At 67.7% G+C, this 54963-nt stretch carries 59 protein-coding genes and 2 tRNA genes (1 of these 61 only partly in view); 32 read left to right on the top strand and 29 right to left on the bottom strand.

The window, feature by feature from the left end:
* From VFY73_RS13415 to VFY73_RS13390, 6 genes are all read left to right on the top strand, one after another.
* Positions 1–738, top strand: the 3' portion of a protein-coding gene (locus VFY73_RS13415; protein WP_329719478.1) for an ATP-binding protein. 1314 nt of this gene lie to the left of the window's left edge; only the last 738 of its 2052 coding nucleotides appear in the window; the start codon falls outside the window, past its left edge; the stop codon is at positions 736–738.
* Between the two features lie 127 nt (positions 739–865).
* The gene (locus VFY73_RS13410; RefSeq protein WP_329719476.1) at positions 866–1327 is read left to right on the top strand and encodes a universal stress protein; all 462 of its coding nucleotides are present in this window, start codon (positions 866–868) and stop codon (positions 1325–1327) included.
* Positions 1328–1354: 27 nt separating this feature from the next.
* Complete coding sequence (locus VFY73_RS13405; RefSeq protein WP_329719474.1) at positions 1355–1804, top strand: universal stress protein; 450 nt, start codon at positions 1355–1357, stop codon at positions 1802–1804.
* A 179-nt stretch (positions 1805–1983) separates the two neighbouring features.
* A complete protein-coding gene (locus tag VFY73_RS13400) occupies positions 1984–2637 on the top strand; it encodes a polysaccharide deacetylase family protein (protein ID WP_329719565.1) in 654 nt (217 codons plus the stop codon).
* Positions 2634–3899: a putative glycoside hydrolase gene (locus VFY73_RS13395; RefSeq protein ID WP_414654453.1), complete on the top strand. Its 1266-nt coding sequence runs from the start codon at positions 2634–2636 to the stop codon at positions 3897–3899. The genes VFY73_RS13400 and VFY73_RS13395 overlap by 4 nt, the downstream gene beginning before the upstream one ends.
* A 170-nt stretch (positions 3900–4069) precedes the next feature.
* Positions 4070–4492 carry a universal stress protein gene (locus VFY73_RS13390; protein WP_329719472.1) on the top strand — a complete coding sequence of 141 codons (423 nt, stop codon included), beginning with the start codon at positions 4070–4072 and terminating at the stop codon, positions 4490–4492.
* An 86-nt stretch (positions 4493–4578) separates the two neighbouring features.
* Here VFY73_RS13390 and VFY73_RS13385 read toward each other — a convergent pair whose 3' ends face one another.
* Positions 4579–5367: a Crp/Fnr family transcriptional regulator gene (locus tag VFY73_RS13385; RefSeq protein WP_329719470.1), complete on the bottom strand. Its 789-nt coding sequence runs from the start codon at positions 5365–5367 to the stop codon at positions 4579–4581.
* Between the two features lie 228 nt (positions 5368–5595).
* On the opposite strand from VFY73_RS13385, the gene VFY73_RS13380 reads away from it, so the two are divergent.
* Complete coding sequence (locus VFY73_RS13380) at positions 5596–6096, top strand: ornithine carbamoyltransferase (protein WP_329719468.1); 501 nt, start codon at positions 5596–5598, stop codon at positions 6094–6096.
* A 59-nt stretch (positions 6097–6155) separates the two neighbouring features.
* Here the strand turns inward: VFY73_RS13380 and VFY73_RS13375 are convergent.
* A tRNA-Ile gene (locus VFY73_RS13375) sits at positions 6156–6232 on the bottom strand.
* A 48-nt stretch (positions 6233–6280) separates the two neighbouring features.
* Positions 6281–7309 (bottom strand): heat-inducible transcriptional repressor HrcA, encoded by a 1029-nt coding sequence (gene hrcA, locus VFY73_RS13370; RefSeq protein ID WP_329719466.1) that lies wholly within the window; start codon positions 7307–7309, stop codon positions 6281–6283.
* Between the two features lie 94 nt (positions 7310–7403).
* Here hrcA and VFY73_RS13365 point away from each other — a divergent pair, with 94 nt between their 5' ends.
* The 4 genes from VFY73_RS13365 to VFY73_RS13350 all read left to right on the top strand — a co-directional run bounded on the left by VFY73_RS13365 (position 7404) and on the right by VFY73_RS13350 (position 11697).
* A complete protein-coding gene (locus VFY73_RS13365; protein ID WP_329719464.1) occupies positions 7404–8276 on the top strand; it encodes an NAD kinase in 873 nt (290 codons plus the stop codon).
* Between the two features lie 90 nt (positions 8277–8366).
* On the top strand, positions 8367–10082 hold the full coding sequence (gene recN, locus VFY73_RS13360; protein WP_329719462.1) for a DNA repair protein RecN: 1716 nt from the start codon (positions 8367–8369) through the stop codon (positions 10080–10082).
* On the top strand, positions 10079–10996 hold the full coding sequence (gene rapZ, locus VFY73_RS13355; RefSeq protein WP_329719460.1) for an RNase adapter RapZ: 918 nt from the start codon (positions 10079–10081) through the stop codon (positions 10994–10996). Before recN ends, rapZ begins: the two co-directional genes overlap by 4 nt.
* A 71-nt stretch (positions 10997–11067) precedes the next feature.
* A complete protein-coding gene (locus VFY73_RS13350; RefSeq protein WP_329719458.1) occupies positions 11068–11697 on the top strand; it encodes an LON peptidase substrate-binding domain-containing protein in 630 nt (209 codons plus the stop codon).
* On the opposite strand, the gene mutY is transcribed toward VFY73_RS13350, so the two are convergent.
* From mutY to mutM, 3 genes are all read right to left on the bottom strand, one after another.
* Positions 11644–12777: an A/G-specific adenine glycosylase gene (mutY, locus tag VFY73_RS13345; protein WP_329719456.1), complete on the bottom strand. Its 1134-nt coding sequence runs from the start codon at positions 12775–12777 to the stop codon at positions 11644–11646. The two genes, VFY73_RS13350 and mutY, sit on opposite strands and share 54 nt — an antisense overlap.
* Entirely contained in the window at positions 12774–14816 is a 2043-nt protein-coding gene (locus VFY73_RS13340) for a dynamin family protein (RefSeq protein WP_329719454.1), read from the bottom strand. The genes mutY and VFY73_RS13340 overlap by 4 nt, the downstream gene beginning before the upstream one ends.
* 113 nt (positions 14817–14929) lie before the next feature.
* A complete protein-coding gene (gene mutM / locus VFY73_RS13335) occupies positions 14930–15766 on the bottom strand; it encodes a bifunctional DNA-formamidopyrimidine glycosylase/DNA-(apurinic or apyrimidinic site) lyase (protein WP_329719453.1) in 837 nt (278 codons plus the stop codon).
* A 128-nt stretch (positions 15767–15894) separates the two neighbouring features.
* On the opposite strand from mutM, the gene VFY73_RS13330 reads away from it, so the two are divergent.
* The 7 genes from VFY73_RS13330 to VFY73_RS13300 all read left to right on the top strand — a co-directional run bounded on the left by VFY73_RS13330 (position 15895) and on the right by VFY73_RS13300 (position 22657).
* Positions 15895–17670, top strand: coding sequence for a tetratricopeptide repeat protein (locus tag VFY73_RS13330; protein ID WP_329719451.1), 1776 nt, complete (start codon positions 15895–15897; stop codon positions 17668–17670).
* The gene (locus VFY73_RS13325) at positions 17667–18215 is read left to right on the top strand and encodes a lipoprotein insertase outer membrane protein LolB (RefSeq protein ID WP_329719449.1); all 549 of its coding nucleotides are present in this window, start codon (positions 17667–17669) and stop codon (positions 18213–18215) included. The genes VFY73_RS13330 and VFY73_RS13325 overlap by 4 nt, the downstream gene beginning before the upstream one ends.
* 10 nt (positions 18216–18225) lie before the next feature.
* The gene (gene ispE / locus VFY73_RS13320) at positions 18226–19143 is read left to right on the top strand and encodes a 4-(cytidine 5'-diphospho)-2-C-methyl-D-erythritol kinase (RefSeq protein WP_329719561.1); all 918 of its coding nucleotides are present in this window, start codon (positions 18226–18228) and stop codon (positions 19141–19143) included.
* 39 nt (positions 19144–19182) lie between these two features.
* Positions 19183–19259 (top strand) — tRNA-Gln (locus tag VFY73_RS13315).
* Positions 19260–19377: 118 nt separating this feature from the next.
* Positions 19378–20340: a ribose-phosphate pyrophosphokinase gene (locus VFY73_RS13310; RefSeq protein ID WP_329719447.1), complete on the top strand. Its 963-nt coding sequence runs from the start codon at positions 19378–19380 to the stop codon at positions 20338–20340.
* 107 nt (positions 20341–20447) lie between these two features.
* Positions 20448–21074 (top strand): 50S ribosomal protein L25/general stress protein Ctc, encoded by a 627-nt coding sequence (locus VFY73_RS13305; RefSeq protein ID WP_329719445.1) that lies wholly within the window; start codon positions 20448–20450, stop codon positions 21072–21074.
* 170 nt (positions 21075–21244) lie between these two features.
* Positions 21245–22657, top strand: a complete 1413-nt coding sequence (locus tag VFY73_RS13300; protein WP_329719443.1) for a pre-peptidase C-terminal domain-containing protein — start codon at positions 21245–21247, stop codon at positions 22655–22657.
* A gap of 217 nt (positions 22658–22874) precedes the next feature.
* On the opposite strand, the gene ald is transcribed toward VFY73_RS13300, so the two are convergent.
* The gene (gene ald, locus VFY73_RS13295; protein WP_329719441.1) at positions 22875–23990 is read right to left on the bottom strand and encodes an alanine dehydrogenase; all 1116 of its coding nucleotides are present in this window, start codon (positions 23988–23990) and stop codon (positions 22875–22877) included.
* A gap of 126 nt (positions 23991–24116) precedes the next feature.
* Between ald and VFY73_RS13290 the strand changes: the two genes are divergently transcribed.
* The 3 genes from VFY73_RS13290 to VFY73_RS13280 are packed head-to-tail and all read left to right on the top strand — an operon-like array spanning position 24117 to position 26194.
* Positions 24117–25106, top strand: a complete 990-nt coding sequence (locus VFY73_RS13290) for a LysR family transcriptional regulator ArgP (protein WP_329719439.1) — start codon at positions 24117–24119, stop codon at positions 25104–25106.
* Positions 25107–25114: 8 nt separating this feature from the next.
* Entirely contained in the window at positions 25115–25762 is a 648-nt protein-coding gene (pth, locus tag VFY73_RS13285) for an aminoacyl-tRNA hydrolase (protein ID WP_329719437.1), read from the top strand.
* Positions 25763–25777: 15 nt separating this feature from the next.
* Complete coding sequence (locus tag VFY73_RS13280) at positions 25778–26194, top strand: hypothetical protein (protein ID WP_329719435.1); 417 nt, start codon at positions 25778–25780, stop codon at positions 26192–26194.
* Positions 26195–26201: 7 nt separating this feature from the next.
* Here VFY73_RS13280 and VFY73_RS13275 read toward each other — a convergent pair whose 3' ends face one another.
* Genes VFY73_RS13275 through hisF form a run of 4 tightly spaced genes read right to left on the bottom strand, consistent with a single transcriptional unit; the run spans position 26202 to position 28434 of the window.
* The gene (locus VFY73_RS13275; RefSeq protein ID WP_329719433.1) at positions 26202–26504 is read right to left on the bottom strand and encodes a YfhL family 4Fe-4S dicluster ferredoxin; all 303 of its coding nucleotides are present in this window, start codon (positions 26502–26504) and stop codon (positions 26202–26204) included.
* A gap of 18 nt (positions 26505–26522) precedes the next feature.
* Positions 26523–27026: a pantetheine-phosphate adenylyltransferase gene (gene coaD / locus VFY73_RS13270; protein WP_329719431.1), complete on the bottom strand. Its 504-nt coding sequence runs from the start codon at positions 27024–27026 to the stop codon at positions 26523–26525.
* Between the two features lie 53 nt (positions 27027–27079).
* Complete coding sequence (gene rsmD, locus VFY73_RS13265; protein WP_329719429.1) at positions 27080–27658, bottom strand: 16S rRNA (guanine(966)-N(2))-methyltransferase RsmD; 579 nt, start codon at positions 27656–27658, stop codon at positions 27080–27082.
* Complete coding sequence (gene hisF / locus VFY73_RS13260; protein ID WP_329719427.1) at positions 27655–28434, bottom strand: imidazole glycerol phosphate synthase subunit HisF; 780 nt, start codon at positions 28432–28434, stop codon at positions 27655–27657. Before hisF ends, rsmD begins: the two co-directional genes overlap by 4 nt.
* A gap of 164 nt (positions 28435–28598) precedes the next feature.
* On the opposite strand from hisF, the gene VFY73_RS13255 reads away from it, so the two are divergent.
* Both VFY73_RS13255 and VFY73_RS13250 read left to right on the top strand, forming a co-directional pair.
* Positions 28599–29177, top strand: a complete 579-nt coding sequence (locus tag VFY73_RS13255) for a DJ-1/PfpI family protein (RefSeq protein WP_329719425.1) — start codon at positions 28599–28601, stop codon at positions 29175–29177.
* Positions 29178–29332: 155 nt separating this feature from the next.
* Positions 29333–29713, top strand: a complete 381-nt coding sequence (locus VFY73_RS13250) for a ribbon-helix-helix domain-containing protein (protein WP_329719559.1) — start codon at positions 29333–29335, stop codon at positions 29711–29713.
* Here the strand turns inward: VFY73_RS13250 and hisA are convergent.
* The 13 genes from hisA to VFY73_RS13185 all read right to left on the bottom strand — a co-directional run bounded on the left by hisA (position 29710) and on the right by VFY73_RS13185 (position 40519).
* The gene (gene hisA, locus VFY73_RS13245) at positions 29710–30456 is read right to left on the bottom strand and encodes a 1-(5-phosphoribosyl)-5-[(5-phosphoribosylamino)methylideneamino]imidazole-4-carboxamide isomerase (RefSeq protein WP_329719423.1); all 747 of its coding nucleotides are present in this window, start codon (positions 30454–30456) and stop codon (positions 29710–29712) included. The two genes, VFY73_RS13250 and hisA, sit on opposite strands and share 4 nt — an antisense overlap.
* A 103-nt stretch (positions 30457–30559) precedes the next feature.
* Positions 30560–31219: an imidazole glycerol phosphate synthase subunit HisH gene (hisH, locus tag VFY73_RS13240; protein WP_329719421.1), complete on the bottom strand. Its 660-nt coding sequence runs from the start codon at positions 31217–31219 to the stop codon at positions 30560–30562.
* Positions 31216–31815, bottom strand: a complete 600-nt coding sequence (gene hisB, locus VFY73_RS13235; protein ID WP_329719419.1) for an imidazoleglycerol-phosphate dehydratase HisB — start codon at positions 31813–31815, stop codon at positions 31216–31218. The genes hisH and hisB overlap by 4 nt, the downstream gene beginning before the upstream one ends.
* Positions 31812–32906 (bottom strand): histidinol-phosphate transaminase, encoded by a 1095-nt coding sequence (gene hisC / locus VFY73_RS13230; protein WP_329719417.1) that lies wholly within the window; start codon positions 32904–32906, stop codon positions 31812–31814. The genes hisB and hisC overlap by 4 nt, the downstream gene beginning before the upstream one ends.
* A gap of 7 nt (positions 32907–32913) precedes the next feature.
* Positions 32914–33396 carry a PIN domain-containing protein gene (locus VFY73_RS13225; protein WP_329719415.1) on the bottom strand — a complete coding sequence of 161 codons (483 nt, stop codon included), beginning with the start codon at positions 33394–33396 and terminating at the stop codon, positions 32914–32916.
* Positions 33368–33613 carry a CopG family transcriptional regulator gene (locus tag VFY73_RS13220; RefSeq protein WP_329719413.1) on the bottom strand — a complete coding sequence of 82 codons (246 nt, stop codon included), beginning with the start codon at positions 33611–33613 and terminating at the stop codon, positions 33368–33370. Before VFY73_RS13220 ends, VFY73_RS13225 begins: the two co-directional genes overlap by 29 nt.
* A 63-nt stretch (positions 33614–33676) precedes the next feature.
* Positions 33677–34993: a histidinol dehydrogenase gene (gene hisD / locus VFY73_RS13215; protein ID WP_329719411.1), complete on the bottom strand. Its 1317-nt coding sequence runs from the start codon at positions 34991–34993 to the stop codon at positions 33677–33679.
* 17 nt (positions 34994–35010) lie between these two features.
* Entirely contained in the window at positions 35011–36318 is a 1308-nt protein-coding gene (locus VFY73_RS13210; protein WP_329719409.1) for a putative Ig domain-containing protein, read from the bottom strand.
* Positions 36319–36442: 124 nt separating this feature from the next.
* Positions 36443–37084, bottom strand: a complete 642-nt coding sequence (hisG, locus tag VFY73_RS13205) for an ATP phosphoribosyltransferase (protein ID WP_329719408.1) — start codon at positions 37082–37084, stop codon at positions 36443–36445.
* The gene (gene murA / locus VFY73_RS13200) at positions 37081–38382 is read right to left on the bottom strand and encodes a UDP-N-acetylglucosamine 1-carboxyvinyltransferase (RefSeq protein WP_329719407.1); all 1302 of its coding nucleotides are present in this window, start codon (positions 38380–38382) and stop codon (positions 37081–37083) included. Before murA ends, hisG begins: the two co-directional genes overlap by 4 nt.
* A gap of 96 nt (positions 38383–38478) precedes the next feature.
* A complete protein-coding gene (locus tag VFY73_RS13195; RefSeq protein ID WP_329719405.1) occupies positions 38479–38763 on the bottom strand; it encodes a BolA family protein in 285 nt (94 codons plus the stop codon).
* Between the two features lie 35 nt (positions 38764–38798).
* Entirely contained in the window at positions 38799–39596 is a 798-nt protein-coding gene (locus VFY73_RS13190) for an ABC transporter permease (protein ID WP_329719403.1), read from the bottom strand.
* Positions 39593–40519 (bottom strand): ABC transporter ATP-binding protein, encoded by a 927-nt coding sequence (locus VFY73_RS13185; protein ID WP_329719401.1) that lies wholly within the window; start codon positions 40517–40519, stop codon positions 39593–39595. The genes VFY73_RS13190 and VFY73_RS13185 overlap by 4 nt, the downstream gene beginning before the upstream one ends.
* Positions 40520–40630: 111 nt before the next feature.
* On the opposite strand from VFY73_RS13185, the gene VFY73_RS13180 reads away from it, so the two are divergent.
* The 4 genes from VFY73_RS13180 (at position 40631) to miaA (ending at position 44392) form a co-directional block, all read left to right on the top strand.
* A complete protein-coding gene (locus VFY73_RS13180; protein ID WP_329719399.1) occupies positions 40631–41287 on the top strand; it encodes a TetR/AcrR family transcriptional regulator in 657 nt (218 codons plus the stop codon).
* Positions 41288–41319: 32 nt separating this feature from the next.
* Positions 41320–42093, top strand: a complete 774-nt coding sequence (locus VFY73_RS13175; protein ID WP_329719397.1) for a hypothetical protein — start codon at positions 41320–41322, stop codon at positions 42091–42093.
* A 107-nt stretch (positions 42094–42200) separates the two neighbouring features.
* Entirely contained in the window at positions 42201–43433 is a 1233-nt protein-coding gene (locus VFY73_RS13170) for a Bcr/CflA family efflux MFS transporter (RefSeq protein WP_329719395.1), read from the top strand.
* Positions 43433–44392, top strand: a complete 960-nt coding sequence (miaA, locus tag VFY73_RS13165) for a tRNA (adenosine(37)-N6)-dimethylallyltransferase MiaA (protein WP_329719393.1) — start codon at positions 43433–43435, stop codon at positions 44390–44392. The genes VFY73_RS13170 and miaA overlap by 1 nt, the downstream gene beginning before the upstream one ends.
* Here the strand turns inward: miaA and VFY73_RS13160 are convergent.
* Positions 44382–45209 (bottom strand): GGDEF domain-containing protein, encoded by an 828-nt coding sequence (locus tag VFY73_RS13160; RefSeq protein WP_329719391.1) that lies wholly within the window; start codon positions 45207–45209, stop codon positions 44382–44384. The two genes, miaA and VFY73_RS13160, sit on opposite strands and share 11 nt — an antisense overlap.
* 185 nt (positions 45210–45394) lie before the next feature.
* Between VFY73_RS13160 and VFY73_RS13155 the strand changes: the two genes are divergently transcribed.
* Positions 45395–46279 (top strand): SPFH domain-containing protein, encoded by an 885-nt coding sequence (locus tag VFY73_RS13155; protein WP_329719389.1) that lies wholly within the window; start codon positions 45395–45397, stop codon positions 46277–46279.
* A gap of 18 nt (positions 46280–46297) precedes the next feature.
* Positions 46298–46495, top strand: a complete 198-nt coding sequence (locus VFY73_RS13150; protein WP_329719387.1) for a hypothetical protein — start codon at positions 46298–46300, stop codon at positions 46493–46495.
* A 206-nt stretch (positions 46496–46701) separates the two neighbouring features.
* On the opposite strand, the gene VFY73_RS13145 is transcribed toward VFY73_RS13150, so the two are convergent.
* The 4 genes from VFY73_RS13145 to VFY73_RS13130 all read right to left on the bottom strand — a co-directional run bounded on the left by VFY73_RS13145 (position 46702) and on the right by VFY73_RS13130 (position 51615).
* Complete coding sequence (locus tag VFY73_RS13145; RefSeq protein ID WP_329719385.1) at positions 46702–48264, bottom strand: DHA2 family efflux MFS transporter permease subunit; 1563 nt, start codon at positions 48262–48264, stop codon at positions 46702–46704.
* Positions 48265–48390: 126 nt separating this feature from the next.
* A complete protein-coding gene (locus tag VFY73_RS13140) occupies positions 48391–49596 on the bottom strand; it encodes an efflux RND transporter periplasmic adaptor subunit (protein WP_329719382.1) in 1206 nt (401 codons plus the stop codon).
* Between the two features lie 31 nt (positions 49597–49627).
* Positions 49628–51073, bottom strand: coding sequence for an efflux transporter outer membrane subunit (locus VFY73_RS13135; protein WP_414654455.1), 1446 nt, complete (start codon positions 51071–51073; stop codon positions 49628–49630).
* Between the two features lie 50 nt (positions 51074–51123).
* Positions 51124–51615 carry a MarR family transcriptional regulator gene (locus VFY73_RS13130; protein WP_329719380.1) on the bottom strand — a complete coding sequence of 164 codons (492 nt, stop codon included), beginning with the start codon at positions 51613–51615 and terminating at the stop codon, positions 51124–51126.
* A gap of 137 nt (positions 51616–51752) precedes the next feature.
* Here VFY73_RS13130 and VFY73_RS13125 point away from each other — a divergent pair, with 137 nt between their 5' ends.
* The 3 genes from VFY73_RS13125 to VFY73_RS13115 all read left to right on the top strand — a co-directional run.
* The gene (locus VFY73_RS13125) at positions 51753–53573 is read left to right on the top strand and encodes an ABC transporter transmembrane domain-containing protein (protein ID WP_329719378.1); all 1821 of its coding nucleotides are present in this window, start codon (positions 51753–51755) and stop codon (positions 53571–53573) included.
* A gap of 63 nt (positions 53574–53636) precedes the next feature.
* Positions 53637–54287 (top strand): OmpA family protein, encoded by a 651-nt coding sequence (locus VFY73_RS13120; RefSeq protein WP_329719376.1) that lies wholly within the window; start codon positions 53637–53639, stop codon positions 54285–54287.
* Positions 54288–54331: 44 nt separating this feature from the next.
* A partial coding sequence (locus tag VFY73_RS13115) for a thymidylate synthase (RefSeq protein ID WP_329719374.1) occupies positions 54332–54963 on the top strand: 632 nt, incomplete at its 3' end.

Here is a 54963-nt window from a genome sequence, read left to right as displayed (position 1 = left end):
TCCAACGCGATCAAGTACAACCGGCCCGGAGGCTGGGTCCGGCTGGAGCTGGTGCGCGATGAAGCCTTCATTCACATCCTGGTGCGCGACAACGGCCTGGGCATGACCGAGCAGCAAAAGGCGCAGCTCTTCCAACCCTTCAACCGCCTGGGCCGCGAGAACACCGGCGTCGAAGGCACCGGCATCGGCCTGGTGCTCGTGCAGCAGTTGGTGACCTTGATGGGCGGTGACCTGGCGGTCGACAGCGAGCCCGACCGAGGCACCTGCGTGCGCGTCGCGCTGCCGGCAACCGACATTCGCCCACCCGGATACCCGCCCGGTCAAAGGCCGACCGGCGCACCGGCATCGTCGTCGCACGTAGCCCATCCGGTCGGCACGGTTCTCTACATCGAGGACAACCCCACCAACGCCACGATCGTGGAGCAGGTGCTCACCCGCTGGCCCGAAATCCGGCTGGTGGTCGCCCCGGACGGTGCCAGCGGCCTGGAACGTGCGCGCGACCTGCAACCCGATGTCATCCTGCTCGACATGCAGTTGCCGGACATGGCCGGTCTCGACGTGCTCAGGCGCCTGAAGGCCGATCCCGCCACGCGCAACCTGGTGGTGATCGCGTTGTCAGCCAGTGCGGTGACCGAAGACGTGGCGACCGCCCGCGAAGTCGGGGCGGTGGACTACTGGACGAAGCCGATCGACTTCGAGCGATTTCTCGAGGGCATGCGCAAGGTGCTGCCGTCGTAGTCGTGCTGCCCCGGTGGTCGTGCCCACGGCCTGGAGAGTGGGGCCGCGTCGACCAGCTTGAGATGGATCAAGCGGCCCGGTGTCAGCCGGCCGAAGAATCACGTCACAGGTTTGATTCGGAGGCCCCATGTCCATGTACAAGCGCATCCTGGTTCCCATGGATGGCAGCGACACAGCGGAGCGCGGCCTGCGGGAGGCGATCCGACTCGCCAGCGGACACGACACCCAGCTGATCCTGCTGTACGTGATCGACGATTTCCCGACGGTGCGACAACTTGCCGCCAGCGAGCCGCTGGACGATCAGATCGCGCGTCGTCGCCATGCGGCCGAGCAGATGCTCGGCAAGGGCGTTGAGCTGGCCGAGGCGGCGGATGTGGCAAGCCGCACCGAAGTGTGTACCGCGATCGTGGACGCCCCCGGCAGCATCGTTGAGACCGCCGTCAAGGCGGGGTGTGGGCTGATCGTGATCGGCACGCATGGCCGCAGCGGTGTTCGCCGTGCCGTGCTGGGCAGCGTGGCCGAGCAGGTATCGCGCCACAGCCCGATGCCCGTGATGCTGGTGCCGCCGGTCATCGAGGCCACCGCCTGAAGCAGCCACCCGAACAAGGCTCTTGCCATGTACGAAAGAATTCTCGTTCCCGTCGATGGAAGCGCCACTTCCAACCAGGGTCTTGAAGAGGCCATCAAGCTGGCCCGGTTGACCGGCGCCAAGATCAAGTTGCTGCATGTGGTGGACATGTGGGCCTTCGCCGCCACGCCGTACGCCGGCATGGCGTTGTCGCCCGAGATCCTGGCGCAACTCAAAGAGGGTGGCCAGGCCACGCTCGATGCGGCCAAAGCGTGCGTGGAAGCGGCCGGTCGCAGTGCCGACACGCAACTGTTCGACAACATCTCCGGCCGGGTGTGTGACGTCGTCGTGGCCGAGGCCAAGCGATGGAAAGCGGACCTGATCGTCATCGGCACCCACGGCCGCCGCGGCATCGGCAGGCTGTTCATCGGCAGCGATGCCGAGCAGATCCTGCGCCTGGCGCCCGTGCCGGTGTTGCTCGTGCGCGGCAAGGAGTGACCGCACACCGCACAGCGCCGGGGCGCAACGCCGAACGGCCGACTGGCAGTCGCCGCCGCCTTCTTGCGCTGCTGGGCGCCGCCGCCGTGGCCAGGCCCTTGGCGGCCGCCGCGGCGCCACCCTCGCCCCGCGTTCCGGTGCTCGTCTATCATCGGTTCGCTGCATCGGTGGTGGACAGCATGACGGTGCGCGAATCCACCTTCGCCGCGCATCTGCGTGTGCTGCAGAACCTGCGCTGCACCGTCATCCCCCTGGCTGACGTGGTCAGCTGGCGAAACGGCGGGGGCCAGTTGCCGCCGCGGGCCGTGGCGCTGACGGCCGACGATGCGCATCGCAGCCAGGCCGAGGTGATGGCACCGATGCTGCGCGACACCGGATGGCCGGTCACGCTGTTCGTCTATCCGTCCGCCGTCTCGAACGCGGCCTACGCGATGACGTGGGACCAACTGGCGGCGCTGCGGGCCGGCGGCGGCTACCGCATCGAATCGCACACCTACTGGCACCCTCACCTGCTGCGCGAACGCCGCGCCCGCACGCCGGCCGACTTCGAGCGCTTCGCCACCCAACAGCTGGTGATGAGCCGAGACCGCTTGCGCGACCGGCTGGGCGTCTCGCCCACGCTGCTGGCCTGGCCCTTCGGCATGACCGACGCCGGCCTGATGTTGCTGGCCAGCCGGTTGGGCTACGAAGCCTCGTTTGCGCTCGGCAACCGCCACGTGTCGCGCCAGGATGACCTGCAAGCCCTGCCTCGCCACCTGATGACCGACGCGGTAGACGCCGAACGCCTGACCGGTCTGCTCGAACAGGCTTTCTCCACCGACCAAGACCGATGACCTACCGCTTTGCAGCGATCGCGCGCCACATGACCGCCCTCGCCTTCGCACTGGCCTGCACCGCCGTGTCGGCGCTCGAAGGCCGGGTGGTCGATTCGACCACCGGCGAGCCGATCGCGCGAGCGCGCGTCGTTGCCGGCACCCAATGGGCAGTGACGAACGAGCAGGGCAGCTTCGACCTGCCCGGCGCGGCGGCCACGTTGTCGGCCCGGGCCCCTGGTTACCGACGCGAGTTGCGCGCCGTATTGCCCGGCCAGAGCGGGCTGCGCATCGCGCTGACGCCGTTCCACCCAAAGGCGCTGTACCTCTCGGCTTACGGCATCGGCGATGCGGGCCTGCGCAACGCCGCGCTGGCGCTGGCCGACAACACCGAGGTGAATGCACTGGTGATCGACATCAAGGGCGACCGCAGCATCGTGCCCTACCCGAGCGCCGCTTACGCCGCGGCCGGCCTCGGCGCCCAGACCCCCATCACCGTGCGCGACATGGCGTCGATGGTCGAGCAGTTGCATGCCCGCGGGCTGTACCTGATCGCCCGCATCGTCGTGTTCAAGGACGACCGGCTCGCGAATGCGCGCCCCGAATGGGCGGTGCGCAACGCCAGCGGCGCGGTCTGGAGCGACCGTGAAGACCTGGCGTGGATCGACCCTTTCCGCACCGAGGCCTGGGACTTCAGCCTCGACGTGGCCGAAGAGGCCGCACGCCTGGGCTTCGACGAGGTGCAGTTCGACTACGTGCGCTTTCCCGATGCCACGGGCCTGCGCTTCTCGCAAGCCGACGACGAACCGGGCCGCATCGCCGCGATCAACGGCTTTCTCGACGGTGCACGCAATCGGCTCATGCTCTACAACGTCGCCATCGCGGCCGACGTGTTCGGCTACATCTGTTGGAACGAGAACGACACCCGCATCGGGCAGCAGCTGGAGGCCATCATCCGTCACGTGGATGTGCTGTCACCGATGCTCTACCCGTCGGGCTTCAGCTTCGGCATCCCCGGTTACACGCAGCCGGTGGCCGCGCCGTACGAGATCGTGCACCGTTCATTGCTGCGTGCGATCCAGCGCACCAAGGTCAGCGGCGTGCGCTTTCGGCCCTGGTTGCAAGCCTTTCGCGATTACGCTTTCGACCGCCGTGAGTTCGACGCCGACGAGATCCGGGCACAGATCGATGCGGCCGAAGCCGCGGGGACCGATGGGTGGATGTTGTGGAACGCGCACAACCAGTACAACCCGGCTGGCTTGAAACCCGCGGCACCCCGTTGAGCCTTCCATCCAGGCCACCACGTCGGGCCCGGACAGGCTCGATCCGGTCCAGCGCGACCGGGCCGGCCCCTCACAGGCATGGCCGGGCTGTCATTTGACTTTTCTCAATTCCGGCGGCCTCCCAGTCTGCACGATGGCCGCATGTACAACCTGCAAGCCGAGGAGCCGTCGTGAAGATTCTTTTGGCCGTTGATGGCAGCCTCACCACCCAGCGCATGCTGGCTTACATCGCGGCGCATGACGAATTGCTCGGACCCGACCATGCCTACACGGCCCTGACCGTGGTGGCGCCGACGTCCGCCCATGCCTCTACGCTGCTTCCTCAAGACACCATCGACAGTTGGTACGAGAGCGACGGCGAGGCGATCCTGGCGCCGGTGCGCAAGTTCGCGGCCCAGAACCACTGGTCGCTCGAAACGCGGATGGACGTGGGCCACCCCGGCGACGTGATCGCCAAGGTCGCCCAGGAGGGCAGGTTCGACCTGGTGGTGATGGGCACGCACGGACACTCGGCACTCGTGAATGCCGTGCTGGGATCGGTGGCTACCCGCGTACTCGCCCGCCTGCGCTTGCCCGTTCTGCTCGTGCCCTGACACGGGCGCGGGCCGAGACGAGGCCGGCGCCATCAACGCGCTGGGGGACGGGCGACACGGCTCTCGCCAGCGTGACGCCGGGGGTTTTACTGCAGCACCGGGGTGGTGGTCGGCGCCAAGCATCCCTGGATGAACTCGCTCAGCGCATCGACCTCGGGGATGTGGATGTCGCGGCGGCCCTTTTCGACGAAGTGGATCAGCTTGTCGCGCGCCAGCTTGGACAGCGCGCGGCTCACGGTTTCCAGCGTCATGCCGAGGTAGTTGCCGATCTCGGCACGGGTCATCCGCAGCGTGATCTGGTCGGTGCGCAGGCCGCGCTTGGCCAGCGACTCGGCCCAGTAGCGCAGGAAGTCTGCCACCCGCGCGTCGGCCGGCAGCGTGCAGACCGACATCAGCGAGTCCCGGTCGCGGGCGATTTCGCGGCTCATCGCCTCGTGCAGCACCGTCAGCAGCGCCGGCTTTGAGGCACAGGCGGCAAGCAGCGCGTCGTAGCGAACGATCCAGACCTCGCCGACGTCCATCGCGACCGCGTCGCACGAGTACTGGTTGTTGGCGATGCCGTCGAAGCCCAACCAGTCGCCGCGAAACTTCAGGCCAACGACCTGCTCACGCCCGTCGGGCGACAGCGTGACGATCTTGAAGAAGCCCGAGTTCAGGATGAAGAGGTTGCCGAAGCGCTCGCCCGCCTGGTAGATGACGTCGCCGGCATGCACCACCCGGCGCTGGGGTGCCAGCGTGTCATTCAGCAGCTTCAACGTATCGGCCGTGGCCTGGCTCGCGCGCTGGTTGGCGCCGGCATCGCTCTGCGGCAGCCGAATCGTGGCAGCCAGGGCAGACAGGGTTGGGGCGCGGTGCGGCGTGGCAGTGCTGAGCATGTGGACTCCTGGCAGGTGGCAGTGTGGGCGATGAATGAATGCTAGGCAGCGCCCGACAACGGCATATCAACCGCCGGCGTCGCTCGGTAACGCAGCGTGAACGCCGTATGTCAGCTTCGTATCACCACGAATCGAACCGCCGGGGCTTGACCGGCATCAATGCCAGGCCTCGTTGCGGCCCTAGGCTTCACTCCAGATTCCCGCCACCCAGATCGCCCCGCTCACGCCATGCGCCCGCCCCTCCCGATCGGCCACGCCGACGCCGCGCAGCCAGCGCGACTCGACCACCAGGCGCTGCTCGATACGGCTCACCTGTTGCAGCGCGCTGCCCAGACCGGGGAGCCGCGGCCAATGCTGCGCGGCAAGAAACTGGGGCTGCTGCGCGGTACCGACGACATGGATGACGCCCTGCGCTTCTGCAATGCCGCTCACGAACTCGGCGCCCACGTGGCGCCGATCCGATCGGCCTTCACGCCCGACAGCACGCCGAGCGAGGTGCAGGACACGGCACGCATGCTGGGGCGGCTGTACGACGCCGTCGAGTGCCAGGGCTTGCCGCCGTCGCTGGTGGACCAGCTGGCGCGTACAGCGGGCATTCCGGTGTACGACGGACTGGCATTGCCGTCACACGCCAGTGCCGAGCTCGCATGGCGACTCGCTGGCGACGCGCCCATGGCCGACAAGCGGCACTATCTGATACAGGCGGTGCTGCTGGCGACGATGACCTGAACGGTCTGGATCCGGTGCTCGATATGAGCACCCGCTCGCCCGCAATAACGCATGAAGACTGGTAGGCCGTGCTGGGCTCGAACCAGCGACCAAAGGATTATGAGTCCTCTGCTCTAACCAACTGAGCTAACGGCCCGTCGTTCGCGCAAGAGCGTGATTCTAGGTGGCGACAGCCGTCTCGACCCTAGCGCTGCGACAACGCATGGCCGACCAGACGCGACGTGATGTCGACGATCTGGATCATGCGGTCGTAGGCCATGCGCGTCGGGCCGATGACACCGAGCGTGCCGACGACCTGGCCGTCGACTTCGTACGGCGCCGACACCACCGACAGCTCTTCGAACGGCACGACGCGGCTTTCGCCACCGATGAAGATGCGCACACCCTCGGCGCGGCTGGAGGTGTCGAGCAAACGCATCAGCTGCGTCTTCTGCTCGAACAGGTCGAAGAGTTTGCGCAAGGAGCCCATGTCGTGGCCGAAGTCCTGCACGCCCAGCAGGTTGCGCTCGCCGCTGACGACAACCTGGTCCTGGTTCTCTTCCATCGCATCGGTGCCCAGTTGCACCGCCGCCTGCATCAGGCCGGCGATCTCGCCGCGCAACGCGTCGATCTCGCCTTTCAGCCGCTCGCGCACCTCCTCGATCGTCAGGCCGGCGTAGTGCGCGTTCAGGTAGTTGCTGGCTTCGACCAGCTCGCTCTGGGTCGGGTCGTGGGCCGTGAAGATGACGCGGTTCTGCACGTCGCCGTCCGGTGCCACCAGGATCACCAGCACCCGCTTTTCGCCCAGGCGAAGGAACTCGATGTGGCGGAACACGCTGGGCTTCTTCGGCGCGGTCACCACGCCGACGAAGCTGGACAGGTTGGACAGCAGCTGCGCCGCCTGCGCGATCACACGCTGCGGCTGGTCGGGGTGCAGTTGGTCGCGCGCGGCCACCAGGTCGGGCGGGGTCTGGCTCAGGTCGAGCGCACGGGTCGTCAGCATCGTGTCGACGAAAAGCCGGTAACCACGCGCGGTCGGAATGCGGCCGGCCGAGGTATGCGGGCTGACGATCAGGCCCAGTTCTTCGAGATCGGCCATCACGTTGCGGATGGTCGCCGGCGACAGCTCGAGCCCCGATGCTTTGGACAGCGTGCGCGAGCCCACCGGCTGGCCGTCGGCGATGTACCGTTCAACCAGGGTCTTCAGCAGGGATCTTGAGCGCTCGTCGAGCATGAAATCATTGTACGGACAGGGGGCCTTGGTCACCCTGTCGCGCGAAAGCCCCTGTGGTGTAATTCTTCGCACCCTCTTGAACCAGACCAGGGCCATGCCCAATCGCTTTCGCCACGCTGCGTTGATAGGCAAGTACCAGGCCCAGGGCATCCGCCCGATGCTGCAAAGCCTCGCCGAGTTCCTGATCCGCCAAGGCATGGAGGTGTCTGTCGAGCGCGAAACCGCCTTGAACACCGACTGGGCCGACCACGGGGCGTGGACGGCCGCCGAACTCGGCGAGCGCTGCGACATCGCGGTGGTCGTCGGCGGCGATGGCACGATGCTCGGCATCGCGCGCGAACTCGCCTTCTACAACCTGCCATTGGTCGGCATCAACCAGGGCCGGCTCGGTTTCATCACCGACATCCGCGCGGCCGACTGGGCCGAAGCGCTGGGCCCGATGATGCAAGGCGACTACGAGGAAGAACGCCGCGCGATGATCGAAGGCGAGGTCTGGCGCGACGGCGAGAACATCTTCGAAGGCCTGTCGCTGAACGACGTGGTGGTCAGCCGCGGCAACACCGCGAGCATGGTCGAGCTTCGCATCGACGTCGGCGACGAATTCGTCGCCAACATCCGCGCCGACGGCCTGATCATCGCGTCGCCCACCGGCTCGACGGCGTATGCGCTGTCGGCCGGCGGCCCGATCCTGCACCCGGCCATCGCCGGCTGGGTGATGCTGCCGATCGCCTCGCACACCTTGTCCAACCGGCCAATCGTGCTGCCCGACGGGCAGGACGTGACCGTCACCATCGTCGCCGGCCGCGACTGCAGCGCCAATTTCGACATGCACCGCCTGGCCAGCCTGCTGCATGGCGACCAGGTGCGGGTGCGCCGCTCGGCCCAGACCGTGCGCTTTCTGCACCCGCGCGGCTGGAGCTACTACGCCACGCTGCGGCGCAAGCTGCGCTGGTACGAAGGCGTGTGATGACAGCCCCCAGGTCGCTTCGCGCCCGCCCCCCGAGGGGGTGCTCAGCCGCCTTGGGGCGGCCCGGCGCCGTCTGACTTTCTTCCTCCCATGCTCAAGAGCCTCACCCTCAAGGATTTCGTCATCGTCAGCGCGCTGGACGTCGAATTCGACGCCGGCTTCTCGGTGCTGACCGGCGAAACCGGCGCCGGCAAATCGATCCTGATCGACGCGTTGCAGCTGGCGCTCGGCGCGCGCGCAGAAAACCATGTCGTGCGTGACGGCGCCGCCCGGGCCGAGATCACCGCCGCGTTCGATCTGCCGCCGACGCTTTCCGGCTGGCTGGACGAGGCCGGTTTCGACAGCGCCGACGGCACGCTGCTGCTGCGCCGCATCGTCGACGCCAAGGGCGGCAGCCGGGGCTTCATCAACGGCAGCGCCGCCACCGCCGCCCAGCTGCGCGAGGTGGCCGACCACCTGATCGACATCCACGGCCAGCACGCATGGCAAGGGCTGACACGGCCCGCCTCCGTACGTGCACTGCTCGACGAACAGGCGGGCGTCGACACCCGCCCGATGGTCGCTGCCTTCGACCACTGGCGGGCCGCCAGCCAGACGTTGGACGCTGCCCGCACCCGCCAAGGTGAACTGGCGAGCGAACGAGAACGGCTGCAGTGGCAAATCGGTGAGCTCGAGCGGCTGGCGCCCGGCGACGACGAATGGCCGGAGCTGAACACCGAACACCAACGCCTGGCCCATGCGCAAGCCCTGCTGGACGGCGCCGGCCAGGCCGCGCGTGCGGTGTCGGGCGATGACGACGACAACGCGTCGCGCCGCGTGGCCCGGGCGCTGGCGGCGCTCGAAGGCGTAGCCGAGTACGACCCGCGGCTCGCGCCGGTGCTCGAGGTGCTGCAGGGCGCGCAAGCCCAACTGGAAGACGCGGCCCACACGCTGAACGCCTACCTGTCGCGCACCGAGCTGGACCCTGCCCGCCTGGCCGAGCTGGACAACCGCATGTCCGCGTGGCTGAGCCTGGCGCGCCGCTACCGCCGCCCACCCGAAACGCTGGCCGCGTTGCTGGCCGAGTGGCGGGCCTCGCTGCAGGTGCTGGACGAGGCCGCCGACCTGGCCGGGCTGGAGCAACGCGTCGCCGACGCGCGCACGGCCTGGCACAAGGAGGCCAAGGCCGTCAGCGCTGCGCGCCACAAGGCCGCCAAACCGCTGGCGCAGCGCGTCACAGAAGCGATGCAGCAGTTGGGCATGGCCGGCGGCCGTTTCGAAGTCGCCCTGAGTACCATCGACGAGCCACAGTCATTCGGCCTGGAAACCATCGAATTCCTCGTCGCAGGCCATGCCGGCAGCGCGCCGCGGCCGCTGGGCAAGGTCGCGTCGGGCGGTGAGCTGTCACGCCTGGCGCTCGCCATTGCGGTGACCACGGCGCAGTCGCGCCAGGCTGGTGCGAACGCACCCAGCAGCCCGGCCACGCTGATCTTCGACGAGATCGACTCCGGCGTCGGCGGCACGGTCGCCGATTCCGTCGGCCGGTTGATGAAGCAGTTGGGGCGCAGCGCGCAGGTGCTGGCAGTGACCCACCTGCCGCAGGTCGCCGCCTGTGCCGATTGCCACTTCGTCGTCGCCAAGGCCACCGAACGTGGCCAGACGCTGAGCCAGATCGCACCTGTGCATGGCGAGGTCCGCGTGGCCGAGGTGGCACGCATGCTGGGCGGCGACCGCCAGTCCGGCACCAGCCTGGCCCACGCGCAAGAGCTGATCCAGCGGGCGGTGCACGAGACGCCGCGCGCAGCCCGCGCGAAGCCTTCGCCATGAGCGATTCCGAAACCCCCGCTGCGGCGGCCCCTGAAGCAGCGCCCGACACGCGCGAGGTCGTGCTGGTCACCGGTATCTCCGGCTCCGGCAAATCGGTGGCGTTGCATGCGCTGGAAGACGCCGGCTATTTCTGCGTCGACAACCTGCCACCCGAGCTGCTGCGCGAGTTCATCCGCGTCGAAAGCGGCCACGGCGTGCGCCGCATGGCGATTGCGGTCGATGTCCGCACCGCCGGCTCGTTGCCACATCTGCTGCCGGTGCTGGACCAGTTGCGCGCCGAGGGCGTCGGCGTGCGCAGCGTGTTCCTCAACGCCAGCACCGAGGCGCTGGTCAAGCGTTTCTCGGAAACGCGCCGCCCCCACCCGCTGAGCGCGCCCAACCATGAGGGCGATCCGCACCGCGCCCTGGTCGAAGCAATCGAGCTCGAGCAGCAGTTGATGGCCGAACTGCGGGAGCGCTCCACCGTGCTGGACACCTCGCAGCTGCGCCCGGCCCAGCTGCGGCTGTGGCTGCGCGAGCTGGTCAACGCCACCAGCAGCCGGCTGACGCTGGTTTTCGAATCATTCGCCTTCAAGCACGGCGTGCCGCTGGATGCCGACCTGGTGTTCGACGTGCGGGTGCTGCCGAACCCCTTCTACATCCGCGAGCTGCGGCCATTGACAGGGCGTGACGAACCGGTGGCGACCTACCTGCAGGAACAGCCCGAAGTCGGCGAGATGCTGACGCAGATCGAGGGCTTCGTGCGACGCTGGTTGCCCTCGTTCGAGCAGGACCAGCGCAGCTACCTGACCGTATGCATCGGCTGCACCGGCGGTCAGCACCGCTCGGTCTATTTTGTCGAACAGCTGGCCAAGCGCTTTGCGGGCCGCGTGGCCACGCTGCGCCGCCACCGCGAGCTGGATGAACGTGTATGAGCCCCGCACGGCCGCCCGAAGGGGCTCATTCCCTCCCGGAGGGACAGGGCCGCAGGCCCAAGGGTGCACCGATGACCTTGGCCCAGGCGCCTGACCCGCTGGCGCTGTTTCCGCTGCGCACCGTGTTGTTTCCCGGTGGCCGGCTGCCGTTGAAGGTGTTCGAGGCGCGTTACCTCGACCTCGTGTCCAGCTGCATGCGCGAGCAGCAGCCCTTCGGCGTCGTGTGCCTGTTGCAGGGCGGCGAGGTGCGCAGGCCGGGTGGTGCCGCAGTCACCACCCGCTTCGAGCCGATGGGCGTGCTGGCACACCTGGTGGAGGTCGATGCGATGAGCCCCGGCGTGCTGAAGGTGCGCTGCGCCGGCGGCGCTCGCTTTCAATGGACCACTCTGCAAGAAAACCGCGACGGCCTGTGGCAAGCCAATGGCGTGACGCTGTTGCCGGACGACCCGCCCGAGCCTCCTGGCGAGCGCTTTGCCGACGCGGTGCAGGCGCTGCAGCGTGCCTACGCAGCGCTCGCCCAGCGGCCCGAAGCCGATCTGCCCGAAGAGCAGCACTTTGACGATGCCGGCTGGGTGGCCAACCGCTGGTGCGAGCTGCTGCCGGTGCCGCTGGCCGCGCGCCAGCAGCTGATGGCCTTGACCGATCCGCTACAGCGGCTCGGTTTGGTCGACGAGTTCCTGCGCAGCAAACAGCTGATCTGAACGGCCCAGCAGTCGCGTGACTGGCGCGGGCAGGCCGAACGCGGCCAACTCGCGACGCTCGACCCATCGGCCGTCCGGCCAACGCTCTTTCAGCGCCGCTTCTCGCTGCGCGCTGGTCGGCATGCGGTGCTGAACCGGCTGCAGCAGCAAATCCAGGTGGGTCAGCACATGGGTGAAGCCCGGCAGCACCTCGCTCGTGCCCGGCCAGCCGCTCAGCGCCTGCCACAGGTCGTCGCTCGAATCGAACTCAGGCAGCGACCACAGCCCGGCCCAGATGCCCGTTGCCGGGCGCCGCACCAGCCATACCTGGTCACCCTGCGTCAGCCACAGCAACATGATGGCGCGCTGGCCACGCTTGAGCTTGCGGGTCTTGACGGGGTAGTCCTCAGGCCGGCCTTCACGCTTGGCGACGCAGTCGTCGGTCAGGGGGCAAGCCGTGCAACGTGGTGCACGCTGCGAGCACAGCGTCGCACCCAGGTCCATCAAGCCTTGTGTGTAGGCCACCATGCCGTCAGGCGCGGGCAGCAGCGCTTCGGCCCGCGCCCACAGCACCTTCTCGTGGCGCGCCTGGGCCAGGTCGTCACCAAAACCGAGGGCGCGCGTCAGCACCCGCTTGACGTTGCCATCGAGGATGGCGACACGTTCGTCAAAACAGAAGGCGGCAATCGCCGCAGCCGTCGAGCGGCCGATGCCGGGCAAGGTGGCCAGCAGCTGCGCGCTGCGCGGAAACTCACCGCCGTGCTCGGCCACCACCGCCTGCGCGCAGCGGTGCAGGTTGCGCGCCCGGCTGTAGTAGCCCAAACCCGCCCACAGCGCCAGCACGTCGTCAGCCGGCGCAGCTGCGAGCGCAGCCACATCGGGGAAGCGTTCGAGAAAGCGCTGGTAGTAGCCCAGCACCGTGCTGACCTGCGTCTGCTGCAGCATGATCTCCGACAGCCAGACCCGGTAGGGATCGCGTGTCTGCTGCCAGGGCAAAGCATGGCGACCATGCCGCCGCTGCCAGGCAATCACGCGCTCGGCCAGCGGGGCGGCTGGCACGGCGACAGGCTCAGGCTTGCCGCTGTTGCGGCCGGCGGTCACGGCAGTGCCAGGCCATCGGCTTGCAGCATTGCCTCGCCACCGGACACGGTGTCGACCGCGTCGGGGGACGCCTCGGCCACTTCCGGGCCTCGTTCGGCGCGCTGGCGCAATTCGCCAGCCTGCACATAGGCCCGATCGATCAGCTCCATCAGGCGCGCGTCTTGGGTCTCCACTTCGGACAACCGTTGCTCGAGTTCGCCAGTGGCCTGCTGGATCCGCTCAAGCGCTTCGCGGCGGCGCTTCAGGCTCTTGCGGCGATCGCGGAACTGGCCATCGATCTGCTGCGAGGCCATCTGGTTCCAGGTCTCGACCTCGGAGCAGGCGTTGTCGAACACGACGCGCAGCTTGGACATCAGCATGCGTTGGAACTGCTCGGAGAACGCCGAGCCGTTCATGCGGATCGCGCGGGTGACGCTGAAATAGCGGCTGTAGCCACGTTCGATCAGCTGCAGCTCTTCGCGAAACGAGGCCAGATCGGGCGGCGGCGTCAGCGCGAGTGAAAAGCCGAACTCGCTGTTGAGCTGGCTGAACGAGGCCTGCAGCATCTGGTTGATCTCGGCGCACTGGTGGGCCGACTTGTCGATCTGGCTGATCAGCCCCGTGCACAAGGCCTCGAAGGCCGAGCGAGCGCGCAGGTTGAACCAGCTGGTGCCCAACGTCGCCTGCAGGCTGGCCACCGCTTCGCGCAAGCGATCGGACGACAGTGCGTGCAAGGCCTCGCGCAGCATGCGCAGGTGCACCGTGCGCAGCGCGGCCAGGCGCGAGGTGCAGCGCTCGAACTCGACCGAGTCGGCCTGCACCCGCGTCAGCATCTGCGTCACGCGGCCGCCGCTCTTGCCGCGCAGGCTGCGCAGCTCCAGCATCTGCTCGGCGTTGGCGCGGCGCTGGTCGCGCAGGCGGCGCGTCGCATGCTCCAGCAGCGATTGCACGCCACTGATCACCGCCTTGGCCAGCACGATCTGCCGCTGCGGCAGCAGATCGGCGTTCAGCGCGGCTTCCAGTGCCGGCAGCCGGCTCTCGGCCAGGCCCGCATCGTCACCCGCCAGGCGCGCGGCCAATGCCTGCCGGGCCGAAACCGGGAACACCCGGTCACGGCCCACGCCCAGCGTATTGGCGGTCTCGACGCATTGGCGCTCGATCGCACGCTCCCGCTCGGCCGGCGTGGCCAGCGGGTCGGCCAGCGTATCGACCTTGTTCAGCACCACGAAGCTGGCCAGGCCCTGGCCACCGAGGTGGTCATTCCAGATGTCCAGGTCGGAACGGGTGACACCGGTGTCCGCGCCCAGCACGAACAACGCCGCGTGGGCGCTCGGCAGCAGGCCGAGCGTCAGTTCGGGCTCGGCACCGATCGCGTTCAGGCCCGGCGTGTCGACGACGACCAGGCCGCGCTGCAGCAGTGGGTGCGGATAGTTGATGATCGCGTGGCGCCAGGACGGCACTTCGACGCGACCGTCGGGCTGCACCGGAGGGTTGTCCGAGGCGTTGGTGTCGGACCACAACCCGAGGCTGCGCGCCTCGTCGATCGACACCAGCTGCGTCGCGGTGACTTCGTTCAGCGCGCGGGCCAGTCCCGGCATGTCGCTCGGGTCCAGCGACAGGCGCTTCCAGCGTTCACGTTGGGCGCGCCAATCGGACAGCGAAGCGGCCTCGCGCCGGGTGGCGATCGGCAGCAGGTCCAGGGTCGGCAGCTCGTGCGCGTCCCATGACAACTCGACCGGGCACATCGTCGTGCGGCCCGGCGTGGCCGGCAGCACGCGCCGGCCGGCATCGGCAAAGAAGATCGCGTTGATCAGCTCGCTCTTGCCGCGCGAGAACTCGGCGACGAAGGCGATCACCAGCTTGTCGCTGGCCAGCCGTTGGCGCAACGCCAGCGACGCGTTGGAAGCGACCGGATCCAACAAGTCGCTCTGGGACAGAAAGCCTTCCAGCGTCGCCAGGTCGCGCTCGAGCGCCAGGCGCCAATCGGCGAGCGCATCCAGCCCGGGCACCAGAAAAGGCTGCATCGCGAGCTGGCGCTCGGCCGCGTGGGTCAGGTGCATGGTGGTGGCGTTCAGATCGGGCCGTACATGTAAGCAAATGTGGCCACGCTGCCGGGGCAGCGCGCGGCGGACGGGAATCCTAGCAAAGCCCTTCGGTCGTGCCGTTACGCTTTTCAGCGGCGCTGGCAGCCGGGGCAGAAATATGTCGCACGCTGACCCTGCACGATGCGACGGATGGTGCCACCGCAGCGCGCGCAGGTCTCGCCCCCGCGGCCATAGACACGTGCCTGGCCCTGGTACTGGCCCACTTCGCCGTGCGCATTGCGAAAGTCGCGCAGCGTCGAGCCGCCGGCGGCGATGGCCTCGGCCAGCACCTGCTGCACCGCGGCGTGCAGCTTCGCGGCCCGTGCAGGGCCGATGCGGGTGCATGGCGTGCGCGGGTCGATCCCGGCCTGCCACAACGCATCGCTCGCGTAGATGTTGCCCGCGCCGACCACCAGCTCACCCGACAGCAACGCCAGCTTGACGGCGGTGCGCCGTCCCTGCAGCGAAACGTGCAGGGCCTCGGCCGTCCAGGCCGGATCGAATGGTTCGGGCCCGAGCCGGGCCAGCAGCGTGGCCGCAGGTGCCACGTCCAACCCGTCCGACCACACCACCGCACCAAAACGGCGCGGGTCGGTCAGCCGCAACAGCCCTTGGTCGGTCACCAGCTCGGCGTGGTCGTGCTTGCCGCTTGGGCCCAGGCTGGCGCCGAACGCCAGCGAACCGGACATGCCCAGGTGCCACAGCAAGCCACCCGCCGCGCCGCTGGTGCTCGCTTCGTGCAACAAGGGCAACCAGAGGTATTTGCCGCGCCGGCCGACCGCGCCGACACGCAAGCCGACCAGTTCTTCGGGCTCCACGCCCAAGGGCCAGCGAAGCGGTTTGCCCATCCGCAGCGCGAGGATGCGGGCGCCTTCGATCCCGCCAACGCTGCGACGTGTGACTTCGACCTCAGGCAGTTCTGGCATCGGGGAATTATCCGGGCGGGCGGCACTCCTAGAATCGAACTCGCTCTCTCGGAGATTCGATGCTGCCTCGTCATGCCCGCGCCCGGTCGGGCCGTTCCGCCCCGCTTTTTCCGTCACCCCCTACCCGCTTGGTCCTGGCCGCGCTGCTGGCCAGCCTGCTGGGCGCGACGGCGCTGGCCGCCGAGCCCGAGAAGGCAGCCGACACCAAAGGAGCCGAATCTGCCAATTCGGCGATGGACGGCTCGGTTTTCCTCGATGTGCTGGCCGCCGAGATGGAGGCCCAGAACGGTGACCTGGGCGAAGCATTCGGCCGCATGGTGGTGACCGCGCGCCGCACCCGCGACGAGGGCCTGTTCCAACGTGCCGTCGAATTGGCCGCCCAGGCGCGTGCCGGTGACAAGGCTCTGGCGGCGGTCAAGCTCTGGCGCAACACGCTGCCGGAATCTTCGAGCGCCTTGCGCACGCAGCTGCAGTTGCTGGTCGCGCTGGACAAGCCCGGTGAACTGAGCGAGCCGATCCGCACCCTGATCGAGCGCGAGCCGGTGATGGATCGCCCGGGCACCATTGCGTCGCTGCCGCGTTTTCTCAATTCGCTGGCCGACAAGCGCCGCGCGCTGGCGATCACCGAGCAGGCCCTGTCGCCGTACGCCAATGCAGCGCCAACGCGAACCGCCGTGCGCACGGCGCTGGGCCGCATGGCACTGGCCGCGGATCAGCCGGAGGCCGCGTTGTCGCAGGCCCGCCGCGCGCTGGCCGAAGAGCCGTCGGCTCCCGGGCCGGTGTTGCTGGCGCTGGAGCTGATGCCCAAGAACCCGGCCGCCGAAGCGCTGGTGCAGGGCTATCTGGCACGCAGTGACGCCTTGCCTCCGGTTCGCCTGGCGTATGCCCGGGCGCTGGATCAACAGCAGCGCATCGGCGAAGCCGCCGTCCAGCTGCGTGAGGTGGTCGCCAAACAACCGGATCAGCCCGCCGCCTGGCTCAGCCTGGGCGCCTACATGGTCGACCTGCGCGAGTCGGACGAAGCGATCCGCTCGCTGGACCGGTTCCTGAATCTGACACGCAACCTGGCGCCGACCGACAAGGGCGGCGAAGGCGGTCAAGACGGCGAAGAAGGCGACGACAAGCACGACCTTCAGGGCATGATCGAGCTGGCCTATCTGCTGCAGGCCCAGGCGCACCAGCAACGCGGCGACGCCCGCGCTGCCGGCCAGTGGCTGGACAAGATCGAACCCTCGCGCGTGGACATGCCCACGCTGACCCGCCGCGCCAGCCTGATGGCCCATGCCGGCCAGCTGGCCCAGGCCCGCGCGCTGGTGCGCGACGCCCCGGCCCGCGACCAGCCCGACGCCCGCACCCGCCTGCTCGCCGAGGCCCAGGTGCTGCGAGACCAGCGCCACTGGGCCGAAGCCTACGAGCTGTTGTTGGGGGGGCTGCGGCAGGAACCCGAAGACACCACGCTGATGTACGAACTGGCGATGGTGGCCGACCGGCTGAACCGCCACGACGACATGGAAGCGCTGTTGCGCCGCGTGATCGCGCTGAAGCCTGACGACCACCATGCGCACAACGCGCTGGGCTATTCGCTGGCCGATCGGAACATCCGTCTCGAAGAAGCGCTGGGGCTGGTGCAAAAGGCCGCCAAGCTGGCCCCGCACGACCCCTTCATCGTCGACAGCCTGGGCTGGGTGGAGTACCGACTGGGCCACCGTGAAGAAGCGCTGAAGCTGCTGCGTCGCTCTCACCTGGCGCGTCCGCACGTCGAGGTGGCCGCCCATCTGGGCGAGCTGCTGTGGGTCACCGGTCAGCGCGACGAAGCGCTGCGCATCTGGCGCGAGGGCCGCGCCCGCGAAGCCGACAACGACGTGCTGCAGGAAACACTGACGCGGCTGCAGGTCAAGTTGTGACGCTGCGCCGCTGGGTGCGGGCCGCCATCGGCGTGATGGCGGTTGCCACGATGGTCGGCTGCGCCAGCGTTGTGCGGACGCCGAGCGACCAGCCGCTGCTGAGTGGCCGCCTGCTGGTCAAGGTCGCCGCCATCGGCGAGCAACCGGCGCAGTCACACAATGCGGCCTTCGAGCTGAGCGGCGACGAGCACCAGGGCCAGATGCGCTTGCTGGGGCCGTTGGGCGCGCAGGTGGCACTGGCACGCTGGGACAGGAACCGCGCCTCGCTACAGGACAGCCAAGGCGAGCGCGACTTTCCCGACCTGCAAACCATGACCGGCGAGGCGCTGGGCGAGCCGATCCCGTTGGGCGCCTTGATGCAGTGGCTGCAGGGCCGGCCCTGGGCCGGCGCCCCGCACCGGCCGTTGGCATCGGCCACGCCGGGCTTCGTCCAGCTCGGCTGGTCCGTCGACCTGGCCCGCTGGGCCGACGGCGCCTTGGTCGAAGCCACCCGGCTCGACCCGCCGGGCGTCATCGTCCGGGCGAAGCTCGATCGCAACCCCTGACACCATGCCCCTGAACGCGCTGTACGACCTGCCCGCCCCGGCCAAGCTGAACCTGTTCCTGCATGTGATCGGCCGCCGCGCCGACGGTTATCACCTGCTGCAATCAGTCTTCAGCTTGATCGACTGGGCCGACACGTTGCACCTGGAGCGTCGCGCCGACGGCCGACTGCAACGCCACGACCTGGGCGTGGCGCTGCCTCCTGAAGACCTGTGTCTGAAGGCTGCCCGCGCCTTGCGGGCCGAAAGCGGCTGCACGCTGGGCGTCGACATCTCGATCGACAAATCGGTGCCTTGGGGTGCCGGGCTGGGCGGCGGCAGCTCCGACGCGGCCACCGTGCTGATCGGCCTGAACCGCCTGTGGGATCTGAAGTGGCCGCGCGAGCGGCTGCTCGCCCTGGGCGAGCGGCTCGGCGCCGACGTGCCGTTCTTCATTGGCGGCCGCACCGCGTTCGTCGAAGGCATCGGCGAACAACTGACGCCTGTGACGATGGCGCCGCAGCACTACGCGGTGCTGAAGCCGGCTGCGGCGATCCCGACTGCAGCAATTTTTTCCAGCCCTTTGATGACACGTGATACCGAAGCTGCTATAGTCAAGGGCTTTCTTGCAGACGCTGAAGCATTGGTTCGGCGCGAAGCTGGCGGGGCAGACAAAACGTCGGGCCTTGCCGGTTTCCCGGGCCACAACGACCTGCAGCGCGCCGCCGAGGCCTTGTGCCCGGAGGTCGCCGAAGTGGGTCGCTGGCTTCAAGCTCGGTTCGGCAACAGCCGGATGACGGGCTCTGGCAGCGCGGTGTACGCAAGAGCCGGCGCAGGCGAACGGCCTGTGGCGACCATGCAGGAGGGCCGACTTGAAAGTTGGCCCGAAGGCTGGGTCGGGCGAATGTGCCGGAGCCTGGATGTGCACCCGCTGGCCGGGTGGCTGGGCTGAAAGGTTTCAAGGGGACGGCCTCCAAGCCGTTTCCTGTGTAGGGGAGTCGCCAAGTTGGTTAAGGCATCGGATTTTGATTCCGACATGCGAGGGTTCGAGTCCTTCCTCCCCTGCCAAATTTCTTGCTCTGAGACGGCGTGTTGATCGACACGCCGTCCTCGTCTGAAGACCGCACACCCGCCGTCCGCTTTCGCGCCCATCCTCCCAAGCCCGCCTGCCCACCGGAGTTCCCTCGTGCTGTTCAACACCGTGCTCTTCACCGGCAATGCCAACCCGGTGTTGGCCCAGGAAATGGCAACCCATCTGGGGGCCGAATTGGGCAAGGCATCGGTCGGGCGGTTTTCCGACGGTGAAGTCACCGTCGAGATCCAGCAGAACGTTCGCGCCCGCGACGTGTTCGTCGTCCAGTCGACCTGCGCACCGACGAACGAGAACCTGATGGAGCTGCTGATCATGGTCGATGCGTTGAAGCGCGCCAGCGCGCGCCGCATCACCGCCGTGATCCCCTACTTCGGCTACGCGCGACAAGACCGCCGCCCGCGCTCGACCCGGGTGCCGATCTCGGCCAAGGTCGTCGCCAACCTGCTGGAGACCGTCGGCGTCGAACGCGTGCTGACGATGGACCTGCACGCCGACCAGATCCAGGGCTTCTTCGACATCCCGGTCGACAACATCTACGCCTCGCCCGTCCTGCTGACCGACCTGAAGGCCAAGGCCTACCGCGACCTGGTGGTCGTCAGCCCCGACGTCGGTGGCGTGGTGCGCGCCCGTGCGCTGGCCAAGCAGCTGGGTTGCGACCTGGCGATCATCGACAAGCGCCGCCCGAAGGCCAACGTGTCCGAAGTGATGCACGTGATCGGCGAGATCGATGGCCGCAACTGCGTGATCATGGACGACATGATCGACACCGCCGGCACGCTGGTCAAAGCGGCCGAGGTGCTGAAGGACCGCGGCGCCAAGAGCGTCTACGCCTACTGCACGCACGCGGTGTTCTCCGGCCCGGCGATCGAGCGCATCAAGAGCTCGCACCTGGACGAGGTCGTCATCACCAACACGATTCCGCTGTCGGATGCCGGCAAGGCTTGCCCGAAGATCCGCCAGCTGTCGGTCGCCTTCCTGTTCGCCGAAACCATCCGCCGCATTTCGGACGGCGAATCGGTGACCTCGATGTTCGCCGAGCAGAACAACAACTTCTGAAGACCGCCGGGCCCTCGGGCTCGACGGTCTTTTTCGTCGACGGCGCTTTGCCGTCATTCAAATGGGGCGCATCTGGTCGCGGACGCCCCGACTCATTGGAGAGTGTCATGGAATTCGTCGCTTTCGAGCGCAGCAAGCAGGGGACCGGAGCGAGCCGCCGCCTGCGTCATTCGGGCAAGGTGCCTGGCATCGTTTTCGGTGCCGGCGAACCCGCAATGATCGAGCTGGATCACAACGCGCTGTACTTCGCACTGAAGAAGGAAGCCTTCCACTCCTCCATCCTCGAGATGGAACTGGCCGGCAAGAAGCAGAAGGTGCTGCTGCGTGACTTCCAGATGCACCCCTGGAAGCAGCAAGTGCTGCACGTCGACTTCCAACGTGTCGACGAGACCACTCGCCTGCGCAAGAAGGTGCCGCTGCACTTCTCGGGCGAAGAGAACTCGATCGCCGTGAAGACCGACAAGTGCCTGGTCAGCCACGTGGCCACCGAGATCGAAATCGAGTGCCTGGCGGTTCAGCTGCCCGAGTTCGTGTCGGTCGACCTGTCGGGCCTGGTCAAGGGCAAGAGCCTGCACGTGTCGGACCTGACGCTGCCCGAAGGCATCAAGGCGGTCAAGCACGGCACCCAGAACCCGGTGGTCGTGGCCGTGACCGAGCCGAAGGTCGAGGAAGAAGTCGTGGCCGCGCCCGCAGCGCCTGTCGACGACAAGAAGAAGGGCAAGGGCAAGAAGTGATCGATCGGACCCTTGGGTCCGGCCAATCTTCACTTTTCATCATCAAACCCCGCCTCGGCGGGGTTTTTTGTTTCCGCTGGACGCACTTTTTAGGAGTTAGTCCGAGGCGAGATCGGAAGCCACTGCCTAGCATCGGTTCACTGTTTTCCCAACCCACAAAAGAGGAGCTCATGCAAAAGCAAAACCACCATCTCCGTACCGCCCTGGCCGCCGCCGCGCTGGTCCTGGTCGGCACACAAGCCACCGCCGCCACCGAACGCGCCCCGATGCCGCGTATCGCGTTGGCCGAAGCCGGCGTTTCCGGCCAACGCGCGATCGACGCGCTGGGCTCGAACCTGGATGCCGTCGCCGCCCACTACCACAAGACCCCGCAGGCCCTGCGCGACATGCTGTTGCGCGACCCGATGGTTCGCCTGGACCGTCACGGCAAGCTGTACGTGGTCGAAGAAATGGATGGCCCGCTGCCGTCCGACGGCAAGGAGTTCGTCGAAGGCACCGCTCCGGCCCCGCTGGCCGACAGCTTCACGCTGCACAGCCGCCCGGGCGCCAAGCGCACGATCTACCTGGACTTCAACGGCGCCGTGCTTCAGAACACCGCCTGGAACAGCAACGGCAACACGATCAATGCCGTGGCCTTCGACATCGACGGCAACGTCAACTCGTTCTCGGCCGCCGAACTCGAACGCATCCAGTACATCTGGCAGCGCGTGGCCGAAGATTTCGCCCCGTTCGACATCGACGTGACGACCGAGCAGCCGTCCGCTGACAAGCTGACCCGCTCCAGCGAAGCCGACGACGTCTTCGGCACCACCGCGCTGATCACCAACCACAATGGCGTCTACAACTGCTCGTGCGGCGGCGTGGCCTACGTCGGCATCTACGACAACGTCGGCGACTACTACAAGCCCGCGCTGGTGTTCTGGGACATGCTTGGCTCGAGCGAGAAGAACGTCGCCGAAGCGACCTCGCACGAAGTTGGCCACAACCTGGGCCTGAGCCATGACGGCACTTCGCAAGTCGGCTACTACACCGGCCACGGCGACGGCGCCACCGGTTGGGCGCCGATCATGGGCGTGGGCTACTACAAGAACACTGTCCAATGGAGCCAGGGTGAATACTCCGACGCCAACAACAAGGAAGACGACTTCGTCGTGGCCGGCAACAACGGCGGCCCGCTGCGCAAGGACGACCACGGCAACGGCATCACGAAGGCTACTGCGCTGACGACCTCGCCGTCCGGCAACAACGTCAACCTGTCCGGCAATGGCGTCATCAGCACCCGCAAGGACAAGGACGTCTTCTCGTTCTCGGCCAAGGCCGGCGCGGGCACGATCACCGTGACGCCGGACACCCGCTCGGCCAACCTCGACGTGGCGGTGAAGATCATGAAGGCCGACGGCACCGTGCTCGCCAAGGCCAAGCCTGCCGACCAGCTGGGTGCCACCGTGACGTTCACGCTGCCGGCCGCCGGCAAGTACTACGTCTCGATCGACGGCATCGGCTACCTGACCCCCACCAACGGCTACAGCGACTACGGCAGCCTGGGCCAGTACGCGATCACGGGCACCGTTCCGGCGCCCTGAGATTCGCGCGTGCTGCGTGCATGAAGCGCACAGCACGACGAACAAAGCAAAGCCCCGCCTCGGCGGGGCTTTTTGCTGGTCGCTGCGCCCACCTCGACGCGCCAGCGCGGGTCGATCAGCGCGGCATCAATGGAGAAGCGAACTGCGTGAAGCCTGAGCCTTCGAAGCCGAGGTTCATGCCCACGGCCACGCGCGCGATGTCACACCCTTTTTAAGGTCAGGCCAGCAAGCTCTCAGCCGACACGTAGGCGTAACCCAGGTCGCGTGCGACGGCTTCGTACGTGACCTTGCCGGCGGCGACGTTCAAGCCCGCCTTCAGGTGCGGGTTGTCTTTCATGGCTTGCTTCCAGCCCTTGTCGGCCAGGGCCAGGCCGTGGGCCAGCGTCGCGTTGTTCAGTGCGAAAGTCGAGGTGCGGGCCACCGCACCCGGCATGTTCGCGACGCAGTAGTGCACGACGTCGTCGATCACGTAGGTCGGCTCGGCATGGGTGGTCGCGCGCGAGGTCTCGAAACAGCCGCCCTGGTCGATCGCCACGTCGACCAGCACCGCGCCTTTCTTCATGCAGCGGACCATCGAGCGCGTCACCAGCTTCGGCGCGGCAGCGCCCGGCACCAGCACGCCGCCGATCACCAGGTCGGACTCGAGCACCTTCTCTTCCAGCGTCTGCGAATTCGAGAACAGGGTCTTCACGCGGTTGCCGAAGACCATGTCGATCTGGCGCAGGCGGTCGACGTTCTTGTCCAGCACGGTCACCCGTGCGCCCATGCCGATCGCCATCTGCATCGCATGCGTGCCGACCACGCCGGCACCGATCACCAGCACGTGGGCAGGCTCGACACCCGGCACGCCGCCGAGCAGCACGCCCATGCCGCCCTTGCTCTTCTCCAGGTGCGCCGCGCCCGCCTGGATGCTCATGCGGCCCGCGACCTCGCTCATCGGGGCCAGCAGCGGCAAGCCGCCACCGGGACCGGTGATGGTTTCGTAGGCGACACAGATCGCGCCCGACTTGACCAGCGCCGCGGTCTGCTCCGGATCCGGCGCCAGGTGCAGGTAGGTGTAGAGGATCTGGCCTTCGCGCAGCATCGCGCACTCTTGCGGCTGCGGCTCCTTGACCTTGACGATCATCTCGGCCTTGGCAAAGACCTCGGCGGCGTCCTTCAGCAGCACGGCACCCGAGGCGGCGTACTGTTCGTCGGCCAGGCCGATCGCGGCGCCGGCGCCGCTTTGCACAAAGACCTCGTGGCCGCGCGAGGTGAACTCGCGCACGCTGGCGGGCGTCAGGCCGACGCGGTATTCGTGGTTCTTGATTTCCTTGGGCAGGCCAATGCGCATGGGAGTCTCCGTACTGTGGTTTTTGGTGGAAGGCCCATGTTGTGCCCCGCCGGGCCAGCGGCCAAGGTGCATCGCCATCTCAGCGGCTACATTAGCCAGTCTGATGGAATCCATTAGCAACCGACGATGAACGCCCTGGACCCTGCCGGACTGGACTGCCTGGCGGCGCTGGCTGAAGCCGGCAGCTTCGAGCGGGCGGCCCAGCTGTTGTCGATCACCCAGTCGGCCGTCTCGCAACGCCTGCGCTCGTTGGAAGCCAGCGCCGGCCACTTGCTGGTCGTGCGGGCGCGGCCATTGCGCCTGACCGAGCCGGGCAAGGTGCTGCTGCGCTATGCGCGTCAGATGCAGGCACTGCGGGCCGATGCCGCGCGCGAGCTCGGCACCACGCTGGCACGCGACGAGCGCCTGCCGATTGCTGTGAACGCCGACAGCCTGGCCACCTGGGTGCTGCCGGCGCTGGACCCGCTGGTGCGGGCCGGCCAGCGTGACGGTTACGGTCTGGAGCTGATCGTCGATGACCAGGACTTCACGCACGACTGGTTGCGCCAGGGCGAGGTGCTGGGCTGCGTCAGCACCGTCGCGCAGGCGTTGCGCGGCTGCTCGTGCCAGGCGCTGGGTCACATGCGCTACGTGGCGGTCGCGAGCCCCGGTTTCATCGATCGGGCGATGCCGGACGGCCTGACGCCGCTGAACTTTCCACAACTGCCGTTCATCGTCTTCAACCGCAAGGACGACATGCAAGCACAGTGGGTGACCAAGGCCTTCGGTGTGCGCGCGCCCCGGCTGAAAGAACGCTTCGTGCCCAGCAGCGAGGCCGGCGCGCGCGCCGCGGCGATGGGCTGGGGTGTTGCGGTGCTGCCCGAATTGCTGGCGCGGTCCGACATCGCCAGCGGCGCTCTCCAGCCCTTGAAGCCCGAGATCACGATCGATGTGGCCCTGTATTGGCACCAGTGGAAGCTGAGCCTCGACGAACCACGCCCGGCCCCGCCCGCCGCCGGGAACCGCACGGTGACGCCAACCCACACCGGCTTGATGGAGCAGATCGGCCAAGCCGTGATCGCTGGCGCTCGTGCCGCGTTGGGCGCTGCCGCGCCCTCCCGAGCCCCGGCTCGATAATCCTGGCCATGATTCGTTTGATCGTCGGCCTTGGCAACCCGGGCGTGGAATACGAGGCCACTCGGCACAACGCCGGTTTCTGGTGGATGGATGCAGCGGCGCGGCAGCTCAAGGCCTCGCTGGCGCCCGACCGGGCCTACCACGGCCTGGTTGCCCGGGTGAACCGGTCGCCCGAGCACGGCGGCCCGCTGTGGTTGCTACAGCCGATGACCTACATGAACCTGTCGGGCAAGTCGGTCGCTCCGCTGGCACGCTTTTTCAAGATCGCGCCTGCCGAGATACTCGTCGTGCACGACGAGCTGGACCTGCTGCCCGGCCAGATGAAGCTCAAGCAAGCCGGCGGCAATGGCGGCCACAACGGGCTGAAGGACATCCAGGCGCAACTGGGCGCGGGCGACTTCTGGCGCCTGCGGCTGGGCATCGGCCACCCCGGCATCAAAGCCGAGGTCGCCAACTACGTGCTGCGCAAGCCGCCGGCCGACGAGCGCGACGCCATTGAGCGCAACATCGAAGATTCACTGAAAGTGCTGGATTTGATGTTGGCCGGCGAGATGGATCGAGCGATCATGAAGCTTCACGCCAAACCGGCGCGGCCCAAGCCGCCGCGCCCGCCCGAGGCCCCCGCGGCCACGCCGGGCGTCGATCCCCCCGCCTGAAGGAGCTCTCCCGCCATGTCCAACTTCGCCCGCTTCTGCCTGCTGGCCTTGGCGTGCGGAGCCGGCGTGGCCTGGGGCGGCAACCAAAAGGTTTACCGCTGCGGCCAGACCTATCAGCAGGTGCCATGCGCGACGGACACGGCCGGCCAGGCGGTCGACGCCGAGGACCCGCGCAACGCTGAACAGCGCAAGGATGCTCGTGTCTCAGCGGCCGCCGACAAGCGCCAGGCGAAGACACTGGCGACTGAACGGGTGCAACGCGAAAAGGCGATCCAGCCCCAGCAGGCACCGTTGGTCATTGGCCAGAAGCCGGCCGAACCTGCCGCGAGTGTGCCGACACCAGGTGCCAACCAGTCGCATTCGAAGAAGCGCAAGAACAAGGCGCCAGAGCCCGATCGTTACGTGGCACCACCGCCGACCCACAAGCGTTGACGACGGCTCACGCTTCTGGCGTCAACGGCCCGGCTGCGCGGGCCCGGGACTCTTCCTCGCGCTTTTCGGCCATCAGCGCGTGGTACTTGCGCTGCAGCTGTTCGCGCGTTTCGACGACTTCCGGGTTCAGCGGAATGCATTCGACCGGGCAAACCTGCACACATTGCGGCTCGGGAAAGTGGCCAACGCACTCGGTGCAGCGCTTGGGGTCGATGACGTAGTACTCGTCACCCATCGAAATCGCGTCGTTCGGGCACTCGGGCTCGCAGACGTCGCAATTGATGCATTGGTCGGTGATCATCAGGGCCATGGTGGCGCCTTCTTTACTCTATTCGCGCGGCTGGGCCACGCGTTCTCGCAATCGGTCGAGTACCGAGGGTGACACGAATTTGGAGACATCACCGCCGAGCATGGCAATCTCGCGCACAAAAGTACCGCTGACGAACTGGTACTGGTCGCTGGGCGTCAGGAACAGCGTCTCGACATCCGGCATCAGCTGGCGGTTCATGCCGGCCATCTGGAACTCGTACTCGAAGTCACTGACCGCGCGCAGACCCCGTATGACGACCCGGCCGCCGTTTTGCACCACGAAATCGCTCAGCAGGCCGCGGAACGCGATCACCTCGACGTTGCCGCAGGGTTTGGCCAGCTCGGTGGCGATGTCCAGCCGTTCGGCGATCGTGAACATCGTGCGCTTGTGGTGGCCGGCGGCGACCGCAACGATCAGCCGGTCGAACAGGCGGCTGGCCCGCCGCATCAGGTCTTCATGGCCGAGCGTCATGGGGTCGAACGTGCCCGGGTAGACGGCGGTGAGCGGCTGCGAGGTGGTCATCGTCGGGCCCTTGCGGTGGAATGGCGTGGCGTCGGCTCGGCCAGTGTAGGGGTTCAGGCCGGTTCGGTCGGGCTGGGCGCCTGGAACAGGGCGTAATGCACCGCGCCCGCGCGGCCGCTGCGGTACGGTTGCAGCCCAGCGGGCATTTCGGTAGGTGGCGCTTCGCCTGCTTCCAGGTAGACCCACCCGCCCGGCACGACAGCGCGGGCCGCGGCGGCCAGCGCCGCTGCGCCCAGGCCCGCGCCGAACGGTGGATCCAGCAGCACCAACTCATAGCGGGCAAGGCTCCCGCGCAAGACGCTCATCCCATCGCCGCGCTGTGCACGCAGGTTCGTGGCCTTCAGCCGTTCGCGTGAGGCGTTGAGCAGGCGCACGAGTTCGCCGTCCTGTTCGACCAGCAGCACCTCTGCCGCGCCACGCGAAGCGGCCTCGAAGCCCAGTGCGCCGGAGCCGGCAAATACGTCGAGCACACGCCAGCCGCTCAGATCCTGGCCGAGCCAGTTGAACAAGGTTTCGCGCACCCGATCCGGCGTCGGCCGCAGGCCAGGCTTGTCGGCCACCGGCAGCAGGCTGCGGCGCCACTGGCCGCCGATGATGCGGACTTCGTGGCGCCGGGGGCCGGTGGCCTTCACTGACGCACCGGCACGCCGGCCTGCGCCATCAGTGCCTTGGCCTGACCGACCGTGAACTCGCCGTAGTGGAAGATGCTGGCGGCCAGCACCGCGTCGGCACCGCCGATCTTGATGCCGTCGATCAGATGCTGCAGGTTGCCGACACCGCCCGAGGCGATCACCGGTACTGTCACCGCGTCGCTGACGGCGCGGGTCAGCTCGAGGTCGAAGCCGCTCTTGGTGCCGTCGCGGTCCATGCTGGTCAGCAAGATCTCGCCGGCGCCGTGCTCGGCCATTTGCCGGGCCCAGGCCACCGCGTCGAGGCCGACATTCTTGCGGCCACCGTGGGTGTAGACATCCCAGCCTGGGCCACGCGCGGCCAGGTCATCGCCATGGCGGCGCTTGGCGTCGATCGCCACGACGATGGCCTGGGCGCCGTATTTCTCCGACGCATCGCGGATGACCTGCGGGTTCGCCACCGCCGCCGAATTGAAACTGACCTTGTCGGCGCCGGCGTTGAGCAGTCGGCGCACGTCTTCGACTGTGCGCACGCCACCGCCGACTGTCAGCGGGATGAAGACCTGCGAGGCCACCGCCTCGATGATGTGCAGGATGAGGTCGCGGCCGTCGCTGGTGGCGGTGATGTCGAGAAAGGTCAGCTCGTCGGCGCCCTGCTCGTTGTAGCGCGCTGCGATCTCGACCGGGTCGCCGGCATCACGCAGCTCGACGAAGTTGACGCCCTTGACGACGCGGCCGCCGGTGACATCGAGGCAGGGAATGATGCGTTTGGCGAGCATGGCGGGGCGGTGCGCAGGCAGTGGAACGACGGGCCCCGATTGTCGCAGCCCGACACCCGCAAACCGGGTCACAGCCGGCTGTTACCACGGTCGTGCGCTCGCTCACCAAAATGGTTCACCCCCGGCGCACGGCTGCGCCGGGGCCCACTTCAAGGAGAGCATCGATGGCAAAGAAGATCCTGATGTTGTGCGGCGACTATGGTGAAGACTACGAGACCATAGTGCCGTTCCAGGCGCTGCTGGCGGTCGGCCACGAGGTGCATGCCGTGGCGCCCGACAAGCAGGCCGGCGACTTCATCCACACGGCGATCCACGATTTCGAAGGTGCGCAGACCTACAGCGAAAAGCCGGGCCACCGCTTCACGCTCAACGCGAGCTTTGCCGACGTCAAACCCGAGACCTACGACGCGCTGGTGATCCCCGGCGGCCGTGCGCCCGAGTACCTGCGCATGAACAGTCGCGTGGTCGAGATCACCCGCCACTTCCTGCAGGCCGACAAGCCGGTGGCCGCGGTCTGCCACGGTGCGCAGTTGCTGGCCGCGACCGGGCTGATCAAGGGCCGGCGCATATCGGCCTACCCAGCCTGTCAGGTCGAGGTCGAGTTGGCCGGCGCCGAGTACTGCGGCATCGCCATCGACGCGGCAGTGACCGACGGCAAGCTCGTCACCGCACCGGCCTGGCCGGCACACCCGGCGTGGATCCGCCAGTTTTTGGCCGTGCTGGGCACCCGCATCGAGGCTTGAGCTGTTGCGCTGGTAAACCTACAGTCCCACCATCGTCGCGGCGCTCCGCAGGAGCCGCCGCCCATCAAGTGGCGTGCGCAGATCCGGCTTCGCCGGTCTGCTGCGCGAGCCCCCTCGGGGGGCAGCCCGCCGGAGCGGGCGTGGGGGCAAACATCTTGTGCGAGATCTTCATCAGCGCCGACCCGACCAGCTACGAGGGCCGGACCCGCTCGGTGCGGCTGCACGGCGTGGTCACCAGCATCCGGCTGGAAAACCTGTTCTGGGCGGTGCTGGAAGAGATCGCCGAGCGTGACGGCCTGAGCGTCGTTCAGCTGATCGAACGGCTGTACGACGAGTTGGTGGTGGCACGCGGAGAGGTCGGCAACTTCGCGTCGTTCCTGCGCGTCACCGCGCTTCGCTACGAGGCGCTGCTGGCCGCGCAGCGCATCCCGGCGGATCGCAGCGTACCGATCCGCTCGCTTGATGCGAAGGTGGTGCTGCACGAGCTGCCACCCGGCTGGGGCGGCCGCGCTTCGGCAGGCCCGCAAGCGGCTTAGCCGGCCTCGGCCAGCTCGTCGGCGCGAACCTGCGCGGCGGCGAAATCGAGTGCGCCGGTGTAGATCGAGCGGCCGCAGATCACCCCCTCGATGCCCTCGCCCTCGACCGCGCACAGCGCTTCGATGTCGGCGATGCTGGACAGCCCGCCCGATGCGAAGACCGGGATCGTCAAGGCCTGCGCCAGCTTCACCGTCGCGTCGATGTTCAGGCCCGTCAACATGCCGTCACGGCCGATGTCGGTGTAGATCACGCCTTCGACGCCGTAGTCCTCGAACTTCTTCGCCAGGTCGATCACCTCGTGGCCGGTGAGCTTGCTCCAGCCGTCGGTGGCGACCTTGCCGTCTTTCGCATCGAGCCCAACGATGATGTGGCCGCCGAAGGCCGTGCAGGCGTCTTGCAAAAAGCCAGGATTCTTGACCGCGGCAGTGCCGATGATCACGTAGCTGAGACCGTCGTCGAGGTAGCGCTCGATCGTGTCGAGGTCGCGGATACCGCCGCCCAGTTGCACGGGGATCTCGTCACCCACGGCCTTCAGGATGGCCTTGATCGCCGGCTCGTTGACCGGTTTGCCGGCGAAGGCGCCGTTGAGGTCCACCAGGTGCAGTCGACGCGCGCCGGCATCGACCCATCGACGCGCCATCGCGGCCGGGTCCTCACTGAAGGTGGTGGAGATCTGCATGTCGCCTTGTTGCAGGCGAACGCAATGACCGTCTTTCAAATCGATCGCGGGGATCAGCAGCATGGCCAGCCGGGCAAGTGGACGAGAGTGGAGGGGCGCAGCGGTAAGAAGGCGGCGTCAGCGCATCAGGGACGGCAACCGGCGGGCAGCCGACGAGGCAGGCGAATCACGGTTTCCAGTTGAGGAAGTTGCGATACAGCGCCAAGCCATGTGCAGCGCTCTTCTCGGGGTGAAACTGCGTCGCGAAAATGTTATCCCGCGCCACCGCGCAGGTAAAGCGCAGGCCGTATTCGGTGGTTCCCGCGGTGTGGCGCTCGTCCGACGGCTGGGTGTAGTAGCTGTGCACAAAATAGAAGAAGGACTCGTCGGGCACGCCCGCCCAGATCGGGTGCACGGCAGCGCCCTGGCGGACCTGGCGAACCTCGTTCCAGCCCATCTGTGGCACTTTGAAACGGCTGCCGTCGGGTTGCAACTGGCCTTCGAGCTGAAAACGTTTCACCTGACCGCCAATGAGGCCCAGACAAGGCGTGTCCTGCTCTTCCGAGTGGTCCAGCAGCATCTGCATGCCGACGCAAACGCCCATCAGCGGCTTGTTCGCCGCCGCTTCGAGCACTGCCTCTTTCAGGCCGGAGTCGTGCAGCTCGCGCATGCAGTCGCGGATGCCGCCTTGGCCAGGCAGCACGATGCGCTCGGCGGCCCGCACCTCGTCTGGCTGCGCGGTGACGACCACCTCGACACCCTCGCCGGCGGCCACATGGATCACCGCCTGCGACACCGAACGCAGGTTGCCCATGCCGTAATCGACGACAGCCACAGTCCGGCTCACAGGCTGCCTTTCGTCGACGGGATGACGCCTGCCGAGCGCGGATCGAGCGTCATCGCCATCCGCAGCGCGCGGCCGAAGGCCTTGAAGATCGTCTCGCACTGATGGTGTGCGTTGTGGCCCTTCAGGTTGTCGATGTGCAGGCTGACCAGCGCATGGTTCGAGAAGCCCTGGAAGAACTCGTAGGCCAACTGGGTGTCGAACGCCCCGACCATGCCGGACTTGAAGTCGACCGCCATCTCCAGCCCCGGGCGGCCCGAGAAATCGACCACCACGCGCGACAGCGCCTCGTCCAGCGGCACATACGAGTGCCCGTAGCGCGTCAGGCCCTTCTTGTCACCTACCGCCTTGGCCACCGCCATGCCCAGCGTGATGCCGACGTCTTCGACCGTGTGGTGGCCGTCGATGTGCAGGTCGCCCTTCGCATCGATCTCCAGGTCGATCAGGCCATGGCGGGCGATCTGATCCAGCATGTGGTCGAAGAAGCCGATGCCAGTGGAAAGCACGGCCTGGCCGGTGCCGTCGATGTTGACGCGCACCCGGATCTGGGTTTCCTTGGTGTCGCGCTGGACTTCGGCGATGCGGGGTTCGATGGTCATTGACTCAACTCTTCCAAGGCACCGCGCAACGCGGCCAGGGTCTGCGGGTTCTCTTCGGGTGTGCCGATGGTGATGCGCAGGCAGTTCGCGAGCAAGGGGTGCAGGCCGGATACGTTCTTCACCAGCACACCGCGGGCCTTCATGCCGGCGAACAGCTGCTTCGCGTCGGGTACCCGCACGAGGATCATGTTGGCTTCGCTCGGGAAGGGCTGCACGCCCGGCAGCGCCGCCAGCGCGTCAAACAGCTTCGCGCGCTCGGCACGGATCGTCTCCGCCTGGCGAGCGTACTCGTCGACATGCTCCAGTGCGAACAGCGCCGCCTCGCAGTTCAGCACGCTGACGTTGAACGGCGGGCGCAGCTTGTCGATCTCGCGGATCAGCGCGGCGCGTCCCATCATGTAGCCGATGCGCACGCCGGCCAGGCCGAACTTGCTCATCGTGCGCATCAGCAGCACATGCTCGTGGCGCTTCAGGCGCTCCAGTGAATCACGCGATGCGAACGGCTGGTAGGCCTCGTCCATCACCACCAGGCCGGACGCGGCCTCGATGATCGCGTCGATGATGCCGTCGTCCCACAGGTTGGCGGTCGGATTGTTCGGGTAGGCCAGGTAGATGATGGCCGGCTGGTGCTCGCGGATCGCGGCCAACATCGCCGGGCCATCGAGCTCGAAGTCGGCGGTGGTCGGCACGCCCACAAACTTCAGCCCCTGGTGCCTGGCCGCGATCTCGTACATCACGAAGCCGGGCAGCGGCGCCAGTACCACGTTGCCGGGCACATCGGCCGCGAGCGTCAGCAGGCTGATCAGCTCGTCGGAGCCGTTGCCGAGCATGATGTCGCAACCGTCAGGCATCTGCGCGTGCCGGGCGAGTGCCTGGCGGAGCACGTTGCCGCGCTCGGCCGGGTAGCGGTTCAGCGCCACCTCGGCCAGGCGCTCGCCCAGTTGCCGGCGCAGCTCGGGCGACAGGCGAAACGGGTTCTCCATCGTGTCGACCTTGACCAGGCCGGCGCTGGGCTGCACGGCATAACCATGCATGCCTTGCACGTCGGCACGAAGGTAACGGGCCATGCGGTCGGACAAGGGTGTGCTCATGGCGGGCTCATCGCGTGGTGGGGGTCGTGACGGCCGGGCCGGGTGCTTCGAGCACCTCGGGGCCGACGAGAAAGGGGTTGAGGATCTGCACGCTGTCGATCTGCTGGCCGTGCGGCAGGCCTTCGGTCAGCACGTAGCGGCAGCCCTGGTGCTGGGCGGCAGCGACGATCAGCGCATCCCACCAGTTCACCTGGAAGCGGGCTTCGATCGCCCAGGCGGTTTCGACCGTCTGGTGGTCGATCTGCCAGGGCCTCCAATGCTGATAGCGCCGCACCTCGGCCCGGGCATCGCCCTGCTGCATCGGTGGCTCCAGCTGCTGCGTGGCGTTCGCGTAGTACTCGGTCAGCACCTGGCTCGACAAGCGGCCGCAGCGACTGGTCCACAGCACCTTTAGCCACTCGCGTGCACGCAGGTGCTTGGCGGGGTCTGCACCATCGTCCGCACAAAGCAAGACGCCAGCGTCAACGAAGACGTTCGAGCCGCTCGCCATAGGTTTCTTCGCGCTTTGGGTAGGGCGAACCATCCGAGGTGAACAAGGCCGGCCGCTGCAGCCACTCGTTCATCGCCCGCTCGTAGGCATCGTCGTGCCGCATCTTCTCGGACAGCATCTCGCCAATGAGGCGAGAAACGCTGGTGTTGCGGCGCGCGGCTTCCAGCCTCGCCCATTCGGCGACGCTGTCTTCCATCGTGACGGTGACGTTTTTCATGCGGACGACCAACAGCTACACGAGATTCGTGTTGCACGATTTTCGTGTTGCACGAAGTTCGTGTCAACGCCTCATGCGCATTTCGGCGGCTCGCGCGTGGGCCTGGAGGCCCTCACCATAGGCCAATTCAGCGGCGATCGCCCCCAGCTTGTTGGCGCCCACTTCGCTCACTTCAATCAGGCTGCTGCGTTTCTGGAAGTCGTAGACGCCCAGCGGCGACGAGAAGCGCGCGGTGCCCGAGGTCGGCAGCACGTGGTTCGGCCCGGCGCAGTAGTCGCCCAGGCTTTCGCTCGTGTAGGCGCCGAGGAAGATCGCGCCGGCGTGCTTCAACTTCGGCTCCCAGCGATGCGGGTCCGATGAAGAGACTTCCAGGTGCTCGGGCGCGATGCGGTTGCTGATGTCGCAGGCTTCGTCCATCGAGCGGGTCAGCACGAGCGCGCCGCGGCCTTCGAGCGACGCGCGGATCACGTCGCGGCGCGGCATCTCGGGCAGCAGGCGTTCGATCGCCTCGCTCACTTTCGCAATGTAAGCCGCGTCTGGGCACAGCATGATGGATTGCGCCAATTCGTCGTGTTCGGCCTGGCTGAACAGGTCCATCGCGACCCAGTCCGGCGGCGTCGTGCCATCGGCCAGCACCAGGATCTCGCTCGGGCCCGCGATCATGTCGATGCCGACCTGGCCGAACACGCGGCGCTTGGCGCTGGCGACATAGGCGTTGCCGGGGCCGGTGATCTTGTCGACGCCGGGAATCGTGGCGGTACCGTAGGCCAGGGCCGCCACGGCCTGCGCGCCGCCGATCGTGAAGACGCGGTGCACGCCGGCGACATACGCGGCGGCCAGCACCAGCGCGTTCTTTTCGCCGCGAGGCGTCGGCACGACCATGATGATCTCGCCGACCCCCGCCACATGGGCCGGGATCGCGCTCATCAGCACCGACGACGGGTAGGCCGCCTTGCCGCCCGGCACATAGATGCCCACGCGATCCAGCGGCGTGACCTTCTGACCCAGCAGCGTGCCGTCTTCGTCGCGGTAGCTCCAGCCGCGGCCACAGGCCTCGAGCTGGCGCTCGTGGTAGCTGCGCACCCGCGCCGCCGCGGCTTCGAGCGCGTTGCGCTGAGCCGGCGTGATCGCGCCGAACGCCGTCTTCAGCTCGTCGCGCGTCAGCTCCAGCGCGCCAACCGATTCGGCCTGCACATGATCGAAACGCGCGGTGTATTCGAGCACCGCCGCATCGCCACGCGAGCGCACGTCGGCCAGGATCGCCGCCACCCGATCCTCGATGGCCCCGTCCGTTTCAGCCGACCAATGTCGCAGCCGTTCGAATTCGACTTCGAACTGCGGATCGTTGGTCTGGAGCTGATGAAGGCGGACGGTGGACATCGAAGTGCTGCCTGAGGTCAGGGTTGGCTGGTGTAGAGCTTGTCGCCGTAGGCCACGTGCAGGCGCCCGTTCTGGAACACCGCGCCAGGCAGCGGCGTGCCTTCGAGGAAGGCGTTGCTACGCGGCTGGAAATCCCAGTGATCGAGGTCGGCGGTGGAGGCAATCGTCGCAACGGAGCTCCACCAATGCCCATTTCCGGCCACGAACAGACGCCCGTCCTTCACCGCACACTGGCCGACGCCGCCATTGAGCGTCGTCACCGGGCTGCCGGTCATCCCGGCCACGGTGTGCTCTTGCCAGGTCACCCCCGCATCGTCCGATGACCAGATCTTGGTTTCCGGATTGATGCCCGTGCCATAGGCGTCGCCAGCGGTCACGACCACCGCCTTGTTCCCGAACTCGACGCCGCACGTGGGAGTGGTGACGTTGTCGCCGAATGGCATCTCCGCGACCTTCGCCCAGCTTTGCCCATCATCGTCCGAACGCCAGAGGCTTCCGTAGATCTGGACGAACAGATGGCCGGAGGCCGAGAACATCAGCTGCAGATCGAGCGTGTCGAAGGGCACATGCGCGGTCCGCTGCTGCCAGGTGCTGCCGTCGAACATCCAGACATCGTCGAAACGATCACCATCCGCGCCGCCGCCGCCGATGACATAGAGGTGGCCTCGACCGTCGTCGGCGGTCAGGAAGTTCAAGCGGGCCGGTGGCGCTGTCGGTGGCGTGTCGGTGGTCCAGGTGGCACCGCCATCGGTGCTGCGCGTCGTCGTGACGGAAGAAGTACCGCCGGACGTCAGCACCAGCGCATCGCCGATCACGTTCAACGCGTCCGCATCGATCGGCGTCGCATGGCCACCGGTGCTGTCGTCCCAGCCCTGCCAGGCGGAAGCCGCCGGATTGCGGATCTGCCAATCCAGCACCAACGACTTCTGAATCAGCGATCCCTTCGCGGAGATCGACAGGTCGTAGGCGCCGGCCGAGGTGGGCGTGCCTGAGATTTCGCCGGTGGTCGAATTCAGAGCCAGACCAGGAGGCAGGCTGCCCGATCCGAGCGCGAAAGTCGCCCCTTTCAGACAGGCTTGAGGCGCCCCGCTCAACGAGGCGGCGCCCGTGGTCTTGGTGTGGCCCAGGTCCGCTTCGGCCAACTGTCCGCCGAGCCTATCGAAAGTGATCAGCGTCTCGTACTGCAAGGTGGCGCCGGCGCAATCCTCCGCCGTCACTTCATCGCCGTCACCACCGCAGCCGACGAGCAAGACCGCCGCCATAGAGCAGGCCGCGGCAAGGCAGTCCATGCGCCCACGTCCTCGAAAAATCTTCTTGATGATCATCGCGATTCAGTCCTCCTGATTGGGTTACAGCGAAGTGAACCACTCCAGCCTCGAGCGAGTCATCATGTTCGCCCTCGGACAGCCCCATTGCAAGCGCAGAAAGCTAACTTAACATTCCAGCGGCTCAGGGCTGCGGCCTTGCCGCGGCGAAGGCGTCGATCAGCGGCCGCAGCACGTCGCGCTTCAGCTTCAGCGCCGCCTGGTTGACGACCAGGCGCGACGAGATGTCCATGATGTGCTCGACCTCGACCAGGTGGTTGGCCTTCAAGGTCGAGCCGGTCGACACCAGGTCGACGATCGCATCGGCCAGCCCGGTCAGCGGCGCCAGCTCCATCGAGCCATAGAGCTTGATCAGGTCGACGTGCACGCCCTTGTCGGCAAAGTGCTGGCGCGCCATCGTCGTGTATTTGGTCGCGACGCGGATGCGCGAGCCCTGCTTCACGGCTGCGGCGTAGTCGAAGTCGTCGCGCACCGCGACACTCAGGCGGCATTTGGCAATGTTCAGGTCGAGCGGCTGGTACAGGCCCTCGCCACCGTGCTCGAGCAGGATGTCCTTGCCAGCCACACCGAGGTCGGCGCCACCGTACTGCACATAGGTCGGCACATCGGTCGCGCGAACCAGCACCACCCGCACATCGGCACGGTTGGTCGGCAGGATCAGCTTGCGGCTCTTCTCAGGGTCTTCGCTGACGGTGATGCCGGCGGCAGCCAGCAGCGGCAGCGTCTCTTCGAAGATCCTGCCTTTGGACAGCGCCAGCGTGATCATGAGCCGACCCGTTCGCTGACACGTTCAATATCGGCGCCGATCGAGCGCAGCTTGGCTTCCATCCGGTCGTAGCCGCGGTCCAGGTGGTAGATGCGGTCGACGGTCGTCGTGCCGTCGGCCACGAGGCCGGCGATCACCAGGCTGGCCGAGGCGCGCAGGTCGGTCGCCATCACCGTGGCGCCCGACAGGCGCGGCACGCCGGTCACCATCGCCGAGTGGCCGTCGACCTCGATCTTGGCGCCCAGGCGGATCAGCTCGTTGACGTGCATGAAGCGGTTCTCGAAGATCGTCTCGCTGATCTTCGCGGCACCTTCGGCAATGCAGTTGACGGCCATGAACTGGGCCTGCATGTCGGTCGGGAATGCCGGGTACTCACTGGTGCGGAAACTCACCGCCTTCGGGCGGGCGTCGGCCTGCACGCGGATCCAGTCGTCTTCCGCCGTGATCGTGACACCGGCTTCGCGCAGCTTGTCGATCACCGCATCGAGGTGGCGCGCATTGGCCTGGCGCAGCGTCACGTCGCCGCCGGCCGCCGCCACCGCGCAGAGGAACGTGCCGGTCTCGATGCGGTCGGGAATGATGCGATGGCCACCCTTGGGCGCATGCAGCTGGTCGACACCCTGGATCACGATGCGGTGCGTGCCGTGGCCTTCGATCCTCGCGCCCATCGCGATCAGCAGCTCGGCGAGATCGGGGATCTCGGGCTCCTGCGCGGCGTTTTCCAGCACCGTCTCGCCCTCGGCCAGCACGGCGGCCATCATCAGGTTCTCGGTGCCAGTCACCGTGACCATGTCGGTCGTGATACGTGCGCCGCGCAGCCGGCGCTGACCGGCGGCGTTCAGCGGCGCCTGGGCCTGGATGTAGCCGTGCTCGACGGTGATTTCGGCGCCCATCGCCTGCAGGCCCTTGATGTGCTGGTCGACCGGGCGCGAGCCGATGGCGCAGCCGCCGGGCAGCGACACGGTCGCCGTGCCAAAGCGCGCCAGCAGCGGGCCCAGCACCAGGATAGACGCGCGCATCGTCTTGACCAGCTCGTAAGGCGCCTTGGTGCTGGTGATCTGGCTCGCATCCAGCGTCACCGTGTTCGGCTCGGCGTCGCTGCGCTCGACCTGCACGCCCAGGTGGCGCAACAGCTTCAGCGTCGTCGCCACGTCTTGCAGCTTGGGCACGTTGCGCAGCGTCGCGGCGTCGGCCGTCAGCAGCGCGGCACAGAGCTCGGGCAGCGCGGCGTTCTTGGCGCCAGAGATCGTCAGCTCGCCGGTCAGACGGCGGCCGCCGCGAATCAGAAGTTTGTCCATGGGGTCGGGGGTGCGATGGGCGTGAGAGCAGGAAAGCGCGCGACGGAGCCCCGGGCGGCGGCCGCGCGCATCACGCCGGCCGCCCGAGCGGGATCGTCAATGATGCGGCGTGGTCGCGCCGGTGGGGGCGGAATTCGCCTGTTCGACGGCCCATTCGGCCGGCGTCAGCGTCTTCATCGACAGCGCGTGGATCTCTTCGCGCATGCGCTCGCCGAGCGCGGCGTACACGCGCTGGTGGCGGCGCACGCGGGGCAGGCCATCGAACTCGGTCGAGACGATGGTGGCGAAGAAATGTCGGCCGTCGCCCTCGACTTCCAGATGCTCGCAGCCGAGACCGGCGGCGATGTAGTCACGAACCTGGGCGGGGGTGGGGGCCGACATAGTGCTCGGGATTATCCCTGATCCGTTCTCGCAGCCTAGTGGCGCAGCTTGTAGCCCGTCTGCAGCAGCCGCAAGGTCACCCCCGCCACCACCACGAAACTCAATGCCACCACCCCCAGGCTGAACCACGGCGACACGTCGCTGATGCCGAAGAAGCCATGGCGGAAACCGTCGACCATGTAGAAGAACGGGTTCAGCTGGCTCACGGCCTGCCAGAAAGCCGGCAGCGAATGCACCGAGTAGAAGACACCAGCGAGGAAGGTCATCGGCATCACGATGAAATTCTGGAACATCGCCATCTGGTCGAACTTCTCGGCCCACAAGCCGGCAATCAAACCCAGCGAACCCATCAACCCCGCCCCCAACAGCGCGAACACCACGATCCAGCCCGGCTGCGCGAAAGCCGGCATGCCGAACCACAGCGTGGCCACCAGCACGCCCAACCCCACAGCCAACCCGCGGACCATCGAGGCGCCGACATAGGCCACGTACCAGGCCAGCGGCGACAGCGGCGTGACCAGCAGGAACACCAAGTTGCCGGTGATCTTGCTCTGGATCAAGCTCGACGAGGTGTTGGCGAACGCGTTCTGCAGCACGCTCATCATCACCAGGCCCGGGATCAGGAAGCTGGTGTAGGCGATATGGCCATAGACCTTCACGTGGTCTTCGAGCACATGGCCGAAGATCAGCAGGTACAGCACGGCAGTCAACACCGGCGCGGCGACGGTCTGGAAAGCGACTTTCCAAAAGCGCAGCACCTCTTTGTAGAACAGCGTGCGGGCACCGGCCAACGGTCGTGCGCCTTGGGCAGGACGGTCAATGACGGCACTCATGCCGCCTCCTCCGCCACGGTGTGGTTGCCTTGCATGATCGTCAAGAACACGTCTTCCAGGTCAGCGCGGCCGATCTCCAGGTCCTCGACCTTCACGTTCGCGGCGCGCAGCCGCGCCAGCACCTGCTCGATGCCGGCCGCGTCGTGCGCGGCCACCTGGGCAATTCGACCCGTCACGCGGGCCTGCGCGGCCAGATCTGCCGGCAATGCGTCGTCGGTCTTGAAGCGCAGCACGCTGCCGGCAGTCGCCGCCAGCAGGTTCGCCGTCCGGTCGAGCGCCACGATGCGGCCTTGCTTCAGCATCGCGATGCGGCTGCACAACGCCTCGGCTTCTTCGAGATAGTGCGTGGTCAGCAGCACCGTGTGGCCCTGTTTGTTCAGCTTGGCAATGAACTGCCACAACGTCTGGCGCAACTCGACATCGACCCCCGCCGTCGGCTCGTCCAGCACGATCACCGGCGGTCGGTGCACCAGCGCCTGCGCCACCAGCACCCGCCGCTTCATGCCACCCGAAAGCTGCCGCATGTTGGCCTGCGCCTTGTCGGCCAGACCCAAGCCCGAGAGCAACTCGTCGATCCAGTCATCGTTGTGCTTGACGCCGAAGTACCCGCTCTGGATGCGCAGCGTCTCGCGCACCGAGAAGAACGGATCGAACACCAGCTCCTGCGGCACGATGCCCAGTGCGCGGCGAGCATCGGCATAGTGCTCGACCACGTCGTGGCCCATCACCGAGACGCGGCCTTCGGTGGCGCGCGCCAAGCCCGCGAGGATGCTGATCAGCGTGGTCTTGCCGGCACCGTTGGGGCCGAGCAGGCCGAAGAACTCGCCGCGCTCGATGTCGAAACTGACCCCGTCGAGCGCGCGCAGGGTGCCACGGGCGCCGGTGAAGGTCTTGGCGACGCCCTGGAAGGAAACGGCTGGCATGGATGGTCCTGGTGAGCCGGCAACGCACAGGCGGGCGGTCGACAGCGGCGGGATTGTAGGGAGCGCCCCCAAGGCCTTGCCTGCGTGGGGATGCTAGATTGGTGGCCACCCATGCCGACCAAGAAGCCCCGCCGCACCGCCGAACGCATCCTCGAGGTCACGCTCGATCTGTTCAACCGATTTGGCGAGCCCAACGTGTCGACCACGCTGATCTCGGCCGAGCTGGGCATCAGCCCCGGCAACCTTTACTACCACTATCCGGCCAAGGACGAGCTGATCAACGCACTGTTCGGCCGCTACGAGACGGCGCTGAACGAGCTGCTGAACGCGGCCGACGGCGTGCGCAACGTCGAAGACGCATGGTTGTTCTTCCACATGCTGTTCGAGCTGATCTGGGGCTCGCGGTTTCTCTACCGCGATCTGAACGACCTGCTCAGCAAGAACCGCCGGCTCGAAACCCACTTCCAGTTCGTGTTGAAGAACAAGACCCGCGCGGTCGAGGCTGTACTGGCCGGCCTGACCCGCGGCAGCGCGATGCGGCTGGCACGGCCCGATGCCGCGGTGGTCGCCACCTCGATGGTGGTCGTGCTGACCTATTGGCTCAGCTACGAGTACGTGCGCGAGCCGCGCAAGGCGCTAGAGCCCGAGAGCGCCGCCGCCACGCTGGCCCGCGGCGCCTGGCACGTGCTGGGCCTGCTCGGCCCCTACCTCGAGCCCGCTGCGCGCGAACACCTGAACGAGCTGGCCGGCCCCTACCGCGCCGTCTGAAACACAACAAGCCACCCTCAAGGAGACACCCCATGGCCAAGTGGACCGCCTTCCCGTATGACGCCGACGACTACACCTACGACGCGGCCGCGTTGAAGAAGCAATGGGCCCGGCTGCACACCGGCGACGCCGAACCCTGGCCGAAGGACGAGGCTGTGCAGGCCGCCTGGGCGCTGTTCCACGCCGGCCAGTTCCAGAAAGCCACCGAGGCGGGCCTGAAAGCCGGCGGCGCCGGCATCACCGTGGCCAACAAGGCCCAGGCGATCTACGCCAACTACCTGGAAAAAAGCGAGAAGAACAAGCTCTCGCTGTTCCTTGAAGTGGCCGAACGCGCCGAGGCCCAGGCCAAGGATGATCCGAAGAACGCCAACGCCTGGTACTTCATGGCCTACGCGTTGGGCCGCTACAGCCAGGGCATCAGCGTGGCCAAGGCGCTGGCGCAAGGGCTGGGCAGCAAGGTCAAGGGTGCGCTCGAGACGACGATCAAGCTGCAGCCCAAGCATGCCGACGCGCACATTGCGCTCGGGGCCTTCCACGCCGAGGTGATCGACAAGGTCGGCAAGCTGCTCGGCAAGACGCAAGGCGCCGACGCCGCGACCGGCCTGAAGCTGTACCAGGAAGCGCTGAAGCTGAACCCGACCAGCGCGATCGCGATGGTCGAGTATGCCAACGGGCTGGTGATGCTCGAAGGCGACAAAAGGATGGCCGAAGCCGAGAAGCTGTACGCCGACGCGGCCGAGTGCGACCCGAAGGACGCGATGGAGCGGCTCGACGTCGAGATGGCGAAGGCCGAACTCGAAGACTGACACGTGACCGAGCGAGTCCCTGCGGACTCGCCGAACGCCGCGGCCTGGCGGTCATCCGGCCGCCCTTGCATTCGAGTCGGGTGGTCATCCGCTGTTAGGCTCGCCCGATGACGGCCGCCCCACCGCCCCGTGTTCATCCGCTGACCCCTGCCCTTGCTGCCCTCGCGATTGCGCTGCTGCTCGGGCTGCAGCCGGTCACCACCGATCTCTACCTGCCGGCGCTGCCGCTGCTGGCAGCCGAGCTGAAAGCGCCGATGGCCGCGGCGCAGCTGACGATGTCGCTGGTGCTGCTGGCCTTCGGCATCGGCCAATTGGTGATGGGGCCGCTGTCGGACCGCTTCGGCCGCAAACCGGTGCTCCTGGGCGGCCTGGCGCTGCACACCCTCGCCAGCCTGGGCGCGATGAGCGCCCCGCACATCGACGCCTTGATCGGTTTTCGTGCGCTGCAGGGTCTCGGGCTCGCGGCTTCGGTGGTGTGTGCCCGCGCGATGGTGCGCGACCTGTACGAGCCCCGGCAAGGCGCGCACGTGATGACCTGGGCGCTGACCGGCCTGGGCGTGCTGGCGCTGGCTTCGCCGCTGTTGGGTGGCTGGCTGACGGCGGTGTCGGGCTGGCGCGCGCCGCTGGGTGCCGTGGCGATGGTCGCGGTGCTGACACTGGTCTTCATCGCCTGGCGCGTGCCCGAGACCTGCCCACAGCGCGACCCGCACGCCCTGCACCCCGGCCCGCTCCGGCGCAGCGCGGCTGTCGTCTTGCGCCACCCGGCCTTCCGCGCCTGGGCTGCGCTGGTCAGTGCCACCTATGGCGGCTTGTTCCTGCTGCTGGCGGGCTCGTCCTTCGTCTACATCGGCGTGCTGGGCCTGTCGCCCTGGGGCTACGGCCTGGCGATGGCCTCGGCCTCGCTGTCGTACATGGCGGCAACCTTCTACTGCCGCCGCCTGCTGGTACGGCGCGGCCTGGCCGGTGCAGTGCGTCTGGGCGCCGTGTTCACGCTGGCGGGGGGGCTGGGCATGGCCTGCCTGGCACTGTCCGGCAGCCATGACCTGGCCGGCGTGCTGCTGGCCCATTGGCTCTACAACTTCGGTCACGGCATCCATCAACCATGTGGTCAGGCAGGTGCGGTCGGGCCCTTCCCGCGCATGGCCGGGGTGGCATCGGCACTCGCCGGCTTCTTGCTCGCGCTGGTGGCGTTTGCCGTCGGCCTGTGGCTGGGCCAGGCGCTGGACGGCAGCCTGCGTCCGCTCGGCCTGGGCCTGGCCTTCTTCGCCCTGGCCACCACCACGATCGCCTGGACGCTGGTGCAGCGCGACGGCGAACGCTTCGAGCTGGCGCCGACCTGATGCAGAACACGATCGACTGGATCGGCGTGGCCGGCCCGACCGCGTCGGGCAAGACCGGGCTGGCACTGAAACTCGCGACGGAACTGCCGCTGGAAATCGTCAGCGTCGATTCGGCGTTGGTCTACCGCGGCATGGACATCGGGACCGCGAAGCCGACCGCTGCCGAGTTGGCCACCGTGCCACACCATCTGGTCGACATCCTCGACCCGAGCGACTCGTACTCCGCCGCACGGTTCGCGATCGATGCGCAGCGGTTGATCGCCGACATCCGCGCCCGCGACAAACTGCCGCTGCTGGTCGGCGGCACGATGCTGTACTTCAAGGCGTTGATCGACGGCATCGACGAGTTGCCCCCCGCCGATGCGACGGTACGGACCGCGCTGGACGCCGAAGCCGCCGCCCGAGGCTGGCCGGCGCTGCACGCCGAGCTGGTCCGTGTCGACCCCGTCACCGCGGCGCGCCTGGCGCCCAATGATGCACAGCGCATCCAGCGTGCGCTCGAAGTGTTCCGCGTCACCGGCCAGCCGCTGTCGGCGTTTCACACCCGCGGCAGCGATGCACCGATCACCCCGCCCCGCCACCGCCTGCTCGCATTGGAGCCACGCGACCGCGCCTGGCTGCACGCCCGCATCGGTCAACGCTTCGAGCAGATGCTGACCCACGGCTTTCTCGACGAGGTGCGTGCCTTGCGCGAGCGCGGCGACCTGCACACCAACCTGCCCAGCATGCGCTGCGTTGGCTACCGCCAGGCCTGGGAAGCGCTCGACGCCGGCCTCAGCGGCGACGCCCTGCGCACCGACCTGCTGGAGCGCGGCTCGGCCGCCACTCGCCAGCTCGCCAAGCGCCAGCTGACTTGGCTGCGCGGCATGGACCGGGTCAGCGTCGAGGCCGAAGACGACAAAGCCGCCGAGCAAGCGCTGTGGCGGCTGGCGGCGGAAGCCGGTTTCCTTACGAAGTGACTGAGCGCGTCTCGCCGCTGCGGCGGGGCTGGATCGGCGTCGCGCGCACGCAGTTGCGGCCCGCTTCCTTCGCAGCCTGCAGCGCCGATTCGGCGTCTTGCACCAGCCCGTCGAGCGAGGCCTGGCCCATGTGCACGTGGGCGACGCCGACACTGACCGTGGCCACGACATGCGCGCTCTCCCAGCGGAATGGCGCCGAGGCCACCTGCTGGCGGATCCGCTCGGCAGCGTCGAGCGCGCCCAGCGGGTCGGTGTGCGGCAGGAAGACCGCCAGTTCGGCACCGCCGAAGCGGGCCAGCAGGTCGGACTGGCGCAGCGTGGCGTTCACGCGGCGCGTCACCTCGAGCAGGATCGCATCGCCGCAGCGTTGGCCCATGCTGTCGTTGATGCGGCGCAAGTGGTCGGCGTCGATCAGCAGCAGCGCCCCGTCGTCGCCATAGCGGCGGCAGCGGGCCCACTCACGTTCGGTCAAACGCAGGAACTGGCGGCGGTTGCTGACACCGGTCAGCTCGTCGTCGACCATCAGCAGCTCGCGCTGCACCGACGATTGGGCCAGCGCACGGGCCAGGTGCAGCGCGGCACCGCCAGCGACCAGCGCCGGAAGCAACGCGATCGCACCGGCGCCGATGGCCACCGGCCACGAACTGCCGTCCAGCCAGACCAGCATCGTCGCCACGCCCAGCGCCACGATGACGGCCACGCCGATCTGGAAGGCCCATGCCGATCCCAGGCTGGCGCGACTCGCCAGCCGCGTCAGGTTTTGCATCCATGTCGGATGGGCATCGCGGGTCTCGCGCGCCTCGCTGGGATCCACCATCGGTTTCCTGTGACTCAGTAGAAGAATTCGAACACAAATCGGCCTTTTTGGGGCCAAGTTGAGGCTTGTTTACAAGGTGTGCGTGATGGATTCGGAGCCCGCCCGCAGCGTTGGGTCATCCCGCTTGACGCGATCAGCCACCGCCCATAAAGTGATATCACTTTGATTTCAACGGGAGACGGTACATGAACCATGTCGTACGCGCCGAGCAGCCGTACCGCTCGGCCAACGGCTACCTGATGGTGCTGGTCGGGGCGGTGCTCATCGGGGCCGGGGTCGCCGTCTTGATGCGTGGCATCGCGGGTCTCTCCGGCCTGCTGGTCGCGCTGGCGCTGATCGGCACCGGCGTCGCCGCGCTGGCGGGGCTGTACATGCTGCAGCCCAACACCGCGGCGATCCTGCTGCTGTTCGGCCAGTACAAGGGAACCGACCGCAGCGAAGGTCTGCGCTGGGCCAATCCGCTGTACGTGGGCCGCAAGATCTCGCTGCGAGCGCGCAACCTCAACATGCCGGCGCAGAAGGTCAACGACAAGCGCGGCAATCCGGTCGAGATTGCCGCCGCGGTGGTCTGGAGGGTTCGCGACACCGCACAAGCCGTGTTCGAGGTCGACGACTACGAGTTGTTCGTCAAGGTGCAAGCCGAAGCCGCGCTGCGGCATGTCACCTCGCAATACGCCTACGACCACGGCGAAGACCCGGAGGCCGGCGAGATCACGCTGCGCGGCAGCATCGACGAAGTGGCCGTGGCGCTGAAGGCCGAACTGCAGGTGCGCTTCACCGACGCCGGCGTCGAGGTGCTCGACGCGAAGCTCACGCACCTCGCCTATGCGCCCGAGATCGCTCAGGTCATGCTGCGCCGGCAACAGGCCGAAGCGATCATCAGCGCGCGCAAGAAGATCGTCGAAGGCGCGGTGAGCATGGTCGAGGCGGCGCTGAAGGGCCTGTCGGAGCGGGAGATCGTCGTGCTCGACGACGAGCGCAAGGCGGCAATGGTCAGCAACCTGCTGGTCGTGCTCTGCTCCGACAAGGACACCCAGCCGATCCTGAATGCCGGCACGCTGTACAACTGAGCTCGAGCGCGTTGCCGCATGGCCAGCCCCGGCAAGAAAAGCTATCCGCTGCGCATCGACCCCGCGCTGTGGGCCGAGATCGAGCGGCTCGCCGCGCAGGAGCTGCGCAGCGCCAACGCGCAGGTCGAGTTCCTGCTGCGCGAGGCACTCGCGCGCCGTGGGCGGCTACCCACAGCCCAAGAGCGCCCTGCGGATGACGAGAGCAACTCTGACTGACCCCCTTGCGACGCTCCGCAGGAGCCGGCGCCACTCAAGTGGCGTGCGCGGATCCGGCTTTGCCGGTCCGCTGCGCGAGCCCCTCGGCGGGCCGAGGTCGGACACAAACAGTCCTGAGGGCTGTTTGTGCCTACCGAGGGGCCGAGCCTCTGGCTCGGCGCGGCCTGCAAGGCAGCCCGCCGGAGCGGGCGGGGGGCACCAATCAATCAGTGCGCGCCGCCGGCATCGGCCGTCGCACCACCCAGGCGCGGCGGCCGCTTGGTGAACCAGATCAGGCCGATCAGCAACAGGAACAGCAGCGCCGAGCCGTAGAAGATGTCGTCGGCGGCGCGGGTGTATGCCTGCTGGTCGATCATCCGGTTGACGTGGGCCAGCGCCTGCTGGGTGCTCATGCCCGCGGACTGAAGCGTCGCCAGCGCGTTGGCAAACACGCCCTGCCCGGCCGACAGCGGCTCGGTCAGGTGCGCATGATGCAGGGCCGCGCGGTCGTCCCACAGCGTGGTCGCGATCGAGGTGCCCATCGCACCAGCGGTGATGCGAGCGAAGTTCGACAGGCCCGCCGCCGCCGGCATGCGCTCGGGACTGAGCCCGGACAGCGTCAGTGTCGTCAGCGGGATGAAGAAGAACGCCATCGCCGCACCCTGGATCAAGGTCGGGATCAGCACATGCGTCAGGTCGGTCTGCACGGTGAACTGCGAACGCATCCACAGCACCAGCGCGAAGACGATGAACGCTCCGGTGGCCATGCGGCGAGGGTCCCACACCGCGACCTTGCGGCCGACCAGCGGCGACAGCAGGATCGCGAAGATGCCCACCGGCGCCAGCGCCATCCCGGCGGTGGTGGCCGTGTAGCCCATCCACTGCTGCAGCCACAGCGGCATCAACACCACGTTGCCGAAGAACAGACCATAGGCCACCGACAAGGCCAGCGCACCGAAGGCGAAGTTGCGGCCCTTGAACAGGCGCAGGTCGACCACCGGGTGTGCATCGGTCAGCTCCCAAACGATGAAGACCGCGAACGCGACCACGGCCACCACCGCCAGCAGCACGATCTGCGGCGACGAGAACCAGTCCAGCTCCTTGCCCTTGTCGAGCATCAGCTGCAGCGACGAAACCCACACCACCAGCAGGCCCAGGCCGACGGTGTCGATCGGCAGCTTGCGGCGCGGCGTTTCGCGGTGTCTGTAGATGCCCCAGGTGACAGCCGCGGCGGCCAGGCCGATGGGCACGTTGATGTAGAAGATCCACGGCCACGAGACGTTGTCGGTGATCCAGCCACCAAGCAGCGGCCCGGCCACCGGCGCGACCAGCGTCGTGACGCCCCAGAGCGCAAGCGCCGTGCCGGCTTTGGCACGCGGATAGCTCGACAGCAGCAAGGTCTGCGACAGCGGGATCATCGGCCCCGCCACCAGGCCCTGGACGACGCGGAACGCGACCAGCATCTCCAACGATGACGCGAAGCCGCACAGCCAGGAAGCGAGCACGAACAGCAGCACGCTCATCGTGAACAGCCGCACCGCGCCGAAGCGCTGCGTCAGCCAGCCGGTCAGTGGCACCGAGATCGCGTTGGCGATGCCGAAGCTGGTGATGACCCAGGTGCCCTGCCCCGGGCTGACACCCAGGTCACCGGCGATCGCCGGCAACGAAACATTGGCGATCGACGAATCGAGCACGTTCATGAAGGTCGCCAGCGACAGCGACACGGTGCCCAGCACCAGCGCAGTGCCGGTCAGCGGGGCCGGCGCTCCGTCAAGGAGTTGCTTGCTCATATCAATGGGTTCTTCTGCACGATGCCGACCGAACCAAGGACTTGGCGCGGGTCCGGCTTTCCCGGACCGCTGCAAGAGCTCCCTCCGGGGCCGGCAATGCAGCGACCGCAAGGAAGCGCGGGGGACTCATCTCACGCGAACGATGCTGCGGATGCGTTCGTCGATTTCCCGATCGACGGTTTCGTAGACGCCGGTGGCGGCCACGGCGTGCGCGCGCGGTGCATCGGCCAGCGTCTTGCCGCCTCGGTCGCCGGTGTCGACGGTGACCTCCATCGACAGACCGACCCGCAGCGGGTGTTCGGCCAGCTCGGCCGGATCGAGCGCAATGCGCACCGGCACGCGCTGCACGATCTTGATCCAGTTGCCGGTCGCGTTCTGCGCCGGCAACAGCGAGAAGGCCGCGCCGGTGCCGGCGCCCAGGCCCGCGACCTTGCCGTGGTAGGTGACCTTGGTGCCATAGACATCGGCGGTCAGCTCGGCCGGCTGGCCGATGCGCAGGTCGGCCAGCTGGCCTTCCTTGAAGTTCGCGTCGACCCACAGCTTGTCGAGCGCGACCACCGTCATCAGCGGCGCGCCGGCCTGGACGCGCTGGCCCAGCTGCACCGCCCGCTTGGCGACATGGCCTTCGATCGGCGCCGGCAGCTCGTCGCGCTTGAGCGCCAACGCAGCCTCGCGCACACGCGCCGCGGCGCGCTGCACGTTCGGATGCTGCTCGACGGTCGTGCCGTCGGTCATCACCTGCCCGGTGGTCAGCTGCTCCTTCGCGGCCAGTGCGGCGGATTGCGCGGCGGCCAGCGCGCTCTTGGCCGAGGCCAACTGAGCGGTCGCGTGCTGGAACTCCTCGTTGCCGACCGCCCCGCTGCTCACCAGCGGGGCACGGCGGCTGACGTCGTCCTGCGCGCGGGCCAGGTCGGCCTGGACGCGGGCCAGATCGGCTTCGCGCAGCGCGACCTGGGCCTTCAGCGTCGCGTTGCCGGCGTACAGCGCGCGCACTTCACGCACCGTCTGCGCGAGCTGCGCTTCGGCCTGCTCGAGCGCGACCTTGGCGTCGGCGGTGTCGAGTTTGACCAGCGCCTGGCCGGCCTTCACCGCATCGTTGTCATCGGCCAGGATCGCGACCACGGTGCCGCTGACCTGCGGCGTGATCTGGACCACGTTGCCGGCCACATAGGCGTTGTCGGTGGTCTGGCGATGGCGGCCATGAAACCAGTGCCACCCGCCCCAGCCGGCAGCGGCCAGCGTAACGGCTGTGGCGATCAAGGTCAGGCCGCGGCGGCGGCCATCGGGGTTGGCAGCGGGTGCTTGAACAGGCGATGCAGCGGCGTCGGTCATGGTGTTGTCTCTCGTCGGAAGTCTCGTCTTTTCAATGCGCTGCGGCGACGACCTGCGTGTCATCAGCCCAGCCGCCGCCCAGCGCCTTCAACAGCGCCACGCCGGTGTCGATTTCGCGGGCGCGCAGATCGACGGCCTGGCGGCGCTGGGCCAGCCACTGGCTCTCGGTGTTCAGCACGATCAGGTAGCTGCCCAGGCCCGCCCGATAACGCTGCAGCGCCAGGCCGTGGGCTTTCTGCGCACCGGCCAGCGCATCGGCCTGTTCCTTGCGCTGCCGCGCCAGCGATTGCAGCGAGCTGATCGCATCACTGGCCTCGCGCACCGCGTCGAGCACCGTCGCGTTGTATTGCGCCACCGCGACATTCAGGTCGGCCTCGCGGCCACCGAGTTGGGCCCGCAGCCGGCCACCGTCGAACAGCGGCAGATGCAGCGCCGGCGTGACGCCGAACTGGCGGCTGCCGGACGCCAGCACCTGGTCCAGCCCGATCGCGTTGAAACCGACGAAGGCCGTCAGGTTGACGTTCGGGTAGAACTGCGTGCGGGCGACCTTGACGTCCTGGCCGGCCGCTTCGACGCGCCAGCGCGCCGCAACCACATCAGGCCGCCGGCCGAGCAGGTCGGCGCCCAGGTTCGGCGGCAAGGCCTGTATGGTCAGGTGGTCGATGGTTGGCGTCAGTCCATCCAGTGCATTAGGGGCCTGGCCGCTCAAGGCCGCCAGCTGGTGGCGGGCCAGCGTGATCTGTTCGTCGAGCGCTTCGATCTGGGCGCGGGTGTCGGGCAGCGCACTGTCGGCCAGCACCAGCTCGACCTGCGTGTCCAGGCCGGCGCTCACGCGCTGGTGCGTCAGCGCGCGCAGCTCGTCGCGTTGGGCCAGCGTGCGCTCGGCCACTTCGCGTTGCGCGACCAGACGGGCCAGCCCGACATAGGCACGCGCCACCTGCGTGGACAGCGCGTTGGCCGCCACCGCCGCATCGGCCCGCGCCGCGCGAGCCTGGCCCAGCGACGAAGCCAGCGCTGCAGCCTGCTGGCCGTACCAGTCCGGGCCCCAGCTCAGGCCCGCCTGCACGGTGCCGGTGTTCTGCATCGAGCCGGCGATCGGCGGCGGCACCAGGCCGTTCTCGGTGTAGCGCTGGCGCGAGGCTTCAACCGTCAGGTTGGCTTGGGGGCCATCCGCCGCTTCGCTCATGCGGGCGAGTGCGCGGGCGCGAACGACGCGGGCTTGCGCAACGGCCAGGCTCGGTTGGTCGCGCAGCGCCTGGTCGACGAGGCCGCCGAGTTGCGGGTCGCCGAGCGTTGTCCACCAACGCGCCGGGGCGGCCGTGCTGGTGGTGTCGTTCAAGCCGACCGCGGCAGGTGCGGCCTCGGCCAGCCGTGGCGTCGGTTCACCGGGCGTGGCGCAACCAGCCAGCAGCACGATCGCCGAAGCCACCGCGACCAATGCGGTCAGGCCGGTCGGACCCACGCTCGGCCAGGCCAGCCGGGGCAAGGACAGATGGGGAAGAGACAGTCTTTTCACCGCGGTCTCCTTCATGCCGCCGGGGGTTGGCGCATGGCGTCGCCGTTGGCCACCATGCGGGTCAGCAGCGCAATCAGCTGCTTCCATTCGTCTTCGCTGAAACCCCGCAGGTGGTTGTTCAGCACCTCGGCCATCACCGGTGGCACCTGGCGCGCGACCTGGCGGCCCTCGTCGGTCAACACCAGGTTGACGACGCGGCGGTCTTCGGTCGATCGTTCGCGGCGCACCAAGCCTTTGGCTTCGAGCCGGTCCAGCGAGCGTGTCATCGCACCGGGATCCAGCTCCAGCTCGCGGGCCAGCGCCGCCACCGTGTGGCATTCCTTGACGGCCAGTTTGAACAGCGGCAGCCACTGCGCATGCGTCAAGTCCAGCGAGGCCAGCCGGTCGTCAGCCTGCGCCAGCACGGACGACAACACCCGTTTCATCAGGTAGCCCACGCTCTGGTCTGGCCGGTACTGGCCCGGGATGTAGAAGCCAGGGGAAGAGGTGTCGTCTTGGTTCATGCTATCAATATAATTGCCTGTGCAATGATTGTTTCGGCAGTTATTGAATAGCCTTGAATTAATGAGGGTTTTCCATGCCACACGGCTCGATTCGGGAGGTGGCGGCCCCGTCCTGCCCATTGCCTACACTGCCCGCCATGTCGACCGCCCCCACCGAACGCCCCAAGGCCGCCACCCCTCGCTCGCTGTCCGGCCTCGCGCCGTTCCTGCGCCCCTACCGCGGCCGGATCGTGCTGGCGCTGACGTTCATGGTGCTGGCCGCGATGGCGACGCTGGTGCTGCCGGTGGCACTGAAGACGCTGATCGACGAGGGCCTGGTCGCCGCCGAACCGGGCGCGCGACTGATGGCGTTGCGGGAGCACTTTGGCGCGTTGTTCGGCGTCGGTGCGGCGCTGGGCCTTTTCTCAGCCGCCCGCTTCTACATGGTCACCTGGCTGGGTGAACGGGTCACGGCCGACCTTCGCAACGCCGTCTACGCCCACGTGGTGCAGCAAAGCCCCGAGTTCTTCGAGACCACCGCCACCGGCGAGGTGCTGAGCCGGCTGACGACCGACACGACGCTGGTGCAGACGGTCGTCGGCTCCAGCCTCAGCATGGGCTTGCGCAACGCCGTGATGGGCATCGGCGCGCTGGGCATGCTGGTGGCGACCAACCCGTACGTGATGGGCCAGGTGCTGGGTATTCTGGTGCTGGTGGTGTTGCCGGCACTGCTGTTCGGCCGCCGCGTGCGCAAGCTCAGCCGTGCCAGCCAGGACCGCGTCGCCGACTCCAGCGCGATCGCCGCCGAGGTGCTGAACGCCGTGCCGGTGGTGCAGAGCTACACGCAGGAAAAGCGCGAGGCGAGCCGCTTCACGCTGTCCACCGAAGCGGCCTTCGACACCGCGAAGAAGCGCACGCTGGTGCGCTCTATCCTGGTGGCCTTCATCATCACGGCGACCTTCGGTGCGCTGCTGTGGGGTCTGTACCAGGGCACCCAAGCCGTCATCCGCGGCGACATCACCGCCGGCCACCTGGGCCAGACGGTGCTGTACGTGATCGTGCTGGTCAGCTCGGTCGCGGTGCTGTCCGAGGTCTATGGTGATCTGCTGCGCGCCGCCGGTGCCAGCGAGCGCCTGATGGAGCTGCTGGTGGCCCATTCGCCGGTGGCCGAGCCAGCGAAGCCGCGCGCCTTGCCGCCCACCAAGCGCGGCTCCCGCGTCACGTTGCAAGGCTTGCGCTTCCACTACCCGTCGCGACCGAACCAAGCGGCGCTGATGGACTTCAATCTCGACGTGCAGCCGGGCGAGACCGTGGCACTCGTCGGCCCCAGCGGCGCCGGCAAGACCACCGTGTTCCAGCTGCTGCTGCGTTTCTACGATGCCGAAGCCGGCCAGGTGCAGGTCGACGGGGTCGATGTTCGCGAGGCCGCGCTCAGTGACTTGCGCCAGCGCATCGGCATCGTGCCGCAAGACAGCGTGATCTTCTCGGCCAGCGCGATGGACAACATCCGCTACGGCCGCCCGGAGGCCAGCGACGACGAGGTGATCGCCGCCGCCAAGGCCGCTTTCGCGCACGAGTTCATCAGCGCCTTGCCCGGCGGCTACCAGAGCTTTCTCGGTGAGCGTGGCGTGCGCCTGTCAGGCGGCCAGCGCCAACGCATCAGCATCGCCCGCGCGATCCTGAAGAACCCGCCGCTGCTGCTGCTGGACGAAGCCACCAGCGCGCTCGATGCCGAGAGCGAACGCATGGTGCAGGCGGCACTCGAAGCGGCCATGGCGCACCGGACCACGCTGGTCATCGCACACCGCCTGGCGACCGTGCAGAAGGCCGATCGCATCGTCGTGATGGAGGCTGGCCGCATCGTCGACCAGGGGACCCACGCCGAGCTGATCGAGCGTGACGGTTTGTATGCCCGCTTGGCCGCGATGCAGTTCGGCCTGGAAGGCAGCGCGCCGGCAGTATCACTCGTTGCATCTTGAATCGATGCCTCGTCGGGCGCGGCATACGCTTTGCTCCATCGTTGGTTCGATTGGAGAGAAGACATGAAGCATTTCAACCCCCATCTGTCCTGGATCGTCGCGGCGGCCTTGTTGACCACCGGCTGCAGCAACATGGGCGAACGTGAGAAGGGCACCGCGGTCGGCGCCGGCGTGGGAGCGGCGGCAGGCGCGCTGATCAGCTCGGGCACCGGCGGCAAGGCCGGCACCGGCGCGGTGGTCGGCGGTGCGCTGGGTGCGGTCGCCGGCAACCTGTGGTCCAAGCGCATGGAAGACAAGCGCAAGGCGATGGAGAAGGCCACGCAGGGCACCGGCGTCACCGTCGACCGCACGGCCGACAACCAGTTGAAGGTCAACGTGCCGAGCGACATATCGTTCGACACCGGCCGGGCCGATATCCGACCCGAGCTGCGACCGGTGCTCGACCAGTTCGCCCAAGGGCTGGACCACTCGATGAACGTGCGCGTGGTCGGCCATACCGACTCCACCGGCAGCGATGCGGTGAACGACCCGCTGTCGGTCGACCGGGCGCGCAGCGTGCGCCAGTACCTGGAGTCGCGCGGCGTCAGCGGTCAGCGGGTCGAAATCTCCGGCGAGGGCTCGCGCCAACCGATCGCCGACAACAACACCAACGAGGGCCGCGCCCGCAACCGTCGGGTCGAGATCTTCCTGCGCGAACCGCAGAAGCCGGCCTGACCCCCGGCGCGGACGGGGCGCACCTCGGCTCGTAAAATCGGGCCATGACTTCGCGCCCCGTTCGTTCCCAGTATGAAGACTTCATGCGCCACGTCGTCGAGACCGGCGTGGCCAAAGGCGACCGCACCGGCACCGGCACGCGCAGCGTGTTCGGCCACCAGATGCGCTTCGACCTGAGCGAAGGCTTCCCGCTGGTGACGACCAAGAAGGTGCACCTGAAGTCCATCATCCTCGAGTTGCTGTGGTTCCTGCGCGGCGACTCGAACGTCAAGTGGCTGCAGGAGCGCGGTTGCACGATCTGGGACGAATGGGCTCGGGACGACGGCGACCTGGGCCCGGTCTACGGCGTGCAATGGCGCAGTTGGCCGACGCCGGACGGCGGCCACATCGACCAGATCGCCGAGGTCGTGAAGACGCTGAAGAACAACCCGGACTCGCGCCGCATCATCGTCAGCGCCTGGAACGTGGCCGAGCTGTCGAAGATGGCGCTGCTGCCCTGCCATGCCTTCTTCCAGTTCTACGTGGCGCCCTCTCAGCCGCCCGGCGAGCGCGGCAAGCTGAGCTGCCAGCTCTACCAGCGCAGCGCCGACATCTTTCTGGGCGTGCCCTTCAACATCGCGAGCTACGCGCTGCTCACGCACATGATCGCGCAGCAGTGCGACCTCGACGTGGGCGA

The sequence above is a fragment of the Ideonella sp. genome, from assembly GCF_036277275.1.
Classification (GTDB): Bacteria; Pseudomonadota; Gammaproteobacteria; order Burkholderiales; family Burkholderiaceae_C; genus Ideonella.
The sequence above is the reverse complement of the archived record's forward strand: the minus strand, read 5'-3'. Positions and strand labels throughout refer to the sequence as shown.

Excerpts from the sequence above, each read along its gene's own strand:
- VFY73_RS13410 (WP_329719476.1), top strand. The coding sequence starts at position 866 with ATGTCCATGTACAAGCGCATCCTGGTTCCCATGGATGGCAGCGACACA.
- VFY73_RS13405 (WP_329719474.1), top strand. The coding sequence starts at position 1,355 with ATGTACGAAAGAATTCTCGTTCCCGTCGATGGAAGCGCCACTTCCAAC.
- VFY73_RS13400 (WP_329719565.1), top strand. The coding sequence starts at position 1,984 with ATGACGGTGCGCGAATCCACCTTCGCCGCGCATCTGCGTGTGCTGCAG.
- VFY73_RS13395 (WP_414654453.1), top strand. The coding sequence starts at position 2,634 with ATGACCTACCGCTTTGCAGCGATCGCGCGCCACATGACCGCCCTCGCC.
- VFY73_RS13385 (WP_329719470.1), bottom strand. The coding sequence starts at position 5,367 with ATGCTCAGCACTGCCACGCCGCACCGCGCCCCAACCCTGTCTGCCCTG.
- VFY73_RS13380 (WP_329719468.1), top strand. The coding sequence starts at position 5,596 with ATGCGCCCGCCCCTCCCGATCGGCCACGCCGACGCCGCGCAGCCAGCG.
- hrcA (WP_329719466.1), bottom strand. The coding sequence starts at position 7,309 with ATGCTCGACGAGCGCTCAAGATCCCTGCTGAAGACCCTGGTTGAACGG.
- VFY73_RS13365 (WP_329719464.1), top strand. The coding sequence starts at position 7,404 with ATGCCCAATCGCTTTCGCCACGCTGCGTTGATAGGCAAGTACCAGGCC.
- recN (WP_329719462.1), top strand. The coding sequence starts at position 8,367 with ATGCTCAAGAGCCTCACCCTCAAGGATTTCGTCATCGTCAGCGCGCTG.
- rapZ (WP_329719460.1), top strand. The coding sequence starts at position 10,079 with ATGAGCGATTCCGAAACCCCCGCTGCGGCGGCCCCTGAAGCAGCGCCC.
- VFY73_RS13350 (WP_329719458.1), top strand. The coding sequence starts at position 11,068 with ATGACCTTGGCCCAGGCGCCTGACCCGCTGGCGCTGTTTCCGCTGCGC.
- VFY73_RS13340 (WP_329719454.1), bottom strand. The coding sequence starts at position 14,816 with ATGCACCTGACCCACGCGGCCGAGCGCCAGCTCGCGATGCAGCCTTTT.
- mutM (WP_329719453.1), bottom strand. The coding sequence starts at position 15,766 with ATGCCAGAACTGCCTGAGGTCGAAGTCACACGTCGCAGCGTTGGCGGG.
- VFY73_RS13305 (WP_329719445.1), top strand. The coding sequence starts at position 20,448 with ATGGAATTCGTCGCTTTCGAGCGCAGCAAGCAGGGGACCGGAGCGAGC.
- VFY73_RS13300 (WP_329719443.1), top strand. The coding sequence starts at position 21,245 with ATGCAAAAGCAAAACCACCATCTCCGTACCGCCCTGGCCGCCGCCGCG.
- ald (WP_329719441.1), bottom strand. The coding sequence starts at position 23,990 with ATGCGCATTGGCCTGCCCAAGGAAATCAAGAACCACGAATACCGCGTC.
- VFY73_RS13290 (WP_329719439.1), top strand. The coding sequence starts at position 24,117 with ATGAACGCCCTGGACCCTGCCGGACTGGACTGCCTGGCGGCGCTGGCT.
- pth (WP_329719437.1), top strand. The coding sequence starts at position 25,115 with ATGATTCGTTTGATCGTCGGCCTTGGCAACCCGGGCGTGGAATACGAG.
- VFY73_RS13280 (WP_329719435.1), top strand. The coding sequence starts at position 25,778 with ATGTCCAACTTCGCCCGCTTCTGCCTGCTGGCCTTGGCGTGCGGAGCC.
- VFY73_RS13275 (WP_329719433.1), bottom strand. The coding sequence starts at position 26,504 with ATGGCCCTGATGATCACCGACCAATGCATCAATTGCGACGTCTGCGAG.
- coaD (WP_329719431.1), bottom strand. The coding sequence starts at position 27,026 with ATGACCACCTCGCAGCCGCTCACCGCCGTCTACCCGGGCACGTTCGAC.
- hisF (WP_329719427.1), bottom strand. The coding sequence starts at position 28,434 with ATGCTCGCCAAACGCATCATTCCCTGCCTCGATGTCACCGGCGGCCGC.
- VFY73_RS13255 (WP_329719425.1), top strand. The coding sequence starts at position 28,599 with ATGGCAAAGAAGATCCTGATGTTGTGCGGCGACTATGGTGAAGACTAC.
- hisA (WP_329719423.1), bottom strand. The coding sequence starts at position 30,456 with ATGCTGCTGATCCCCGCGATCGATTTGAAAGACGGTCATTGCGTTCGC.
- hisB (WP_329719419.1), bottom strand. The coding sequence starts at position 31,815 with ATGACCATCGAACCCCGCATCGCCGAAGTCCAGCGCGACACCAAGGAA.
- hisC (WP_329719417.1), bottom strand. The coding sequence starts at position 32,906 with ATGAGCACACCCTTGTCCGACCGCATGGCCCGTTACCTTCGTGCCGAC.
- VFY73_RS13225 (WP_329719415.1), bottom strand. The coding sequence starts at position 33,396 with ATGGCGAGCGGCTCGAACGTCTTCGTTGACGCTGGCGTCTTGCTTTGT.
- VFY73_RS13220 (WP_329719413.1), bottom strand. The coding sequence starts at position 33,613 with ATGAAAAACGTCACCGTCACGATGGAAGACAGCGTCGCCGAATGGGCG.
- hisD (WP_329719411.1), bottom strand. The coding sequence starts at position 34,993 with ATGTCCACCGTCCGCCTTCATCAGCTCCAGACCAACGATCCGCAGTTC.
- VFY73_RS13210 (WP_329719409.1), bottom strand. The coding sequence starts at position 36,318 with ATGATCATCAAGAAGATTTTTCGAGGACGTGGGCGCATGGACTGCCTT.
- hisG (WP_329719408.1), bottom strand. The coding sequence starts at position 37,084 with ATGATCACGCTGGCGCTGTCCAAAGGCAGGATCTTCGAAGAGACGCTG.
- murA (WP_329719407.1), bottom strand. The coding sequence starts at position 38,382 with ATGGACAAACTTCTGATTCGCGGCGGCCGCCGTCTGACCGGCGAGCTG.
- VFY73_RS13195 (WP_329719405.1), bottom strand. The coding sequence starts at position 38,763 with ATGTCGGCCCCCACCCCCGCCCAGGTTCGTGACTACATCGCCGCCGGT.
- VFY73_RS13190 (WP_329719403.1), bottom strand. The coding sequence starts at position 39,596 with ATGAGTGCCGTCATTGACCGTCCTGCCCAAGGCGCACGACCGTTGGCC.
- VFY73_RS13185 (WP_329719401.1), bottom strand. The coding sequence starts at position 40,519 with ATGCCAGCCGTTTCCTTCCAGGGCGTCGCCAAGACCTTCACCGGCGCC.
- VFY73_RS13180 (WP_329719399.1), top strand. The coding sequence starts at position 40,631 with ATGCCGACCAAGAAGCCCCGCCGCACCGCCGAACGCATCCTCGAGGTC.
- VFY73_RS13175 (WP_329719397.1), top strand. The coding sequence starts at position 41,320 with ATGGCCAAGTGGACCGCCTTCCCGTATGACGCCGACGACTACACCTAC.
- VFY73_RS13170 (WP_329719395.1), top strand. The coding sequence starts at position 42,201 with ATGACGGCCGCCCCACCGCCCCGTGTTCATCCGCTGACCCCTGCCCTT.
- miaA (WP_329719393.1), top strand. The coding sequence starts at position 43,433 with ATGCAGAACACGATCGACTGGATCGGCGTGGCCGGCCCGACCGCGTCG.
- VFY73_RS13160 (WP_329719391.1), bottom strand. The coding sequence starts at position 45,209 with ATGGTGGATCCCAGCGAGGCGCGCGAGACCCGCGATGCCCATCCGACA.
- VFY73_RS13155 (WP_329719389.1), top strand. The coding sequence starts at position 45,395 with ATGAACCATGTCGTACGCGCCGAGCAGCCGTACCGCTCGGCCAACGGC.
- VFY73_RS13150 (WP_329719387.1), top strand. The coding sequence starts at position 46,298 with ATGGCCAGCCCCGGCAAGAAAAGCTATCCGCTGCGCATCGACCCCGCG.
- VFY73_RS13145 (WP_329719385.1), bottom strand. The coding sequence starts at position 48,264 with ATGAGCAAGCAACTCCTTGACGGAGCGCCGGCCCCGCTGACCGGCACT.
- VFY73_RS13140 (WP_329719382.1), bottom strand. The coding sequence starts at position 49,596 with ATGACCGACGCCGCTGCATCGCCTGTTCAAGCACCCGCTGCCAACCCC.
- VFY73_RS13130 (WP_329719380.1), bottom strand. The coding sequence starts at position 51,615 with ATGAACCAAGACGACACCTCTTCCCCTGGCTTCTACATCCCGGGCCAG.
- VFY73_RS13125 (WP_329719378.1), top strand. The coding sequence starts at position 51,753 with ATGTCGACCGCCCCCACCGAACGCCCCAAGGCCGCCACCCCTCGCTCG.
- VFY73_RS13120 (WP_329719376.1), top strand. The coding sequence starts at position 53,637 with ATGAAGCATTTCAACCCCCATCTGTCCTGGATCGTCGCGGCGGCCTTG.